The organism is Pseudooceanicola sp. HF7, from assembly GCF_011806405.1.
In the GTDB taxonomy this organism is placed as follows: Bacteria; Pseudomonadota; Alphaproteobacteria; order Rhodobacterales; family Rhodobacteraceae; genus Pseudooceanicola.
Map to the genome: position 1 here is coordinate 55,595 of NZ_JAATOW010000012.1, position 56,592 is coordinate 112,186.

Below are 56,592 nucleotides of genomic sequence, written 5' to 3' on the forward strand. Positions count from 1 at the left end.
CCGAAGGCTACACGCGCGGGCTGGCCCGGGCCGCCCGCGCCGCCGGGGCGCGCATCGCCACCGGAACAGAGGTCACCGCGCTAGAGCGCAAGGGCGATCACTGGCACCTTGCCACGCCGAAGGTCAGGGTGCGCGCCCGCAACGTGGTGATCGGCACCAACGCCTATTCCGGCGCGCTCTGGCCCGCCCTGCGCGACAGTTTCACGCCGATCTCCTTCTTCCAGCTCGCCACCGCCCCGCTGGGGGCAGAGGCCGCGCATATCCTGCCGGGCGGGCAGGGGCTCTGGACCACGGCCAGGGTCATGGCCTCGCTCCGGCGGGATGCGGATGGGCGGATCATCATCGGCTCCATGGGCAGCATCAGCCCCGGCCTGTCGCACCGCTGGGCCAACCGGATGCTGCAACGCCTCTTCCCGGAGCTCCCCCCGCTGGGGTTCGAGGCCGCCTGGCATGGAACTATCGCCTTTACCCCCGATCACCTGCCGCGCATCCACCGCCTGGCCGACGGGCTTTACACGCCCATGGGCTACAACGGGCGCGGCATCACCACGGGCACCCTTTTCGGCAAGGCGCTTGCCGATCTGCTGACCGGCACGCCGGAACAGGATCTGCCCCTGCCCCTCACCACGCCGCAGGCCGATGCCATGCGCCACCTCAAGGCGCCCTTCTACCGGCTCGGCTTTGCCCTCAACCAGCTTGTCAAAGCGATCTGATCCATGACCCAAATACCCCTTCGCGTCGGTGTCGATATCGGCGGCACCTTCACCGATGTTGCCCTTACGCACCCCGGCGGCCTGGCCTCGGCCAAGGTGCTGACCGATTACACCCGCCCAGAGGATGCGATCCTTGACGGCATCCACCGCGCCTGTGCCAGTGCCGGGGTCGCGCCCTCTGGCATCGCCCAGGTGATCCACGGCACCACGCTGGTCACCAACGCCCTGATCCAGCGGCGCGGGGCGAAGACCGCCTTCATCACAACCGAAGGCTTCCGCGACGTGGTCGAAATGCGCTCCGAAAACCGGTTCGAGCAATACGACCTAAACCTGCAGCTGCCCAAGCCCCTGGTCCCCCGCAAGGACCGCTTCACCCTGGCAGAGCGCCTGGATGCGGATGGCAACGTCCTGCTGCCCCTCGACCCGGCAGAGCTGGCCCAGGTGGTCGACCGGATCCGCAAGGGTGGATACCAGGCCGTCGCCGTCGGCTTCCTGCATTCCTACGCCAACCCCGCGCATGAACGGCAGGTCGGCGCGGCCCTGCAAGAGGCGCTGCCCGGCGTCTCCGTCTCTCTCTCCTCGACGATCTCTCCGCTGATGCGAGAGTTCGAGCGCTTCAATACCGTCATCGCCAATGCCTATGTCCAGCCGCAGGTCGCCGCCTACCTTGGCCGCCTTGTCGACCGTCTGGCGGGCGAAGGCATCGCGGCGCCCGTCTACATGCTGCATTCCGGCGGCGGGCTGATCTCTGTCGAAACGGCTGCCGAACAGCCGGTGCGCCTGCTGGAATCCGGCCCCGCCGGTGGCGCGATCTTCGCGGCAGAGCTGGCCCGCGCCCATGGGATCGACCGCGCGCTCTCCTTCGACATGGGCGGCACCACCGCCAAGATCTGCCTGATCGAGGACGGCCGCCCCAAGACCGCCAATACCTTCGAGGTCGCGCGCACCTACCGCTTCAAGAAGGGCTCCGGCATGCCCGTCTCCACCCCCGTGGTGGAGATGGTGGAAATCGGCGCGGGCGGCGGCTCCATAGCCTCGGTCGATGCCATGGGGCGCATCCAGGTCGGCCCCGCCTCTGCCGGATCCGAACCCGGCCCGGCCTGTTACCAGCGCGGCGGCACCGATCCCACGGTGACCGATGCCAACCTGATGCTGGGCCGCCTTGATCCCCGCGACTTCGCCGGTGGCGCCATCCCCCTGTCGCCCGACCTCTCTGCCACGGCCATGGAACAGCTGGCCCCCTCCGGCCTCTCGGGGACCGAGGCCGCCTTCGGCGTGACCGAAATGGTGGATGAGAACATGGCCAACGCCGCCCGGGTCCACACGGTGGAAAACGGCCGGGACATCGAAAGCTTCACCATGGTCGCCTTCGGCGGAGGCGCGCCCCTGCACGCCTGCCGACAATGCGAAAAGCTGGGCATCACCGCGCTGCTGATCCCGCCGGGCGCGGGCGTGGGCTCTGCCATCGGCTTCCTCAAGGCGCCCTTCAGCTACGAGGCGACGCGCGGCCTGTTCCAGCGCCTCGATCGCTTCGACTGCGCCACGGTCAACGCCACGCTGGAGGAGATGGAGGAAGAAGCGCGCGGCTTCCTGGGCGATACCTCCGCCCCCGTCACCACCCGGCTCACCGCCTTCATGCGCTACGCCGGGCAGGGCTGGGAAATCCCCGTGGTGCTCGACCAGACCCGCTTTGCCGATGGCGATCTTCCTGCCCTGCGCAGGGCCTTTGAAACCGCCTACCGCCAGCTCTTCGGACGCATCATCGAGGACCTCGCGGCAGAGGTGACGAACTGGTCCCTCGTCCTTGCCACCCAGACTCCGGACCCCGCGCCGGTCACCCGCGCCCCCGGCACCGCCGCCCCGCGCGACACCCGCAAGCGAAAGCTCTTCGATGCCGGCCTGCGAAAGGAGGTCGAGGCAACGGAGGTCCCCCGCAGCGCCATGACCCCCGGCACCCGCATCGACGGCCCCGCCGTGATCACGGAGGCAGAGACCACCACGATCGTCACCGCCGCCTTCACCGCTATCGGCCAACCCGACGGCGCCCTGCTGCTGACCCGGAAAGAGGGCTGATCCCATGTCCACGCTCGATTACCAGATCATGTGGTCCCGCCTCATCGCCGTGGTGGAAGAACAGGCCACCACGCTGATCCGCACCGCCTTCTCCACCTCCGTGCGCGAAGCCGGCGACCTTTCTGCCGGGCTCTTCGACCGGCAGGGGCGCATGATGGCCCAGGCCGTCACCGGCACCCCCGGCCACGTCAACGCCATGGCGGAATCGGTCGGCCATTTCATCCGCGAGATCGGCGCCCAGAACATCCAGCCCGGCGATGTCTACCTGACCAATGACCCCTGGATGGGCACGGGCCACCTGCATGACTTCACCGTCACCACGCCGGTCTTCCGCCACGGGGTGCACATCGGCTTCTTCGCCTGCACCGCCCATGTGGTCGATATCGGCGGGCGCGGCTTCGGCCCCGACGCGAACGAGGTCTACGAAGAAGGCCTCCTGGTCCCGATCATGAAATTCGCCGACCGGGGCGCGGTCTCTGACATCCTTCTCAACATGCTGCGCTGGAACACCCGCCAGCCCGACCAGGTGATCGGAGACCTCTATTCCCTGGCCGCCTGCAACGAGGCCGGGGAAAAGCGCCTGCAGGCCATGCTGGACGAATTCGCCCTCGATGACCTCGACGGGTTGTCGCAATTCATCATGGAGCGCTCCCGCGCCGCCACCCTGGCCGCCATCGCGAAACTGCCCGATGGCGGCTACGGCAACTGCATGACCGTGGATGGCTACGATGACCCCGTGGACCTTGCCGTCACCCTGACGGTGGCCGATGACACCCTGACCGCCGATTTCACCGGCACCGGGCCGATGTCCCGCTTCGGCGTCAACGTGCCAGAGGTCTACACCCGCGCCTATGCCTGCTACGCGCTGAAATGCGCCATCGCGCCGGAGGTGCCCAACAACACCGGCTCCCTCGCCCCCTTCACGATCACCGCGCCCGAAGGCTGCATCCTGGCCGCGAAACGCCCCGCGCCGGTCTCCGTGCGCCACGTGATCGGCCACCTGGTGCCCGACGTGGTGCTGGGCGCGCTGCACAAGGCACTGCCGGGGACCGTACCGGCAGAAGGGGCCTCCGCGCTCTGGAACATCCAGATCTCGGCCCGCGCCACGGACCCGGCCTCTGATCTGCCCCCGGCCGAAGTGCTGATGTTCAACTCCGGCGGCACCGGCGCGCGCCCCACCCTGGACGGGCTCTCGGCCACGGCCTTTCCTTCCGGCGTGAAGACCATGTCGGTGGAAGCCACGGAACACGTCGGACCCATCGTGCTCTGGCGCAAGGACCTGCGCGCCGGCTCCGGCGGGGCCGGCACCCACCGCGGCGGCCTCGGCCAGGTGATCGAGATCGAGGCGCGCCAGGGCTACCACTTCTGGTTCAACGCCATGTTCGACCGGGTCGACCACCCCGCACGGGGCCGCGAAGGCGGCCAGCCCGGGGCGCGCGGCGCGGTCGAACTGGCCGATGGCACCCAGCTGCGCGCCAAGGGCCGCCAGTATGTGCCCGCCGGTGCACGGCTGCGCCTGTCCCTTCCCGGCGGCGGCGGCTACGGTGCCCCGGAAGACCGCGACCAGGGCGCCATCCGCGCTGACCTGGCCGCCGGCTATATCACCCTGCAAGACGCCCGCGAGACCTACGGGCTGACCAAGGACGGAGAAGAAGATGACTGACAAACCCATCGCCATCGTGACCGGCGCCGCCCAGGGCATCGGCTATGCCTGCGCCGAAGTGCTGGCCGAACAGGGCTTCACCCCTGTGCTGGTCGATATCCAGGAAAGCGTCCATGCCTCGGCCGGCAAGCTGGGCACAAAGGGCTATATCTGCGACATGTCCGACCCGGCAGAGATCAAGGCCACCTTCGGTCAGATCGCCGATGATCTCGGCGCGCCCACCGCGCTGGCCCATTGCGCCGGCATCGCCCTGCCCGGAGATTTCCTGACCACCTCGGTGGAAGACTTCAAGAAGGTCATCGACCTCAACCTGGTGGGCACCTTCGTCGCCAACCAGGCCGCCGCGAAACTGATGGTCGATGCCGGGATCGAAGGCGCGATCGTCAACATGTCCTCCATCGCTGCCCTGCTGGCGAACCCGGCAATCAGCTCCTACGTCGCCTCCAAGGCTGGCGTCACCGGTTTCACCAAGGCCGCCTCCCTGGCACTGGCGCCGCACAACATCCGCGTCAACGCGGTCGGCCCCGGCTCGATCGACACGGCGATGATGGCCGCAGTGAACGCCAACCCGGCGGCCATGGAGACCGCCATGTCCCGCACCCCGCTGAAACGCCTGGGCACCGCCCGCGAAGTGGCTGAAACCGTCGCCTTCCTCGCCGGTCCGAAGTCCAGCTACATCACCGGCGAAACGATCTATATCGACGGCGGCCGCCAGGGCCTGAACTACACCTGCTGAGCGCAGCGGGCGACCACGCCCCTGCCTTTCTTCTTGCCGAGAAACTCTGGGGGGAACGAAACAGGGGGGCATCGAGCCCCCCTGTTTCGTGGGGGGCAAAGCCCCCCGCCAGCGCTTAAAGCCGGCCTAACGCCCCGTGCGCTGCGCACCGACGTGATACCGACGTATTACCGACGCAAAACAGACGCCGCACCGACGCCCTTTGCAGGTATCATGACACCTCACCCGCCAGCAGGGAGGCATTGCCCCCCGCAGCGGTCGTATCCACGCAGAGATGCCGCTCAAGGAAGACATGGCCCACGTCCGGCAGCGCCGTGATCAGCGGCAGGATGGGCCCGTCACGCCGGCTCAGCGCCAGCGCCAGGTCCCGCGCCTGCTCCGCATCCCCCCACCAGAGCACACCACCGATATCCCCGGCCTTGGCAACGTCTTCCGGCCCCAGCCCCTCACCAGGCAAGGCCCGTCCGCCCAGCGCCTGCACCGCCTGGATCTGTGCCTGCACATCCGGGCCCAGGCACAGCAGCGGCGCCCGCGGGGTCAGCAACAGCCTGTTCAGCTCCCCCGTCGGTCCGGGCATCAGGATCTCCTGTGCCTGCGGCGCCGAAAGCGCGTCGCCGGGCCTGGCAGGACGTTGGTAGCGGGTCAGGTAGTTGGGGCCACCCGCCTTCGGCCCCGTCCCGGAAAGCCCTTCGCCGCCAAAGGGTTGGCTGCCCACGATCGCGCCGATCTGGTTGCGGTTCACGTAGATGTTGCCGGCATGAACCGCTTCGCAAATCTCCTGCACCCGCGTGTCGATCCGAGTGTGCAGACCGAAGGTCAGCCCGTAGCCGGACCCGTTGATCGCGTCGATCACCTTGTCGATCTGCGCCGCCTTGTAGGTCGCGACATGCAGCACCGGACCAAAAACCTCGCGCTCCATCTCCGCGATCCCGCCGACCTTCAGCAGCACAGGCGCCACGAAGGTGCCCCCCTGCGGGGCCTCGAGCTGGTGCAGGATGTCCTTGCCGCGCGCGGCCAGGTACTCCTCGATCCCCTGCTTGGCCTCGTCATCGATCACCGGGCCGATATCCGTGCTCAGATCCCAGGGGTTACCAACCCGCAACTCATCCATGGCACCCTTGATCATCTCGATGATCTGCGGGGCGATATCCTCTTGAACATAAAGGCATCTCAGGGCCGAGCACCGCTGGCCGGCACTCTGGAAGGCAGAGGCCACGATGTCCCGCACGGCCTGTTCGGGCAGCGCGGTGGAATCCACGATCATGGCATTCAGCCCGCCGGTTTCCGCGATCAGCGGCGCGCCGGGATCCATGGCCGCGGCCATGGACTTGCGGATCATCTTGGCCGTGTCGGTGGAGCCGGTGAAAGCCACGCCGGACAGCCGGGCATCCCCGGTCAGCGCCGCCCCGACCGCGCCATCGCCCGGCAGCAGCTGCAGCACCTCGGCCGGCACGCCGGCCTCATGCAGAAGCCGCACGCCCATGGCCGCGACAAGGCAGGTCTGCTCTGCCGGTTTCGCCAGCACGCCATTGCCCGCCGCCAGAGCGGCAGATACCTGGCCGGTGAAGATCGCCAGAGGGAAGTTCCAGGGGCTGATCGCCGCGAAGACACCGCGCGCCGCATCGGCCCGTGCCGCGCCCTGATCCGCGTAATAGCGCAGAAAATCAACCGCCTCGCGCAGCTCGCCTACCGCGTCAGGCAGGCTTTTCCCGGCTTCTTTCGCCAGGACGGCGAAGAGCGGACCGTAGTTTTCCTCGTAAAGATCGGCGGCCCGGCGCAGCACCGTGGCGCGCTCTTCCGGGCTGGCCTGCCAGGGGGTAGCGGCCGCGATGGCCCCCTCCACGCAGGCGGCATCGGCTTCCGTCACCTGGGCCACGGTAGAGCCATCGGCGGGGTTCACCACCGCGCGGGGGCTGCCGCTGACCGGGCCTGCCACCAGGGGGGCAGCATCGGGGATCTCCGCCGCGCGCGCGGCGTCGATCCGGGCCAGCTCTGCCTCATCGGTCAGGTCGAAGCCCATGGAGTTGCGCCGCGTGCCGAATATCTCCTGCGGCAAGTCCAGACCGGCGGGGCGCTTGGCCTCTGGCAGAAGTTCGAAGGGATCGCGGGCGATCACCTCTGGGGTGACCTTCTCATCCACGATCTGGTTCACGAAGCTGGAGTTGGCCCCGTTCTCAAGCAGGCGCCGCACCAGGTAGGCCAGCAAATCCCGATGCGCCCCGACCGGCGCATAGATCCGGCAGCGGTTCTTGTGCTCTGCCATGACGATATCGTGCAGACGCTCGCCCATGCCGTGAAGGCGCTGGAATTCATAGGAAATGTCCCCCACCATCTCCAGGATGGCAGATACGGTATGCGCATTGTGCGTGGCGAACTGCGGATAGATCCGGTCCGCGTAGCCGATCAGCTTCCGGGCGTTGGCAATATAGCTGACATCGGTCGCCGGGCGGGTGGTGAACAACGGGAAATCCTCCAGCCCCTCGACCTGGGCCAGCTTCATCTCCGTATCCCAATAGGCGCCCTTGACCAGCCGGACCATGATCCGGCGATCCAGCCGCGTGGACAGGGCATAAAGCCAGTCGATCACCTGGGCGGCGCGCTTGCCATAGGCCTGCACCACCACGCCGAAGCCGTCCCAGCCGGCCAGCTCCTTGTCTTCCATGACCTTCTCGATGACCTTCAGGGACAGCACCAGCCGGTCCTGTTCCTCTGCATCGATGTTCAGCCCCATGCCCGCCTTGGCCGCCTGCCGGGCCAGGTCGCGCACGACCGGCACCATCTCTTCCAGCACGCGGTCCTCGTGGGCCACTTCGTAGCGGGGATGCAGCGCGGAAAGCTTGATGGAGATCCCGGGGTTCGCCTCCACGGAGCCCTTCGTGCAGGCGCTGGCGATCGTGGCGATCGCGTCGGCATAGGACTTTGCATAGCGGTTGGCATCCGCCCGGGTCATCGCCGCTTCGCCCAGCATGTCGTAGCTGTAGGTATAGCCCTGGGCTTCCAGCGACTTGGCGCGATCCAGAGCCTTATTGATGGTCTCACCCAAAACGAACTGACGGCCCATTTCCTTCATCGCCCGGGTGACGGCGGCACGGATGACCGGCTCACCCAGGCGTTTCACCGCGCCCCGCAAGGTCGAGGCCATGCCCGGCTTTTCGTCTTCCAGGACCCGCCCGGTCAGCATCAGCGCCCAGGTAGAGGCATTGACCAGCGGGGAAGAGGCGTGGCCCATGTGGCTGGACCAGTCGGAGGGGGCGATCTTGTCCTCGATCAGCGCGTCGATGGTCAGCTTGTCCGGCACCCGCAACATGGCCTCTGCCAGGCACATCAGCGCCACGCCCTCGCGGGTGGACAGGCCGTATTCGCCCAGGAACAGCTCCATCAGCGTGGGCTTCTTGGAGCCTCGGATCTTGCGCACCAGCTCCGCCGCCTGGTGAGAGATCATCTCTCGCGCGCTCTTGCTCAGGGCCGCGTCGGCCACCAGCCGTTCAAGCACTACTGCCTCGGGGGCATGTTTCGCTGCGCCTTGCATGGAATCGAACTGGGTCATCTGGATCTCCGCGTTTCTGAGGGCGTTTTACCCCACTCGCTCTGGCCCTTTCGCCCAAAGGTGGCCTATTCTGTATGCGCTTCGACCAAAATAAACGGGACTTTCAGACGATGAGCCTTGATACGCTTGATGCGATGGACCGCAAGATCCTGGCGGTCCTGCTGGACGATGCCCGTATTTCCATGGCGGAGCTTGCCCGCACGGTCGGTCTTTCCAAGACGCCCGTCGCCGCTCGGGTCCGGGCGCTTGAGGCGCAAGGGTTGATCACAGGCTATCGCACGATGCTTTCGCCCGTAAAGCTGGGTCTGACCCATGTCGCCTTTGTTGAGGTCCGAATGTCGGATACGCGGCAGGCAGCGCTGGAACAGTTCAACACGGCGGCCCGCACCATTCCCGAGATCGAGGAATGCTACATGATCGCCGGGGGGTTCGATTACCTGCTGAAGGTCCGTACCCGGGATATCGCGGAATACCGGCAGGTCATGGGCGAACGGATTTCCACCCTGCCGCATGTCTCCGCCACGTCCACCTTCGTGGCGATGGAGGCGGTCTTTGAACAGAAGGCGCCTGATATCGGGTGACGGTCCCCGGGCGCTCAGGTCAGGACGCCGCGCAGCTCCTGTTGCAGGGCACGCAGGGGCGGCAGGTAGCGCGGTGGGATCTCTTCGGGGGCTTCGCCCCGGACCGGCAGGCCCAGGTTCAGCGCCGCCACCACCTGCCCGCGCGAGTCATAGACCGGTACCGCGATCGACCGAAGACCCATCTCTATCTCCTGGTCGTTCATCGAATAGCCGGTGCTGCGGACCTCGGCCAGGTGCTGCATCAGTGCGTCCACGTCCGTCAGGGTCAGCGGCGTGCGCGGGGTGCGTTCCATTCGCTCCAGGCGGGCGCGGGCCTCGTCCTCGGGCAGGGCGGCCAGCAGGATGCGGCCCATGGAGGTGCAGAAGGCGGGCAGGCGCGATCCCGGCATCAGCGCGATGGACATGACTTTCCGCTGGGTGGCGCGGGCGATGTAGACGATCTCAAGATCATCAAGGATGGAGATGGAGGAGCTTTCGCCCAGGGCGTCGGACATCCGGTCCAGCATCGGCTGGACGATCTGCGCCAGGGGCAGGGTGGCCAGGCAGGCCGTGCCCAGCCGCAGCACCCGGGGAGTCAGGGTGAAGTACTTGCCGTCGTAGCTGGCATAGCCCAGCTCCGTCAGGGTCAGCAGGCAGCGCCGTGACGTGGCCCTGTCCAGCCCGCTGGCGTTGGACACATCGGTGATCGACTGGCGCGGGCGTTCGGCAGAGAATGTCTCGATAACGGAGAGGCCCTTTGCGAGGCCGGAGATCATGTCACGCGGGTTCATTGGGTCGTCCATTCTGTGCGATATCCGAACAAAGGTAGCATATCGCACAAACTCACTTGCCGTCGAGGGGAGCGGGGGCCTAAATCGCCCTGTACAAGGAGACTCGCCATGGACAAGACATGCCCCGGCCTCAAAGAGGCTGTTGCGGAAATCCCGGACGGCGCGGTTGTGATGATCGGCGGGTTCGGTGGCTCCGGCGCCCCGATCGAGCTGATCCACACCCTGATCGACGCCGGCCCGAAGAACCTCACCGTGATCAACAACAACGCCGGCAACGGAAAGATCGGCATCGCCGCGATGATCGATGCCGGCATGGTCGCCAAGATGATCTGCTCTTTCCCGAAAAGCTCCGATCCGCGCGCCTTTACCGATCGCTACATGGCCGGAGAGATCGAGCTTGAGCTGGTTCCCCAGGGCACGCTTGCGGAACGCATCCGCGCGGGCGGTGCCGGGATCCCGGCCTTCTACACGCCCAGCTCCTACGGAACGGAACTGGCAGAGGGCAAGCCGGTCGCTGAATTCGACGGCCGCCCCTACGTGCAGGAACGCTGGCTCAAGGCAGATTACGCGCTGATCAAGGCCGAACTGGCCGATCCCTATGGCAACCTGACCTACCGGATGGCCGCGCGGAACTTCAATCCGCTGATGGCCGCCGCCGCAGAGAAGACCATCGTTCAGGCGCACAAGATCGTGCCCGCCGGGGATATCGAACCGGAGCAGGTGATCACGCCCGGCATCTTCGTCGACAAGATCGTCGAGGTCGCCGATGCGAAGCAGGAAGAAGAACTCATTCGCGCGGGGGTGACCTATGACTGACGTGAAGCTTTCCAACGCACAGATTGCCTGGCGCGCAGCCCAGGACATCGAGGACGGCGCCTATGTGAACCTGGGCATCGGTTTCCCGGAAATGGTGGCGCAATACACCGTGGAGGGCCGCGAGGCGATCTTCCACACGGAGAACGGCGTGCTGAACTTCGGACCGGCGCCCAAGCCCGGCGAAGAAGACTGGGACCTGATCAACGCTGGCAAGAAGGCCGTGACGTTGAAACCCGGCGCTGCCTTCTTCCATCATGCGGACAGCTTCGGCATGGTCCGCGGGGGTCACCTTGACGTGGCCATCCTGGGCGCGCTGCAGGTGGCCCAGAACGGGGACCTGGCCAACTGGCGCGTCGGCAACAAGGGCGTTCCGGCCGTGGGTGGCGCGATGGACCTGGTCCACGGGGCCAAGCGCGTGGCGGTGATCACCGATCACGTCACCAAGAAGGGCGACCCCAAGCTGGTTGACAGCTGCACCTTCCCGCTGACCGGGGTGGGCTGCGTGACCCGCGTCTATACCTCTCTTGCCGTGGTGGATATCGAGGACGGCCATTTCGTCCTGCGCGAGAAGCTGCCTCAGCTCTCCATGGATGAGCTGCGCGCGGTGACCGGTGCGGAACTGCACCTTGACGGCGACGTTGGTGAACTGATCGTTCCCGAGCTCTGAGCGAAGATCCTCCGCAACGCCCGCACTCAAGCGGGCGTTGCCATTCTGGCCCCGGGGCCGCTGCGAATTACATGTCCGGCCATGGGCCGTGACAAGAGGAGTGAGACATGACCGAAGCATTCATCTGCGATTACATCCGGACCCCGATCGGGCGTTTCGGCGGCACGCTTGCCAGTGTCCGGGCCGATGACCTGGGTGCCATCCCGCTGAAGGCGCTCATGACGCGCAATGCCGGCGTGGACTGGGAGGCCGTGGATGACGTGATCTTCGGCTGTGCCAACCAGGCCGGTGAAGACAACCGCAACGTCGCCCGCATGTCCCTGCTGCTGGCCGGTCTTCCCGAAACGGTCCCCGGCACCACCATGAACCGTCTTTGCGGCTCCGGCATGGATGCCGTCATCACCGCCGCCCGCGCCATCAAGGCCGGCGAGGCAGAGCTGATGATCGCCGGCGGCGTGGAATCCATGTCCCGCGCACCCTTCGTCATGCCGAAGGCGGAAACTGCCTATTCCCGCAACAGCGCGATCTACGACACCACCATCGGCTGGCGCTTCGTGAACCCAGTGATAAAGAAGCAGTACGGCGTCGATTCCATGCCCGAAACGGCCGAGAACGTGGCCGAAGATTTCGATATCGCGCGTGACGCGCAGGATGCCTTCGCGCTGAATTCCCAGGAAAAGGCCGCCGCCGCGATTGCCTCTGGCCGCCTGGCGAAAGAGATCACGCCGGTCAACGTCAAGCGCCGCAAGCAGGACGATCTTGTCTTCGACACGGATGAGCATCCCCGCGCCTCCACGCTTGAGAAACTTGCCAAGCTGCCGACCCCCTTCCGCGAAGGCGGCACGGTCACGGCGGGCAATGCCTCTGGCGTCAACGATGGGGCCGCGGCGCTGATCGTCGCCTCTGGCGAAGCGGTCAGGAAATACGGCCTGACCCCGATCGCCCGCGTCCTGGGTGGCGCGGCGGCCGGTGTCCCCCCGCGGATCATGGGCTTTGGCCCGGCGCCTGCCTCCAAGAAGCTGATGGCGCGGCTGGGGCTGCAGCAATCCGACTTCGACGTGATCGAGCTGAACGAGGCCTTCGCCTCTCAGGGGCTGGCCACGCTGCGTGACCTGGGCATCGCGGATGACGACCCCCGCGTGAACCCCAACGGCGGCGCGATCGCGCTTGGCCACCCGCTGGGCATGTCCGGCGCCCGGATCGCCGGCACGGCGGCCCTGGAGCTGGCCGAGAAATCCGGCGGCAAGGCCCTGGCCACCATGTGCATCGGCGTGGGGCAGGGCATCGCCATCGCGCTGGAACGCGCCAATTGATCCAGCGCGGACAGGGCTGAAGATGGCGCTTGCGGCACAGGCCGCGGGCGCTACTCTCGCCGCATGAGCAGAGAGACCTTACGCACAGAGATCACGCTACACTCGCCAGAGGCCACCACGGCCCTGGCGCAGCGTCTTGGCACCCAGCTGGCACCCGGCGACGTGCTGCTGTTGTCCGGCGGGATCGGGGCGGGAAAGACACATTTCGCACGATCCCTGATCCAGTCCCTGCTGGAGATACCGGAGGACGTGCCATCGCCCACCTTCACCCTTGTCCAGGAATACGAGACCACAGCAGGCCCGCTTTGGCACGCGGATCTTTACCGGCTGGGTGATCCGCTTGAAGCGGTTGAACTTGGCCTGGAAGAGGCCTTCACGTCCGCCATCTGCCTGATCGAATGGCCCGACCGGCTGGGCGATCTGACGCCGCAATCCGCGATCCAGATGGACTTTTCCACCGATCCCGATGATGAACAGGTCCGACTGGTGACCATCTGCGCCCCATCTGCAAAACGGGCGCTGTTCGAAAAGGTAAGCGCATGAACAGAATGGATGCCAAACGGCATTTCATCGAAGGCACCGACTGGGCTGAGGCGGCGATCGCGCCGCTGGCCGGGGATGCCTCCATGCGGAAATACGACCGGCTGTGGCATCCCGACGGCCGCAGCGCGGTGCTGATGGACGCCCCGCCGGAAAAAGGCGAAGACGTGCGCCCCTTCGTCCGTATCGCCCGGCATCTTCTGGGCCTGGGCCTGTCCGCCCCGCAAATCCATGCGGCGGATGAACGGCGGGGGTTCCTGCTGCTGGAAGACCTTGGCGATGCGCTTTATGCCCGCGTGCTGGAGGCGGAACCGGACCTGGAATGGCCGATCTACGAAGCCGCAGGGGATGCGCTGATCACCCTGCACGCCGCGCCGCCGCCCAGCGGTGTCGGCCCCTATGACGCCGCAGAGATGACCCGTCTCTCCGCCCTGGCCTACGAATGGTACGGCGCGGGCGTCACCGGCCAGACCCCCGCCGCGATCGACCAGTTTTCAACGACCTTCGCCACGCTCCTTCAGGAGCGTACCGGTACGCCGGAGGTGCTGATCCTGCGCGATTACCACGCGGAAAACCTGCTCTGGTTGCCGGACCGGGACGGCCCGTCGCGCGTCGGCCAGCTTGATTTCCAGGATGCCATGCTGGGGCACCGCGCCTATGACCTGATGTCGCTGCTGCAGGACGCCCGCCGCGACGTGTCCCCGGCGCTGGAAGAGGCCATGATCGGGCAGTTCACCAGCAGCGCCCGCCTGGACGAGCCCAGCTTCCGCCTGGCCTATGACCTGCTCAGCGTGCAGCGGAACCTGCGAATTCTTGGCGTCTTCGCACGGCTGTCCATGGCCTATGGTCGGGTCCATTACGTCGATTATATCCCGCGTGTCTGGGCCTACCTGATCCGAAGCCTCGAACGTCCGGGCATGGCGGATCTGCGCGGTCGCGTCCTGCGCGACCTGCCGGACCCCACGCCAGAAGCCCTGCAGATCCTGAGAGACAAATGCGCCATTCACCCGCTGCCCTGATGCTTTTCGCCGCCGGGTTCGGCACCCGGATGCGCCCCCTGACGGAGACGCGCCCGAAACCGCTGGTGGAGGTCGCGGGCAAGCCGCTGATCACCCATGCGCTTGACCAGGCGCAGGGCATGTCGCTGATCAAGGTGGCGAACGCACATTACCTGGCCGACCAGGTCGAAGCCCATTTCGCCGGCACGGACGTGACCGTGAACCGCGAAGAACCGGAAATCCTGGATACCGGGGGCGGGCTGCAGAACGCGCTGCCCCTGCTGGGCGATGGGCCTGTCTATTGCCTTAACACCGATGCTGCATGGTCCGGTCCGCCCGCCCTGCAGGTCCTGCGCGATGCATGGGACCCCGAGGTCATGGATGGGCTGCTGCTCTGCGTGCGCCCCGAACAAAGCTTCGCCCATCCCGGAGAGGGCGAATTCACCCTTGATCCGCAGGGCCGCGCGACGCCTGGGCCGGGCCTGAACTACACCGGCGCACAGATCCTCAAGACCGACCTGCTGACAGAGGTCAGCGGCCCCGCCTTTTCCGTCTGGGAGCTGTGGAAGCGCATGATCGCCCGTGGCCGGCTGTACGGAACCGCCTATCCCGGTCTTTGGTGCGATGTCGGCCGGCCAGAACATATCGCCACTGCCGAGGCGATGCTGAGCCGCGATGTTTGACCCCTCTGACAAGCCCCGGATCTTCGGCCTGCCCTCCGGTGCCGATTTCCCGCGTGCCTTGCTGCGTGGCCTGCAGGAACGGATGGCGGATCAGCCGCCCCACGCCATGGCCCGTGTGCAACTGGTCGTGAACACCCGCCGCATGTCCCGCCGGATCCGCGCGATCTTCGATGCCGGTCCGCCGGGCCTTCTGCCGCGTCTGCAACTGCTGACGGACCTGACCTGCGCCGCGCCCATTCCGCCCTCTGTCTCTCCCATACGCAGGCGTCTGGAACTGATCCGCCTGATCTCTGCCCTGCTGGATGCAGAGCCTGAGCTGGCGCCGCGCGCCTCTCTCTATGACTTGGCCGACAGCCTGGCCAAGCTGCTGGATGAGATGCAGGGGGAAAAGGTCACGCCAGAGGATATCGCCGCGCTGGATGTCTCTGACCTGTCCGGCCACTGGGCCCGCGCGCAGCGCTTCCTTGAGATCGTCAACAGCATTCCCCGCGATGATGACGTGCTGGACCCCGAAGCGCGCCAACGCCGCATGATCGAGACGCTGATCGCCGAATGGGATGTGAACCCGCCCCAGCACCCCATCCTGCTGGCCGGCTCCACCGGGTCGCGTGGTGCGACGCACCTTCTGATGCAGGCCATTGCCCGCCTTCCGCAAGGCGCGGTCATCTTGCCCGGCTTCGATTTCGACCAGCCCGACCATGTCTGGGAGCGGCTGGATGATCCCCTGAAGGGTGAGGACCACCCCCAGTACCGCTTCCGCAAGCTGATGCTCAGCCTTGGCGTCGAAGCGGGGGACGTGTCCCGCTGGACCGACAATTCGGCGTCGAACCAGGCGCGGAACAAGCTGATCTCTCTTGCGCTGCGTCCTGCCCCGGTCACCCACCAATGGCTGACAGAGGGGCCGGGCCTTGGGGACCTGACGGAGCCCACGAAGGACATCACGCTGATCAAGGCGCCCTCGCCCAGGGCCGAGGCCATGGCGATTGCCCTGCGGCTGCGCCAGGCGGCAGAGGACGGGCAGATGGCCGCGCTTATCACGCCTGACCGGATGCTCACGCGCCAGGTCTCTTCCGCGTTGGCCCGCTGGGGGATCCTGCCGGACGATTCCGCGGGTATCCCACTTCAGCTTACCCCGGCTGGCCGTCTTTTGCGCCAGGTCGCCCGGCTCTTTTCCTCGGCCCCCACGGCGGTGGAACTGCTGACCCTGCTGAAACACCCTCTAGTACATACGGCATCGTATCGCCTACACCACCTTACCCTGACCCGGCGGCTGGAGCTTTACCTGCGTGCCAACGCCCGCCCGCAGCCATCTGCAGAGGACATTCGCGCCTTTGCCCTGAAGCAAAGCAACGAGATCGCCGGCCCCTGGGCCGAGTGGCTGTGTGCCTGCTTCCTCGACAGCGCCTCACCGGGGCCTCAGATGCTGTCCGACCGCACTGCCGCCCACCGCGCTTTGGCGGAACGGATCTCTCACGGCAGCATGGAGGATGGCACAGGCACGCTCTGGGCCCGGGAGTCCGGTGAGGCCGCCCAGGCCCTCATGGAGTCGCTCGCACAAGAAGCACCATACGGCGGCGAATTTTCTTCTTATGATTATGCCTCGCTGTTTGATGCGCTGATCTCGGGCGGTGAGTTGCGCAACGCAGATACGCCGCATCCCCATATCCTGATCTGGGGCACGCTGGAGGCACGGGTGCAGGGTGCTGACCTGGTGATCCTGGGCGGGCTCAACGAAGGGACGTGGCCAGAGGCCTCGAACCCTGACCCATGGCTTAACCGTCAGATGCGGCAGGTTGCCGGGCTGCTTTTGCCGGAGCGCCAGATTGGCCTCTCCGCCCATGACTTCCAGCAAGCCGTCGGCGCAAGAGAGGTCTGGCTGTCCCGTGCCGTGCGCTCACAGGATGCCGAAACGGTGCCATCGCGCTGGCTGAACCGGCTGACCAATCTGCTGGGCGGCCTCGGCGAAGAAGGACAGGCCGCCCTGCACCAGATGGAAGCAAACGGTGACGTATGGTTGGCGCATGCCCGTCTGGTTGAGGCGCCGGTCAAGACACCGCCCGCACCGCGCCCGGCCCCCGCTCCCCCCGTCGCGGCGCGCCCCAGAGAGCTTTGGGCCACCGATGTCCAAAGGTTGATCCGGGACCCCTACGCGATCTATGCACGCCGCATTCTGCGTCTGCGAAAGCTGAACCCTTTGATGCGCGAACCCGATGCCATGCTGCGCGGCATCGTCAGCCACGAGGTGATCGAACGCTTCGTCAAGGATGTGACCGAGGGCCGCTGCCCGAATGACCCCGACGCCCTGATCAAGGTTGCGGAAGAGGTCCTGTCCCGGGACGTGCCCTGGGGCGAAACCCGGGCGCTCTGGCGTGCTCGCCTGTCACGGATCGCGCCCTGGTTCACCGCCCATGAGACCGCGCGACAGGAAGAGGCGGCGCAGATCCTCGCCGAGAAGGCCGCCAAGACGGAGATCCGCGAACTTGGCTTTACCCTGGCCGCAAAGGCGGACCGGGTGGATCTGGACCATGCCGGGCGCTACCACTTGTTCGATTACAAGACCGGCGCGCCGCCCTCCAAGGAAAAGCAGACCTATTTCGACAAGCAGCTGCTGCTGGAAGCCGCCATCGCCGAACGCTCCGGCTTCGGAGAGATCGGCCCCCGCCCCGTGGCCCGCGCTGTCTATATCGGCCTTGGGACCAAGCCAGTAGAGATGCCGGCCCCACTAGACGATGAGCCGCCCGGAAAGATCTGGGAAGAATTCACCGAACTGGTCCGCGCCTGGCTTGAGCCGAATCGCGGCTACGTCGCCCGCCGCGCCATGTTCGAGATGACGGATGAAAGCGATTATGACCAGCTGGCCCGCCACGGCGAATGGGACGTGACGCAGCAACCGGACCGGAGGCCCGTGGAATGAACGCCCCCCGCGATCCCGCCTCTGCCCGGCAGATCCTGGCCGCACGGCCGGATGCCTCGACCTGGCTGTCGGCCAATGCCGGCTCCGGCAAGACCCGCGTGTTGACGGACCGCGTGGCCCGCCTGCTGCTGGATGGGGTTTCGCCGCAGAACATCCTCTGCCTGACCTATACCAAGGCTGCAGCGTCGGAGATGCAGAACCGGCTGTTCAAGCGGCTTGGGGAGTGGGCGATGCTGGCGGATGCGGACCTGCGCGCCGCCCTTGCCCGTCTTGGCGTCGAGGACGAGATCGACAGCGCCCGGCTGGCCCGGGCCCGCACGCTTTTCGCCTCGGCCATTGAGACGCCGGGCGGGCTGAAGATCCAGACCATCCATTCCTTCTGCGCGGCCCTGCTGCGCCGCTTCCCGCTGGAAGCCGGCGTATCCCCCCAGTTCCAGGAGATCGACGACCGCAACGCCCTGATCCTGCGCGACACCGTGGTGGAAGAGATCGCCACCAGCGCGGACACCCATGTGCTGACACGTGCCGCGCTGGCGCTGCGCGACGAAAGCTTCCGCGACCTGACCGCAGAGATCGCCAAGCACCGTGACCTCTTCCAGGCCCCTTTAAGCGATGCCGAGCTTGACCAAGTGCTTGGCCTGCCCTCGGGCACGGATCCCGATGGCTTGCTGGACATGGCCTTTACCGCGCAGGACATGGACCTATTGCCGCGACTTTGTGAAGCGCTCCGCGCGGGAACGACGGGTGGGGATCAGAAGGCGCTTGAGGCGCTTTCCCAGATCAACGGGCGATCCCTTGAGGCCCTGCCGATCCTTGAGGACAAGTTCCTAACGGGCGCGGGGGCCAAACAGCCCTTCTCTCCGGCCAGCCGCTTTCCCTCTGCCGCGGTGAAGAAGGCCTTCGCCCACCTCATGCCAGAGCTTGAGGACTGGCAGGCCCGCGTCGCGGAGACCCGCGATCTGCGCCTGGCGCTGGCGGCAAAGGAGCGCGCCCGTGTCCTTCAGGACTTTGCCCGCGCCTTCCTGCCGCGCTACGCCGCCGCGAAGGAAGCCCGCGGTTGGCTTGATTTCGATGACCTTATCCTGCGCACCCGCGACCTGCTGACCGACAGCGCCGTGTCCCAATGGGTTCTCTGGCGGCTGGACGGGGGGATTGACCACATCCTCGTCGACGAGGCGCAGGACACCAGCCCGGTGCAATGGCAGGTCGTCGCCGCCCTAGCGCGGGAGTTCACCTCTGGCGCCGGCGCGCGGGATGACGTGCTGCGCACGATCTTCGTTGTGGGCGACAAGAAGCAGTCGATCTATTCCTTCCAGGGCGCGGACCCGTCCGAATTCGACCGGATGCGCATGGATTTCGGGGCCCAGCTTCAGGAAACCGGCAAGCCGCTCCAGGTGCTGGAGCTTGAATATTCCTTCCGATCCGCCGATGCGATCCTGTCCCTGGTGGACCGGGTCTTTGACGGGCGTGAAGAGGCCGGCTTTACCACCGATCAACGCCACCGCGCCTTCAAGAACGCCATGCCGGGCCGCGTCGACCTCTGGCCGCTGGTAGAAAAGACCGACGGCAAGGATGATCGTGCCTGGTTCGATCCCGTCGACAAGTTGGCGCAGACCAACCACAACGTCCTTCTGGCTCAAAGCATCGCCGGACAGATCCGCGAGATGCTGGATCAGGGGCAGGTGATCCCGGAAGAGATCGGGCATACGGGAACGTATGCAGCCCGTCCGATCCGCGCCGGAGATATCCTGATCCTGGTGCGCCGCCGCTCCGCCCTGTTCAACGAACTGATCCGAGCATGCAAGCAGGCACGCCTGCCGATCGCGGGTGCGGACCGCTTGAAGGTCGCGGCAGAACTTGCCGTGCGCGACATCACCGCGCTTCTCAGCTTCCTCGCCCTGCCGGAGGATGACCTCTCGCTGGCCGCTGCGCTGAAATCGCCGCTCTTCGGCTGGGACGAACAGGCGCTTTTCGATCTGGCCCACAAGCGCGCCGAACGGGTGACGCTCTGGCATGCCTTGGAAAAACGCGCTGCCGAATTTCCCGCGGTGATCGCGGTGCTTTCGGACCTTCTGGGCCAGTCGGACTTCCTGCGCCCCTATGACCTGATCGAACGGATCCTGACCCGCCATGACGGGCGGCGCAAACTGCTTGGGCGACTGGGCGAAGAGGCGGAAGATGGCGTCGATGCGCTGCTGGACCAGGCGCTGGTCTACGAACAGACAGAGGTGCCCAGCCTGACCGGTTTCCTGGTCTGGATGGAGGCAGGCGCGCTTGAGATCAAGCGCCAGCTCGACAGCGCCGGGGACCAGATCCGGGTGATGACGGTCCATGGCTCCAAGGGTCTGGAGGCCCCGGTGGTGATCCTGCCTGAAACCCTGATCTCTGCCCCCAAGTTTGATGACAAGGTCGTGCCCGCCGCCGATGTGCCGCTCTGGTCCGTGCCCCAGGCAGAGGCCCCGGCCGCCTACCGTGCGCTGCGCGAGGCCAAGGTGGAGAAGCTGCGCCAGGAACAGGACCGGCTGCTCTATGTCGCCATGACGCGGGCGGAAAAGTGGCTTGTGGTCGCCGGGGCGGGAACGCTCGGCAAGGACGGCAAGGATTGGTACGCCCGCATCGCCGCCGCGATGGAGGAAATGGGCGCAGAGGCCCATCCGATGCCCGGCGGCGACGGCCTGCGCCTGGAAACCGGCGACTGGGCGGCGATGGAGTTCCGCGAAGAGATCCCGCAGGCGGAAGAACAGGTCACCCTGCCGGACTGGGCCATGACCCGCGCACCAGTAGCGGCCGGGCCGGACCCCACGCTCAGTCCCTCCGGGCTTGGCGGGGCAAAAGCCCTTCCCGGAGAGGCCGGGCTTGACGAAGACGCGGCCCTGCGTCGCGGCCGCCAGGTTCACCTGCTGCTCGAACACCTGCCCCTGCTACCCGAAGGCGAATGGGGCACCGCCGCTGGCCGGCTGCTGTCCGCCGGCACCGACATGACCGAGGGCGCGGAACTGGCACTGCTGACCGCAGAGGCGCGCGCAGTGCTGACAAGAGACAGCACCCGCCGCCTGTTCACCGAGGACGCCCTGCCGGAGGTCTCCGTGTCCGCCGCGCTGCCGGAACTGGGGAACCAGCGCATTCACGGCACCATCGACCGGCTGATCGTCAGCGACGATCACGTGCTGGCCGTGGACTTCAAGACCAATGCCGTGGTGCCCGAGCGGGCAGAGGACGTGCCCGACGGCCTGTTGCGCCAGATGGGCGCCTATGCAGCCGCGCTGGCCCAGATCTATCCGGACCTGACCATTCGCACGGCGCTTCTGTGGACCCGCACGGCCACCCTGATGCCGCTGCCCCATGATTTGGTCATGGCGGCCTTGCAGCGCGCGGGCTCACCTTGACCCGGTGCCGTACGGCTCTTAGGTTCAGACAAATTCCTTTCAAGGAGAGATGAAATGACGACCCACGCCGTCACCGACGAAACCTTCGAATCCGAAGTCAAGAATTCCGATATCCCCGTACTGGTGGACATCTGGGCCGAATGGTGCGGCCCCTGTAAGCAGATTGCCCCGGCTTTGGAAGAAATCGCCGAAGAGATGGAAGGCAAACTGAAAATCGTGAAGGTGGATGCGGATTCCAACCCCACGTCCGTTCAGGCAATGGGCGTTCGCGGCATCCCCGCGCTCTTCATCTTCAAGAACGGAGAGATCATCTCCAACCGCACCGGTGCCGCGCCGAAAGCCGCGCTTCAGAACTGGATCAACGAATCCATCTAAGCCGCCGGGGCTACAGATTTTCGGAACGGGGCGCCTTCGGGCGCCCTTTTTCATACCTGATCACTCATTCGTGACATCATAGCGCGACAGGGGCACACCACAGCGCCGCAGCGCCAGCGAAACCTTGAGCGGCGCGTCTTCACGCCCAGCATTTATGCTCATCTCCTGCCAGAACCACCAGATGTAGCCCGCGTAATCGGGGTCATGGCTGGCGATCCTATCGAAATCCTCTGGCCCCAGGGCGATGTGGTGAAAGTCGATCCCGGCAAAAAGCAGGGCCGGCTTACCGAAGAAGAATCCAGAAAACGCGGCCGAGGAATTCTCGGTCACGACGTAATCGCAATGGGTCAGGCAGGTCACCATGTCTCGATCGGATATGGTCAGCCGGGGGAAGCGGTCGCACAGACGTTCAACGGCGCGGATCTCATCGGGGGTGTAGACCTCCTTCGGGTGCAGGGTCGCCACGACATCACGCTGCGGATCGCGCTCAAGGATACGCTCAAGCATCTCCACCGGCGCGCAGTGCTGGAAGGAGCGGTGATTCAGCAGCCGGCCCTGCAGCGGCACATAGACGAAGCCATCCCGCGTGGTGCGCTGCGGCGCCTCTCCGAACAGCCGTTTCTGCCAGCGCGCATAGAACTGGTCAGCCTGTCGCCGGCTGATCCTCCCGGCGGGAAACTCCGTCTGGGCCACGCGCCACTGCCAGCGCTCCGCGAAGGGCTCGATGGTCCAGAACGGGTATTGGTAGACCCGCCGGAAGGTCATCGCCCGGTCATGGGTCGGCTGCTCCATGTGGAACAGGGCATAGCCGGGCCGGCCCGGAGCGGCAGCACGTTCCTCCGCGCCGGTGCCAAGGATCTCTACCGCGAAGCCCGCTTCGCGCAGCAGGGACAGGGTGATGTTCAGAAAATTATGCTCACCCGCCAGCGCGCTGCGCCGCAGCTCCGGCTCAAGATACAGGCGCATTTCCCGGGTGACACTCATGTGCCAGAGGCTAGACGCGGCCCCTTCGCCGGGCAAGCGGGATATGGCTTCAAAACCGCTCAACCCTTGCCCCGCAAGCGTGGCACCCTCATATAGCCCTCCAGATCGAAGGAGCGAATTATGGCAGAGAGCGAATTTCCCGGCTGGCACGGCACCACCATCATAGGCGTCCGCAAGGGCGGCAAGGTTGTCGTCGCGGGGGATGGCCAGGTGTCCCTGGGTCAAACCGTCATCAAGGGCACGGCCCGCAAGGTGCGCCGGATCTCTCCCGGTGGGCATGACGTGGTCTGCGGTTTCGCGGGCTCCACTGCCGATGCCTTCACCCTTCTGGAGCGCCTGGAAGGCAAGCTTGAGGCAATGCCGGGCCAGCTGGCGCGTGCCTCTGTCGACCTGGCCAAGGACTGGCGGACGGACAAGTACCTGCAGAAGCTCGAAGCGATGCTGATCGTGACGGATGGCACGGACCTGTTCGTCATCACCGGCGCGGGCGATGTGCTTGAACCGGAAAACGACATTGCCGCGATCGGCTCCGGCGGGAACTTCGCGCTGGCCGCTGCGCGCGGACTTTATGACCACGTCGATGACGCCGAACAGATCGCGCGCAACGCCATGGGCATCGCCGCCGATATCTGCGTCTACACCAATGGCAACCTGACCGTGGAAACGATCCTTGCCTGAAATCACATCCGATGACCTTCGGGCAGCCGTCGCAGCCGGTCACCTGACAGAGGCACAGGCGGCCTCTGTCAGCGTACTCGCACAGCAACGCGCCGGTGCGCGGCAGGTAGAAGACGAACCCTTCGAGCTGTTCAAGGGTTTCTCTGAAATCTTCGTGGCCGTGGGCCTGGGCATCCTGATCCTGGGCGGCTTCGGCCTGGCGCTGGCGATCAACATCCCCGTCATGATGACCATCGGCGCGGCCTGCATCTGGATGCTGGCGCGCTACTTCACCCTGAAACGGCGGATGATGCTGCCCTCGATCCTGCTGGTGACCGCCTTCGGGCTGGCCGTCCTTGCAGTAGCTGCATCGCTTCTGGACCTGCCGCTAAGCTGGGAAGACGTCGATCCGCTGATCTTCGCGGACCCCAACGTCCTGCCATGGCTGGCGCTTTCGGGCATTGTCGCCGCGGCGCTTCTGATCTGGTTCCGCTTCTTCCGCGTCCCCTTCACGATGTTCCTGCTGGGGCTGACCGGGCTGTTCGCCGTGCTCTCGCTGGCGGTGACGTCCAACCCGGTGGGAATGTCGGAAAACCCCTTCGACCTGGGCGCCGGCTCCGTGCTGGCCTGGGGCACGCTACTGGTCGGCCTGCTGGCCCTGGCGGGGGGCACATGGTTCGACATGCGCGACCCGCATCGGCTGGGGCGCATGTCCGCCTCCGGCTTCTGGCTGCACATCGTGGCGGCCACGGCGCTGGTCCACACGATCGCGCAAAGCTGCCTCGCGCTTGGGCCGGGGCTGGGCTACTGGCTGATGGCGGCGGCACTCGTGGTGATTGCACTGCTGGCCCTGGTGCTGGACCGGCGGTCCTTCCTGACGGCAGGCATCGGATACTTCATCTTCCTGCTGAGCTACGCCACCAACCTCACCGGCGACGGAGGCAACTGGATCTTCGTCTTCCTCTTCATGGGCGTCTTCCTGACGCTGCTCGGCTCTTACTGGATCCAGGTGCGCTGTGCCCTGATGCGCGCGCTGCCGTCCTTCCCCGGCAAAGACCGTCTGCCGCCCTATGGCGCCGAAGCCGCATGAGCCGATTTTCCCATATCCTCACACGACACCACGCCCTTGCGTGCCAGGGCCAAGCGCCCCGCGCCGCAGGCTGATCCCCGAAAGGACGGAAGAATGACCGACCTCACCCCCCGTGAAATCGTCTCGGAACTGGACCGTTTCATCATCGGACAAAAGGACGCCAAGCGCGCCGTGGCCGTGGCCCTTCGCAACCGCTGGCGCCGCAAGAAACTGTCCGACGACCTTCGTGACGAAGTTTATCCCAAGAACATCCTGATGATCGGCCCGACCGGCGTCGGCAAGACAGAGATCTCGCGCCGCCTGGCCAAGCTGGCACGCGCGCCCTTCATCAAGGTCGAGGCCACGAAGTTCACGGAGGTCGGCTATGTCGGCCGCGACGTGGAACAGATCGTGCGTGACCTGGTGGACAGCGCCATCGCCCAGACCCGCGAATACATGCGCGAAGACGTGAAGGCCAAGGCCCATGATTCCGCCGAAGAGCGCGTGATCGACGCCATCGCCGGCACGGACGCCCGCGAAGGCACGCGCGAGATGTTCCGCAAGAAGCTGCGCGACGGCCAGCTTGACGACACGATCATCTCTCTCGAGGTGGCGGATAACTCCAACCCGCTCGGCGCGATGGACATTCCCGGCCAGCCCTCCGGCCAGATGGGCATGATGAACTTGGGCGATATCTTCGGGAAGGCCTTCGGCGGACGGACGGTCACCAAGAAGCTGCGCGTGGCGGACAGCTATGAGCTGCTGATCAGCGAAGAGGCCGACAAGCTTCTGGACGATGAAACCGTGAACCGCGCCGCGCTGAAATCGGTCGAGGAAAACGGCATCGTCTTCCTGGATGAGATCGACAAGGTCTGCGCCCGCCAGGACGCCCGTGGCGGCGATGTCTCCCGCGAGGGGGTGCAGCGCGACCTGCTGCCGCTGATCGAAGGCACGACCGTTTCCACCAAGCATGGCCCGGTCAAGACGGACCACATCCTGTTCATTGCCTCCGGCGCCTTCCACATCGCCAAGCCCTCTGACCTGCTGCCCGAGCTTCAGGGCCGCCTGCCGATCCGGGTCGAGCTGCGCGCGCTGACGGAAGAGGACTTCGTGCGCATCCTGACGGAAACGGACAACGCCCTGACCCGCCAATACGCAGAGATGCTGGGCACGGAAGAGGTGAAGGTCGAATTCACAGAAGACGGCATTCACGCCATCGCCCGCATCGCCGCAGAGGTGAACGCCAGCGTGGAGAACATCGGCGCCCGTCGCCTTTACACGGTGATCGAACGCGTTTTCGAAGAGCTCTCCTTCACCGCGCCCGACCGCACCGGAGAGGTCGTCTCGGTCGATGCGGCCTTCGTCGAGAAAAACGTGGGCCAGCTCGCGGCCTCCACCGACCTCAGCCGCTACGTGCTGTAACACGCATGGGCGGTGGCCCGCCTGGCCGCCGCCCATGGCCCGGTCCCGTGGCGTCTACGCCGCAGACCGCGCAAGGGCAGGCGGCCTCGACCGCCTGCGCCTTTGATCACACCAGGATGGAAATGCGCCTCTAGCGCTCCACGTAGCGCCGCCAGCCGTGTTTCGGGGTGAAACCGACCATCTGCTTGGCCTTGCCATTGGCATAGAAGGTATCCTGCGGCCCCATCTCCGCACGCACCGGAACACCTTCGTAGAAGGTGCTGATGATCTCATCCGTCGGCATGTCGACAGAGCTGTCGTCATTGGAGACGTTGAAGACCTCGTAGCCCAGGCCATCCGTCTTCAGGCAGCAATCCACCATGTGACCCAGATCCCGCGCGTCGATGTAAGCAAAGATGTTGCGGCGGCGCAGGGATGGATCCGCAATATATTGTGGGAAGTCGCGGGCGTATTCATGCGGCTCGATCACGTTGTTGATCCGAAGCCCGTAGATGTCGATGCCAGAGCGCTGCTGGAAGCTGCGCGCCGTGACCTCGTTCACCACCTTGGACATGGCATAGCTGTCCTCCGGCACGGTGGGGTGATCCTCGTCCACGGGCACGTACTCCGGCTTGCGCTCCCCATCCGCGAAACAGACGCCATAGGTCGTTTCGGAAGAGGCAAAGATCACCTTTGGCACGCCGAATTTCACCGCGGCATCCAGGATGTTGTAGGTGCCCAGCACGTTCACCCGGTAGCATTCGTTGTCCGAGGTGACGAGGATCCGGGGGATGGCCGCGAAATGCACCACCGCGTCGAACTTCGGCACGCCGGTCCCCGCCTCAAGCTCGTCCAGGCCCGCATAGCTGGCCATGATGTCAAAGACCTGACCGGCATCTGTGATATCGGCGATCCGGGTTTCCACCCCCGGCATGTCCAGCGGGACCCGATCCACGTTCAGGACCCGGTGACCCTGTTCGATGAGATGAGCGATGGCGTGACGCCCGGCCTTGCCGGATCCGCCGGTGAACATGATGCGCATGGATGACCTCCCTGTTTCCTTCGGGCCATCCTGACCCCGCCGGGCCAGAGCTGCAACCAGCTCAGCGGTTGCGGCGCAGATAGACGTAATAGGCGCCGGTGCCGCCATGGCGAAGATGGGCGGCCGTCACCTGCAGCACCAGGTGCGACAGGGGCGGCTGGGACAGCCAGTGGGGCAGCTGGTGGCGCAGGACGCCGTGGCGGACCGGAATCGGCCCGTCCTCGTCCCGGTCACGGCCCTTGCCGGTGATGACCAGCACGAGGCGGCAGTCATTGGAGACCGCGCGCAGGATGAAGGCCGTCAAGGCCCGGTGCGCCCGGTCCACGGTCATCCCGTGCAGGTCGATCCGGGCATCCGGCGCGACCTTGCCCTTCTTCATCCGGGAATGGGTCTTCTTGTCCATGCGCACCGGGGCGGCATGCAGGCGTTCGTGGATCGGCGCCAGCAGGTCATGGGATCCGGCGCTGCGGGTGGCCTTTTCGCCCAGCCGAAAGGGCTCCAGCCGATGCGGCGGGGCCGGGGGCTCCAGCGCGGCCTTGCGCTTTTCGCCCGCAGGCGCCTTGGGCGCGGGGGCGTGGGGGGCAAAGGGCTTCTTCTCCGGCGCCAGGCGCTCAGCAGTGCCGGCCACCTTGTTCCAGAGCTCAAGCTCCTCGGGGCGGACACGCCTGCGCCGGCTCACGGCGTGACCTCTTCCAGCATGGCATAGGCCCTCTGGATCGGCAGCAGCACGACCATCCTACCCGTATCGCGGACGCGCCCGGCCTCTCGCTGGGCAACGCTGCCCGTGCCCATGAAGACATCGGCCCGCTGCGGCCCCTTGATGGCCGAGCCCGTATCCTGAGCCACCATCAATCGCCGCATGGCGCGGAACCCCTCTTTCTCTATCCAGACCGGGGCCCCCAATGGCACATAGCGGGGATCCACCGCAAGGCTGCGGCGGCTGGTAAGGGGACGGTTCATCGCCCCCTTGGGCCCGTCCTCGGGGGTAACGCCCGAAATTTCACGGAAAAAGACGTAAGAGGGGTTGGTGCGCAGCAGCTCTGCGCCCTTCTGCGGGTTACGCCGTACCCAGTTGCTGATCACGGGTATGGAGACCTGGCTCCACTCGTAGATGCCCTGGCGGACCATCTCCTCTCCGATGGAGCGGTATTCGTGACCGTTGTTGCCCGCGTAGCCCAGCCGGATCTGGCTGCCGTCCTCCAGGTCGATGCGCCCCGATCCCTGGATCTGCAGGAAGGTCAGCGCGACCGGGTCGGCGACCCAGGCGATCTCAAGCCCGCGGCCCGCCAGGGCGCCTGCGTCGATCTCTGCCCGCGTGTACCAGCTTTGGCCCGAGGGCGCGTCGGGCGGCAGGCTGTAGAGCGGATGGCGGTATTCCTCTGTCCGGACCCGGGAGCCGGGGATTTCCGGTTCGAAATAGCCGGTGAACAGGGTGGGGGCACCATCCTGGATCAGGACCGGCGTGAAGATCAGCTCGAAGAAAGCGCGCGCGCTCAGGGGCGTTTCGGCCTGCTCGCGCGCCAGGGCACAAATCGCGCCCCAGTCGGCATCCCTCAGGTCGCCACAGGTGCGCAGAAAAACCTCAAGCGCGGCGGCATGGTCATCCCCCGTCCAACCCGGCAGATCCGCGTAGGAGAGGACGGAATAGGTCACCTCCGGAAAAAGCGGAAGCGCCTCCGTTTCCAGAGGCGCTTCCTGCGCATTCGTCAATTGCGGCGCGGTCGAGAGCGCCAGGGTCAGGGCATATGCCGCCAGACCCCGCAGGGTCATTCACCCGTCGCGACCAGGTACCAGTTCAGGTCGTCGCTGCCCATCTTCCGCTCGAAGGTCCAGCTGTCCTTCAGGGTCTTCACCTTGCCCGGCTCGCCCTCGACGATGTCACCAGAGGCATCGCGCACCACCTGGATGATCTGGCCAAGGAACCGCACGGTCATTTCCGCGGTCTGGGTCTTGGGATCGAACTCGGCCGCGTTCAAGGTCATTTCCCGCACGCCGACGAACTCTGCCTCGACGGTCAGGCCCTGTTGTTCACGGGCCGCGATCACCTCTGCGAAGCTGTCATGGACATCCTCGGCCAGGAAATCTTTCACCTCGGACAGGTCGCCCTTTTCAAAGCCCATGAGGATCATCTCATAGGCCGCACGGGCACCGGTCAGGAATTCCGCGACGTTGAAATGGGGCTCCACGGCCTTCATCTGCGCCAGGGCACGGGCGGCCTGGCTGTCTTCCGCAACGTGATCCGTGATATCCGGATCGGGCCCGCCTTCAATCACCTCGAAGGTGCTGCTGCGGGTATCTGCATGGGGCTGCGTCGGGGCGGGCGGTTTTTCGTACCCTTCACGGGTGCCAAGAACACTCCGCAACCTCAGGATCAGGAAAATAGCGATCCCTGCTAGGACGAGGAGTTGTAGAATTGGCGACGACATCTGTACCTCTCGGGCCTCCGGCCATGGTAAATTCTGCTCTCCTCCCTATGTAGGTGACAGGGTGCACCGAGTCCACGTTTCCGGAGAATAAGGAGTAACATTCATGTGGCTGCTTCTGGCCTTCATAGCGGTCCCGCTGATCGAGATCGCGCTCTTCATCCAGGTCGGCGGCCTGATCGGCCTGTGGCCGACGCTTGCAATCGTGCTGGGCACCGCGGTCCTGGGCACCTGGCTGGTCCGCCAGCAGGGGATGCAGGCTATCGGGAATATCCAGCGCAGTTTCAATGAACTGTCCGATCCCTCCGCGCCGCTCGCGGATGCGGCGATGATCCTGCTGGCCGGCGCCCTGCTACTGACGCCGGGCTTCTTCACCGATGCCCTTGGCTTTGCCCTGCTGACCCCCGCGTTCCGCCACGCCGCCTTCGGCTTCCTGAAAAAGCGCGTGAAAATGAAAAGCTTTTCCTATGGCTCGCAGACGGAATACCGGCGCGATCCCTATGGCGCCTCCGGCCAGTCCGACGTGATCGAAGGCGAGTATACCGAGGTAGAGCCCCCGAAACGCCCGACCCATCGCCCCTCTGGCTGGACCAAGCACTGAAGCGGCGCATCATCGGTAATGAAACGTTGAGACGCCCCGGCAATACTGCTACCACCTCGCTGACCTGAATTTCACTCCGCAGGAGCCGATTGATGACCGACGCGCAAAACGGTGCCGCCCAGCAGGCACCCCAGGTGAAGATGAACGTCCTGACCCAGTACATCCGGGACATGTCGTTCGAAAACATCCTGTCCCGCAAACCCTCCACCGGCCAGGTGCAGCCGGACGTGAAGGTGCAGGTGGCCCTGGACGCCAAGAAGCGCGAGACCGAAAATCAGTACGAAGTGCTGATGAAGCTGACCGTGAATTCCAACGCCAAGGACAGCGGTGATCCGATGTTCCTGATGGAGCTGGAATATGTCGGCCTGTTCAACATCGAAGGCGTGCCGGAAGAGCAGATGCATCCCTTCCTGCTGATCGAATGCCCGCGCATGCTGTTCCCCTTCGTGCGCCGCATCGTGTCCGACGTGACGCGCGACGGTGGCTTCCCGCCGCTGAACCTGGACACGATCGACTTCGTTGCCCTGTACCGCGCGGAACTGCAACGCCGCGCCGCGGCTCAGCAGCCCGCGAACTGATCCCGATCCGGGTGCGTGGCCTCACGCACCCCCAAGATCCCGTAGGGTGCGTGCTATGCACGCACCTTTTTCATGTCTGACATCTGCTCTTTCGCGCAGGACCCCGGGCGCGGCTCAGCCCAGCGTCTTCCAAAGCGCCTCTTCCCCAAGCTTTTCGACAAAATCCGCATGAGCCGCGCGCTCTTCTTCCGTCAGCTTTGATCCAAGCGCGACGGGACGCGGGCGCGGGCGCCAGTCCGCTTCCTGATCCATCCCGGACCGGTTGCCCTGGTTGGCCTGCAAGACAAGCCCAGGCTGCCGCCCGCCGATCAGCTCAAGGTACACCTCAGCCAGGATCTCGGAGTCCAGCAGCGCCCCGTGCAGCGTCCGGGCAGAGTTGTCGATGCCGAAGCGGCGGCAAAGCGCATCCAGAGAGGCCGGAGAGCCGGGGAATTTCTTGCGCGCGATGGCCAGCGTGTCGATCGCCTGCTCCCAGGGCAGCTTCGGCATTCCCAGCCAGCCCAGCTCCGCGTTCAGGAACTTCATGTCGAAGGCTGCATTGTGGATGACCAGCTTGGCATCCCCGACGAAGTCCAGGAACCCCTGGGCCACGTCCCGGAACAGCGGCTTGTCACGCAGGAATTCCTCGGACAGGCCATGCACCTTGAAGGCCTCTTCGGGCACGTCCCGCTGCGGGTTGATATAGACGTGATAGGTCTCGCCCGTCGGCACGTGGTTCAGCAGCTCCACACCGCCGATCTCGACCAGCCGGTCGCCCTGTTCGGGCTCGAAACCGGTGGTTTCCGTATCCATCACGATTTCACGCATGCGTCTTTCCCCTGATCTCAGCCACGATCGCCGCAACCTGGGCGCGGGCATGATCCATCGTATCGGTTTCGACAACCCATGTCGCCCGCTGCCGCTTCTCCGCATCGGGCATTTGCCGGGCGCGGATCATCTGGAACTGGGCCTCTGTCATGGTGCCCCGTGCCAGTACGCGCTCCCGCTGGACGGCCTCGGGCGCGGAAACCACGACAGTGCCGTCAAAGCCCGTTTCCCCACCGCCCTCGAACAGCAGCGGGATATCCAGCACTATGATATCGGTCTCTGCCGCCTTGATGAAGGCCCTGCGATCCGCAGAAACCAGCGGATGCACGATCCCTTCGATCTGTGCCAGGGCAGAGGGATCACCGGCTATGATCTCCTTCAGCCGGGGACGAGAGACCGCGTTCCCCTCGATCGCATCTGGAAACAGCGCGCCAAGCGGTGCCACCGCCGCGCCGCCCGTGTCGTATAGCCGGTGCACGGCCGCGTCGGCATCCCACAGCGCGCAGCCCTGCTCCACGAACATCGCGGCCGTGGTCGACTTGCCCATGCCGATGGATCCGGTCAGCCCCAGAAGAAAGCTCATGCCAGCGCCGCCGCCCGCAGGCCCGGCGTGACCTCAGGCTTGGCGCCGAACCAGCGCTCGAAGCCCGGCACGGCCTGGTGCAGCAACATGCCCAGCCCGTCGACCACCGTGCAGCCGGCCTCACCGGCAGCGCGCAGCAGGGGGGTCGTCAGCGGGTTATAGACGATATCCGTCACCACCTGCTCCGGGCGCAGCCCGTCCAGGTTCACCTTCAGGTCCGGTTTGCCCAACATGCCAAGAGAGGTGGTATTCACCACCGTCGCGGCCTCTGTGACCATGCGCCCGGCATGGACCCATTCGACGACCTTCACGCGATTGCCGAAATCCTGTTGCAGACGCTCCGCCCGCAGCTTGGTGCGGTTGGCGATCTGCACCTCCGGCACGCCTGCATCCAGCAGCGCCACCACGACCGCACGGGCCGCACCACCGGCCCCCAGCACCGCCGCCGGCCCCGCCGCGGCCTCCCAGCCGGGGGCATTCTGGCGCAGGTTCTCGATGAAGCCGTAGCCATCGGTGTTATCTGCATGGAAAGAGCCATCTTCCCGGAAGATCAGCGTGTTCGCCGCCCCGATCAGACTGGCCCTGTCCGTCACGTGAGAGGCCAGTTCAAGCACGGCTTCCTTGTGCGGGAGGGTGACATTGATTCCGGCGAAACCCAACTTGGGCAGGGTGCGCAGCGCCTCTTCCAGATCCTCGGGACGGACCTCCATGGGGATGTAATGCCCCGGCAGCCCCAGTTCCTTCAGCCAGTAGCCATGCACCTGCGGAGACCGGCTATGACCGATGGGACAGCCGATCACGCCGGCCAGTGGGATCTTTTCGGAACTCATGCCTCCAGGGCTCCTCTCAGGATCAGGTAATCAAGTAACTCCAGCAACGGCAAACCCAGGATGGCGAAGTAATCGCCCTCGATCCGCGAAAACAGCCGGCTGCCCTCTGCCTCGACCTGGTATGCACCGCAGGACCAGGAAATATCCGGCCAGTTCCGCGCCACGTAGCTTTCCAGGTAGGCCGGAGAGAGCTCTCTCATGGTCATCTTCACTTCGCTCAGCTTGCGCCAGACCGGGCGTCCACCCTCATGCACGACCGCCGCGGTGTAAAGGGAATGCCGCTTGCCGGACAGCGCGCGGATCTGTTCCATGGCCTGATCGGGGGTTTCCGGCTTGGAATAGATGCGCCCTTCGCATGCCAACACCTGGTCGCAACCGATGGTCAGCGCCTCAGGATGCTTCATGCCGACCCGTTCCGATTTCAGCTGGGCCAGGGCATCGGCGATGTTCCGTGCGCTTTCCCCCTCTGCCTGGAGCGCCTCTCGCACCATGTCTTCATCGACGCGGGGCTTGGCGATTTCAAAGCTCACGCCGGCGCGTTTGAGCAGTTCGGCACGGATCGCAGAACCGGAGGCAAGAAGGATCGGAAGGCCCATTGGGGATAAACCTGTTCAGAAACACTGATGAACTCGCCGGTTCTTCTGGGAAAAAAAGGGGCTGGACGCAACCTTTGACCGGAGGCTGTGCGCGACTCACCCGATTCCTCCCCTGAGTCGCCGGATCTGTCCCCCGTGGATAAGGACAAGTGGAAAACTTGTTCCTACCCGATTCTCCCGGATTCGATCCTCAGAATCAGTCCACAGTTATCCACAGAAATATCCATATGTAACTATTTGGTTTTATGCGCAAATATGAACTGGGCTCAATTTCCTCCACCGTTTTGCCCTAGTTATCCCATAGCTTTCCCCCATGTGGAAAACCCGGTGGATATAACAAGGATCCACAGGAAGAGAGCCTCCTACAACCCACAACAATCTTTCTATAAAAAGGATTTGAAGTAAGAGGCTGAGAAAGACCTGAAAGGACCGCCCCCATGCTGGATTTCCTGTCCCTGGCTTATCCCTGGGTGAAGACGCTCCATATCGTCTCCGTGGTCGCCTGGATGGCGGGGCTGTTCTACCTGCCCAGATTGTTCGTCTATCACGCTGAGAGGGGCTCCCAGGCGGAGGTAGACACCCTTTTCAAGGTGATGGAGTCCCGGCTTCTGCGTGCGATCATGAATCCGGCGATGATCGCCACCTGGATTTTCGGTCTTTGCCTGGTCTTCACCCCTGGAATCGTCGACTGGTCCATGGTCTGGCCCTGGACGAAAGCCGCCTCAGTGCTGGCCATGACCTGGTTCCATCACTGGCTGGGCTTGCGCCGCAAGGATTTCGAACGTGGTGAGAATACTCTGCCCGGTCGCCGTTACCGAATGATGAACGAACTGCCGACCTTGCTGCTTCTGGTCATCGTCGCCTCTGTCGTGGTCAAGTTCTAGGAACCGGGCAGGGCGGACGGCGGCTTTCGCGCCCTTTCCCTTGGCGGGATTGACTCGTTGGGGGGCAAGCCTTATCTACGCGATCAAGCCGCCCGTCCGGGCAAAGCTGTTTTCCCATGACAGATGACTGACTGCGTGCCCCGAAAGGGCCGGTCAAAGGATCATTTTCCCGATGAACGATATCGCCACCGACAACCGCCTGAACCTGTCTGATCTGAAGGCGAAGAGCCCCAAGGATCTGCTGGCCATGGCAGAGGAGCTCGAGATCGAGAACGCCTCGACCATGCGCAAGGGCGAGATGATGTTCCAGATCCTGCGCGAAATGGCAGATGATGACTGGCTCATCGGTGGGGACGGCGTTCTGGAAGTGCTTCAGGATGGCTTCGGCTTCCTGCGCTCGCCCGAGGCAAACTACCTGCCGGGTCCCGATGACATCTATGTCTCTCCCGACATGATCCGCCAATGGTCGCTGCGCACCGGCGATACGGTCGAAGGCCTGATGAAGGCGCCGGATGAGAACGAGCGTTACTTCGCGCTGACCTCCGTGCAGATGATCAACTTCGAGGATCCCGAAAAGGCGCGTCACAAGATCGCCTTCGACAACCTCACGCCGCTCTATCCCGACGAGCGCCTGAAGATGGAGATCGAGGATCCGACGATCCGCGACCGTTCCGCGCGTATCATCGACCTGGTCGTGCCCATCGGGAAGGGGCAGCGGTCCCTGATCGTGGCGCCGCCGCGGACCGGTAAGACGGTTCTGCTGCAGAACATCGCCAATTCGATCGAGACCAATCACCCCGAATGCTACCTGATCGTCCTGCTGATCGACGAACGCCCCGAAGAGGTGACCGACATGCAGCGTTCCGTGAAGGGCGAGGTGATCTCCTCCACCTTCGACGAACCTGCAACGCGCCACGTTGCCGTGTCTGAAATGGTGATCGAAAAGGCCAAGCGCCTGGTCGAACATAAACGAGATGTTGTTATCCTTCTCGACTCTATCACAAGACTTGGTAGGGCCTTCAACACGGTCGTCCCGTCCTCCGGCAAGGTTCTGACCGGTGGTGTGGATGCAAATGCGCTGCAACGGCCCAAGCGGTTCTTCGGTGCGGCCCGGAATATCGAAGAGGGCGGCTCGCTCACGATCATTGCTACCGCGCTGATCGACACCGGCTCCCGGATGGACGAAGTGATCTTCGAAGAATTCAAGGGCACCGGTAACTCCGAAATCGTCCTGGATCGCAAGATCGCGGACAAGCGCGTCTACCCGGCGATGGACATCCTCAAATCCGGCACCCGGAAAGAGGATCTTCTGGTCGACAAGGTCGATCTGCAGAAGACCTTTGTCCTGCGCCGGATCCTGAACCCGATGGGCACCACCGATGCGATCGAGTTCCTTATCTCCAAGTTGAAGCAGACGAAGACAAACGCCGACTTCTTCGATTCCATGAATACCTGACGGGGGCTCCGGCTCCGGGATTTACGCTATGGACACGATCTTTGCCCTTGCCTCGGCCCCCGGCCGGGCAGGGGTTTCCGTTTTAAGGATCTCGGGCCCAGGTGCGCTGGCAGCGCTCGGGGCTTTCGGCGTTTCCAACCCTGTTCCACGTGAAACCATGCTGCGGATCCTGCGCGATGACGCAGGCGACGTGCTTGACCAGGCATTGGTGCTCTATTTCGACGGGCCGCGAAGCTTTACCGGCGAAGATGTCGTTGAACTCCACCTGCACGGTAGCCCGGCCATTGTCACCTCAACCCTGCGAATTCTCGGCACGCTTCCGGGCGTCCGTATGGCCGACGCCGGCGAATTTACTCGTCGCGCGCTTGAGAACGGCAAGATGGACCTGGCCCAGGTCGAAGGTCTGGCCGATCTGATCGATTCAGAGACAGAAGCGCAACGTCGCCAGGCGCAGCGCGTCTTCTCCGGCAAGCTCGGTTCGCTCGTCCAGGAATGGCGCAAGGATCTGATCCGTGCGGCCGCGCTGCTGGAAGCGGTGATTGATTTCGTCGACGAAGACGTCCCGGTGGATGTCCGGCCAGAAGTCCGTAACCTCTTGGAAAAAATGGATAAAAGCCTGACTTCTCAGGCGCGCGGGGCGGCCGTTGCCGAACGTGTCCGCCATGGTTTCGAAGTGGCGATCCTAGGCGCACCCAATGCCGGCAAGTCGACCCTGTTGAATTACCTGGCGGGGCGTGACGCCGCGATCACCTCTGCCGTGGCGGGGACAACCCGCGACGTGATCGAGGTCCGGATGGATCTGAACGGCCTGCCTGTAACCCTGTTGGATACTGCCGGCCTGCGCGAAACCGAGGATGAGGTCGAAGCAATCGGTATTTCCCGCGCAAGGGAAAGAGCAACCCAAGCCGACCTGCGGCTTTACCTTCTGGAGCCCGGGGAAACCCCGCAGTTCGAGCTGGACGGGGATGACATCATTCTTGCGGGCAAGGCAGATCTGACCGGCGATGCAAATGGCATCAGTGGTGAGACAGGGCAGGGTGTTCCGCAACTGATCGAACGGATCACCGAAGTCTTCGCAAAGCGCACGGCCATGGTCGCCACCGCGACACGGGAACGGCACCAACATGCCATCCTGCGCGCGATCCAGGATCTGACACAGGCGCGGGCCATGTTGGACGATCCCAGATATAGCGAAGATCTGATCGCAGAAGAGCTTCGCTCGGCTATTCGGGCCCTTGATTCTCTGGTAGGCATCGTCGATGTCGAATCCCTGCTGGATGAGATCTTCTCCAGCTTCTGCATCGGCAAATAGGAGTGTTTCACGTGAAACATGCGCATTTCGATGTGGTCGTCGTCGGTGGTGGCCATGCGGGCTGCGATGCAGCCCATGCTTCAGCACGCGTCGGGGCCAAAACAGCCCTAGTGACGCTAAAAATGGACGGAATCGGCGTGATGTCCTGCAATCCGGCCATTGGTGGGCTCGGAAAAGGCCATCTTGTCCGCGAGATCGACGCCCTTGACGGTGTCATGGGCCGCGTGGCTGACAAGGCCGGTATCCAGTTCCGCTTGCTGAACCGACGGAAGGGCCCTGCAGTGCAGGGACCCCGCGCACAGGCCGATCGAGCGATCTACCGGCGCGAAATGCTCGCTGAAATGACATCTTTCCCCGGTTTGAGCGTCATTGAAGGCGAAGTTGTCGACTTTTTGATGGATGGCGCGGCCGTTTGCGGCCTGATTTTGGCGGACGGGTCCGAAATTCGCGCCAAATCCGTTGTTCTGACTACGGGAACCTTCCTGCGCGGTATCATTCACATTGGCGATCAGCACTATTCCGGCGGCCGCATGGGCGATAATGCGGCCAACAAGCTCGGCGAGCGCATGGATGCCTTTAACCTGCCGCTTGGCCGGTTGAAAACGGGCACGCCACCGCGCCTGGATGGGCGAACCATTGACTGGAGCAAGCTTGAAGAGCAGCCCGGCGATGAAGATCCCGTGCTTTTCTCTTTCCTTTCCAATGACTTGCATGCAAAGCAAGTCTCTTGCGGGATCACCCACACGAACGAGAAAACGCACCAGATCATTCGCGATAACCTCTCCCGATCAGCGATGTATGGCGGTCATATCGACGGGGTAGGCCCCCGATATTGCCCCTCCATCGAGGATAAGGTGGTCCGTTTCGCGGATAAAAGCTCTCATCAGGTCTTCTTGGAGCCGGAGGGTCTTGAAGATCACACGATCTACCCGAACGGCATTTCCACGTCCCTACCTGCGGAGGTGCAGGAGGATTACGTGAGATCGATGGTCGGACTGGAAAATGTCACCATTCTGCAGCCCGGATACGCCATTGAGTACGATTACGTCGACCCCAGAGCGCTTGATCTACGTCTTGGCCTTCGGGATGTGCCCGGTCTTTTCCTGGCCGGACAGATCAACGGCACAACGGGATATGAAGAGGCAGCGGCACAAGGTCTAGTAGCTGGCCTCAATGCGGCACACCAGTCCTTGGGGTTGGATCCGGTGACCTTCAGCCGGTCTGACTCCTATATCGGCGTCATGATCGACGATCTGACCACCCGCGGTGTGTCGGAACCCTACCGGATGTTCACCTCTCGGGCAGAGTACCGGCTGTCTCTTCGCGCGGATAACGCCGACCAGAGGCTGACACCGAAAGGTCTGGAGGTCGGCCTAGTTGGAGAGGCACGCAAGGCGGCCTTTGGTCATAAGATGGAAGAGCTGGCCAAGGGACGGGACCTGCTGGAATCCCGGAGCGTTTCCCCGAAGGTTCTCAACGAGAACGGCATCAAGGTAGGGGAGGACGGCAAGAAGCGCTCTCTTTACCAAGTATTGGCCTTCCCGGACGTTTCTGTGGCAGATCTTGTGGCTATCGAGCCGGAGCTGGCCGACCTTTCGACCGCGACGCAGGAACAATTGCAGAAAGATGCGCTCTACGCGACCTATATCCTTCGACAGGAGCAGGACGCTGCGGCCCTTCGGAAGGATGAGGCGCGCGGCATTCCCTCGGATTTTGACTATCATGCGCTGGACGGGCTCTCAAATGAGCTGAAAATGAAGCTTTTGTCCGTCCGCCCATCCAATTTGGCCCAAGCTGGCCGGATCGAGGGGATGACTCCCGCTGCTTTGGCGTTGATCTTGGCGCGTTTGAACCGGGAAAGACGGGATAAATCGGCGTGAGCAGGAATCTGATTGTCAAAGATGTTTCACGTGAAACATTCGAGCGCCTCGAAATCTATGCCGGTCTACTCGAAAAGTGGAATCCGAAGATCAATCTGGTCTCCAAATCCACGATTCCAGCCCTTTGGGACCGCCATATCCTCGATTCTGCGCAGATCTACGCCTTGGCTGGGCAATTTGATCACTGGGTAGACCTTGGAAGCGGGGGAGGGTTCCCTGGGCTGGTTGCAGCCATCTATGGCGCGGAGCGCTCACCGGAGGCTTCTTTCACACTGATCGAGTCAGATCAGAGGAAATGCGCTTTCCTGCGGACTGTCGCGCGCGAAACCGGGCTAAATGTGACGATTCTGGCCAAAAGAGTCGAGGAAGTCGCCCCTCAGCAGGCCAATATCCTGTCCGCACGGGCACTTGCCTCGCTTGATATGCTGCTTGGCTTCGCGGAACGGCATCTCTCCGCCGATGGAATGGCGCTTTTTCCCAAGGGTGCGCGCTGGAAGGCCGAAGTTGATGAGGCAGAGACCCATTGGCGCTTTCACTGGGAAGAAGTCAGGAGTAGAACGGAAGACGAAGCCGTGATCCTGAAAATCGGAGGAATCGCCCGTGTCGCAGCCTGAAAATTTGCGTGATCCCCGGATTGTTGCAGTGGCCAACCAGAAGGGTGGCGTCGGCAAGACAACGACCGCGATCAACCTTGGCGCCGGGCTTGTTGAGCAGGGCAAGAAGGTCCTGGTTGTCGACCTGGACCCACAGGGGAATGCCTCTACCGGGCTGGGTGTGGCGCCGGAAGACCGTGAATACACGACTTATGACCTTCTGCTGGACGAAATCGACCCTTCGCTGGTCATTCAGGCCACGCAAATCAAGAATTTGTCGATTGTTCCGGCTAATGTGGACCTCTCGTCTGCTGATCTGGAGCTTGCATCGAACGATAATCGCCTCCAGATCTTGCGTAGCAAGCTTCGTAGCCCACAAATGGTTGCGTTGGGCTTTGATTACATCCTGATTGACTGCCCGCCGTCGCTGAACCTGCTGACCGTGAACGCCATGGTCGCCGCGAACTCCGTTCTGGTGCCGCTGCAAAGCGAGTTTTTCGCGCTTGAGGGCCTTTCCCAGCTGATGCTGACCATCCGGGAAGTGCGCCAAAGCGCCAATCCGGACCTGCGGATCGAAGGCATTGTGCTGACCATGTATGATGCCCGCAACAACCTGAGCCAGCAGGTAGAGGCAGATGCCCGCGAAAACCTGGGCGACCTGGTGTTCCGGACCATCGTGCCACGCAACGTCCGGGTCAGCGAAGCGCCGTCTTTCGCCATTCCCGTCCTTGATTACGATCCCCAATCCAAGGGGGCGATGGCCTATCGCTCCCTTGCAGAGGAGTTCCTGAAGAAGCATGAGCCAGCAATTGCCTGAGAGTGACGACACCCGCCTCGAGAAGAAGAAGAAACCGCGCGGTCTTGGGCGTGGCCTTTCGGCCTTGATGGCTGATGTGGCGCCTGAAGAGGAAGTGCAGGGAAATAATGCGCGTCGGCCCGACATGTTGGTGCCGATTGAGTCGATCATACCAAATCCTGATCAGCCACGGCGCAGTTTCACCCCGGAACAACTGACCGAACTGGCCGATTCCATTCGCGAAAAGGGCGTTATCCAGCCCCTGATCGTGCGTCCCAAGCCGGGGCAGGAGGGTCTGTACGAGATTGTCGCCGGTGAACGCCGCTGGCGGGCCTCTCAGATGGCGCAACTGCACGAATTGCCGGTCATCGTGCGTGATTTCGACGATCTGGAAGTGCTCGAAGTCGCGATTATCGAGAATATTCAGCGGGCTGATCTCAATCCGATCGAGGAAGCCGCCGGTTTCCGTCAATTGATGGACAAATTCGGCCATACGCAGGAAAAACTGGCCCAGGCGCTTGGCAAGAGCCGCAGCCATATTGCGAACCTCATGCGTCTTCTGCAGCTGCCCGAAGAAATTCGTGAGATGCTGGCAGATGGCAACCTGACGGCCGGTCACGCACGCGCCCTGATCACCGCCGATGAGCCGGTGAAACTGGCGCGCCGCGTGGTGATGGATGGTCTGTCCGTGCGGGCCACCGAACAGCTGGTCAAGAAGCAGGGCGTGGAGCCTGCTGCGCCGCGTGCCCGCTCCGCGGGTCGCAGTGGGGACAAGGACGCCGATACCCGCGCGCTCGAAGCGGATCTTTCCGCGGCGCTCGGCATGGCGGTAGAGATCGATCATGCGCCTGGTGGAGAGTCCGGCCGTATCTCGATTTCTTATAAGTCATTGGAATCATTGGACGAATTGTGCCAGATCCTTAGCGCGGCCCGCTAGGTCGCGTCCAAAGGAAAAGCAGCACGAGAGAGAGCGTTCCGCCCTGGATCACCAGGAGTTTCGCACTCAGCTCCATCAGAATGGACAGTGAATAGACCGCTACGATCATGATCGTGGCGAGTCTTTTCGCTTTCAATGAGATTGCGCCATTTTCCTGCCAGTCCCGGATCGCGGGACCAAAGCGGCGATGCTCCACCAGCCAGACATGCAGCCTGTCGTTCGACCGGGCAAAGGAAAAAGCGGCCAGAAGCATGAAGGGGACGGTGGGCAGCAGGGGCAGGACGACGCCGATGATGCCCAACCCAACGCAGATCAGCCCGAATATCAGCCAGAGGATGCGCATCGCTCACTCCAGAAGCTTGTCGAGCACCGCGTTCAACACCATGCGGCCCTGATCGGTCACCGCCAGCAAGTCATTGTTCTGCTTCAGCAAATCCATCTCCACCAATTCGTCCATCCGGGCCTGGCAGAGGGCTGAGCCATTCAGGTCCGCGAAGCGAGAGAGGGCGATTCCCTCTTTCAGCCGCAAACCCATCAATAGATATTCCTGCGCTTGCTCGGGTCCAGTCAATGGATCCCGCAACTTGTCGGCATTTCCCGCTTCGGCTCGGTGCAGCCAGTCACCCGGCATCCGGTAGGCCTCTGTTGCGTGGCGCCGGCCGTCCAGCGTGACACGGCCATGGGCCCCCGGACCAACGCCGATGTAGTCGCCATAGCGCCAGTAAAGCACGTTGTGGCGGGATCGGGCGCCATCGCGGGCATGGTTGGAGACCTCGTAGCAATCGAGCCCGGCGGCGGCGGTCACCTCCTGCGTCAGCTCGTACATATCAGCGGCAAGGTCTTGATCCGGAAGGCCTTTCAGCCCGCCACGCTTGTAGCGATCGCCAAAGGCGGTGCCGTCCTCAACGGTCAGCTGGTACAGCGACAGGTGATCGACGGCCAGGTCAAGCGCGCGGGTCAGCTCGGCTTCCCACTCGGGCAGGGTCTGGTCCTGACGGGCATAGATCAGGTCGAAACTGACGCGCTCGAACTGGTTTCGCGCGATATCGAAGGCCGCCATGGCCTCTTTCACGCTGTGCAGTCGCCCCAGGCGCCGCAGATCGCGGTCATTCATCGCCTGGAAGCCCATGGAGACACGGTTCACACCGGCCATGGCATAGCCGCGAAAGCGATCCGCCTCGATAGAGCCGGGGTTGGCCTCCAGCGTGACTTCGGCCTCATTGGCCTGGGGCCATAAGCGCCTGATTGTATTGAGTATTCCGTCAACCGTCTCTGGCAGCATCAGGCTGGGCGTGCCGCCCCCAAAGAAGACGGAGCCAACAACCCGCCCGGGCGTCAGCGCTGCGTAGCGTTCCAGTTCAGAGACATAGGACTTCAGCCAGCGGGCCTGGTCCACGTTTGCCGTGACATGCGAATTGAAGTCGCAATAGGGGCATTTGGACTCGCAGAAGGGCCAGTGCACATAGATGCCGAACCCGGCGTTCTGCCAGTCTTCGCTCAAGGGGTCACCTTATTCAAAACAGGCCTTCAGCTTGGCAAAGGCATCCGCACGGTGGGAAATATTGTTCTTCACCTTCGGATCCATTTCGCCAAAGGTGATGTCATGGCCATCGGGCATGAAGATCGGGTCGTATCCGTGACCTTCCGCGCCGCGCATTGGCCAGACCACCTGGCCTTCGACCTTGCCCACGAAGACCTCGTCATGGCCATCGGGCCAGGCCAGGCAGAAGGTGCAGTTAAAGGCAGCGGTGCGCGGGGCAGGGGCGTTCTTTTCTTCCAGCAGATCCCAGGTCTTTTGCATCGCCATCGGGAAATCCCGGCCATTGGGCGTTTCGGCCCAGTCGGCGGTATAGACCCCGGGCGCGCCGTCCAGGGCATCCACGGAAATGCCGCTGTCATCGGACAGGGCGGGCAGGCCGGTGGCCTTGGCGGCGTAATGCGCCTTGATGCGGGCGTTGCCGATGAAGGTATCCTGATCCTCCACCGGCTCTTCCAGCCCGTGTTCGGCGGCGGAACTGACCTTGATGCCATAGGGGGCCAGCATCTCGGAGATCTCCTTGAGCTTGCCCTTGTTGTGGCTCGCCAGAACCAGTTCCTGTCCGTCGAATTTACGCATTTGCCGCCTCAAGCTGAATTGCCGCCAGTTCTGCCACACCTTTTTCGGCAAGGTCCATGAGCTGGTTCATCTGATCCCGCGAAAAGACGGAGCCCTCGGCGGACATCTGCACTTCGATCAGCTTGCCGGAGCCGGTCATGACAAAGTTGCCGTCCACGCCGGCTTCGCTGTCCTCGGGGTAATCCAGGTCCAGCACGGGCTGGCCGGCATAAATTCCGCAGGACACGGCAGCGACGGGATCGACCAGCGGATCGCTTGTGATCACACCGGCTTTCATCAGCTTGTTGACCGCCAGGCGCAGGGCCACCCAGCCCCCGGTGATAGAGGCGCAGCGGGTCCCGCCATCGGCCTGGATCACGTCGCAATCGACGGTGATCTGGCGTTCGCCCATGGCCACCCGATCCACGCCAGCACGCAGAGAGCGACCGATAAGTCTTTGAATTTCAACGGTTCTTCCGCCCTGCTTGCCCATGGCAGCCTCACGACGCATACGCGATGTGGTCGACCGCGGCAGCATGCCGTATTCTGCCGTCACCCAGCCCAGGCCGGACCCCTTGATGAAGGGCGGTACGCGGTCCTCGATGGTGGCGGTGCACAGCACATGGGTGTCGCCAACCTTGATCAGGCAGGACCCCTCTGCATGTTTCGTGACCCCGGTCTCGATTGAAACCGGGCGCATTTCGCTTAAATCTCTACCAGACGGACGCATGGTACCTCCCTAAAACTTGGGCCCCTGATAGGCGCGCGGCCCCCGTGAAGGCAAGCCCCGTTGACCTTTCCGCCGCGTGCTCTTTAATGGCCCCCCGGTGATGAAGCTGAGGCGATGGTAGAAAAAAACTCGGTCCTTGATGAACTGAACGATCGCTCGCGCGAAGTCTTTCGCCGCGTGGTCGAAGGCTACCTTGAAAGCGGTGAGCCCGTGGGCTCGCGGACCCTGACCCGGATGATGAACGAAAAGGTCTCGGCCGCGACGGTGCGCAACGTGATGCAGGACCTCGAATACATGGGCTTGCTGGACAGCCCCCATGTCAGCGCGGGCCGGGTGCCCACGCAATCGGGGCTGCGCATGTTCGTCGACGGGCTGCTGGAAGTGGGCGACCTGGGCACAGAGGACCGCCAGAAGATCGACGCCACCGTGGGCAATGGCGGCGATGTGGGCGCCATGCTGGACCGGATCGGCTCAGCGCTCAGCTTTGCCACCCGCGGCGCCTCGCTTGTGCTGGCGCCCAAGCATGAAGCCGCGATCAAGCATATCGAATTCGTGGCCCTCGGCCAGGACCGCGCCCTCGTGGTGCTGGTCTTCGGCGATGGCCACGTGGAAAACCGCATCTTCACGCCGCCCCCGGGCCAGACGCCCAGCTCGATGCGGGAGGCCGCGAATTTCCTCAACGCGGCGCTGGAAGGGCGGACGCTGTCGGATCTCAAGGGCGTCGTGGCGCGCGATATCGATGCGCGCAAGCAGCAGATCGACGGGCTGGCCCAGGCGCTGGTGGAAAGCGGCCTGGCGGTTTGGCAGGACGAGGGCGCGCATGAGGAAAGGCTGATCGTGCGCGGCCGCGCGAATCTGCTGGAAGGGGAGCAGGAAGACCTGGACCGGATCCGCGTGCTCTTCGACGACCTTGAGCGGAAGCGGGACATTGCCGAATTCCTCGAACTCACCGACGAAGGCGAGGGCGTGCGCATTTTTATCGGCTCGGAGAACAAACTTTTCTCACTTTCCGGTTCCTCTCTGGTGGTCTCTCCCTATATGAACGCGGATCGAAAGATCATCGGCGCGGTTGGCGTGATCGGGCCCACGCGGCTCAATTACGGACGGATCGTTCCGATCGTGGATTACACGGCACAGCTGGTCGGACGGATGATTTCCGACCGGGGGTGACCGGCGAAAGAGGTGAAGAATGGCAGAGCCGAAGGACGAAGACTTTCTGGATGATCTCGAAGCCGCAGAGGCCGAGGCCTATGCAGCGGAAGAAGAAGAGATCGACGGTGAGGCGGCCGAGCTGGACGCGGTGATCGCGGAACGTGACGCGTTCAAGGACAAGTTCATGCGCGCGCTGGCCGATGCGGAAAACGCCCGCAAACGTGCCGACAAGCAGCGCCGCGAAGCTGAGAACTACGGCGGCTCCAAGCTGGCCCGTGACATGCTCCCCGTCTATGACAACATGAAACGCGCCATCGAAGCGATGGGCGAGAAGACCGAGGAAAACGCCGCCCTGCATGAAGGGATCGAATTGACCATGCGTGAGCTGGTCAACGTCTTCCGCAAGCACGGCATCGAACCCATCGCGCCCGAAGTCGGCGATCGTTTCGACCCGAACCTGCACGAAGCCATGTTCGAAGCCCCGCTGCCCGGCACCAAGGCCGGAGAGATCATCCAGGTCTCCGCGGAAGGCTTCATGCTGCATGACCGCCTGCTGCGCCCGGCCCAGGTCGGCGTGAGTTCAAATCCCGGCTGACGCCGGGATGCCTCCGGCGGGAGTTTTTCGGCAAGAAGAAAAGCGCAGGGCTGCACCTTCTTCTTGCCGGTCATACTCCGGGGGTGAGGGCCGCAGGCCCGAGGGGGCTGGCCCCCTTTGCGCAGAGAGATCAGGAAGCCTTCCGGTTCAGCTCCGGGAGGCTTCTTTCAGTTTGTAGAGCATCTCCAGCGCGTCGCGTGGGCTCAGCTCATCGGGGTGCAGCCCCTCCAGCATCTCGGACACGGCCTTCAGCCCCTCGGGCATTTTGGCGGGGGTGGGCGTTGGCGGCGGGGCGGCGGCGAAGAGCGGCAGGTCGTCTATGACCGCCTTGGGGCCGCCACCGCCGCTGCGTGCGTTTTCTTCGAGGGAGGCCAGCACGTCCCGCGCGCGGTCCACCACGCTGTCCGGCAGGCCGGCCAGGCGGGCGACCTGTACGCCGTAGCTGCGGTCCGCGGCCCCCATGCGCACCTCGTGCAGGAAGATCACGTCGCCCTCGTGTTCGCGCACCGTCACCGTGGCGTTCTCCACGCCGGGCAGGCGTTTGGAGAGCTCCGTCATCTCGTGGTAGTGGGTGGCGAAGAGGGCGCGGGCACGGTTGATCTCATGCAGGTGTTCCAGCACGGCCCATGCGATGGAGAGCCCGTCGTAGGTTGCCGTGCCGCGCCCGATCTCGTCCAGGATCACCAGCGCGCGCTCATCGGCCTGGTTCAGGATGGCGGCGGTTTCCACCATTTCCACCATGAAGGTCGACCGGCCACGGGCCAGGTCGTCAGAGGCGCCGACGCGGCTGAAGATCTGACTGACCAGCCCGACATGGGCGCTGGTGGCGGGCACGTGGCTGCCCATCTGGGCCAGCAGGGCGATCAGGGCATTCTGGCGCAGAAAGGTCGATTTACCGGCCATGTTGGGGCCCGTCAGCAACCAGACCGATGCCGCGTCCCCCTGGGGGACCAGCGCGCAATCATTGGCGATGAAGGGCGCGCCCTGCTTGCGCAGCGCCTGTTCCACCACCGGGTGGCGGCCACCCTGGATCTCAAGGGCGCGGCTGTCGTCCACCTTCGGGCGGGCCCAGTCCTCGGCGCGCGACAGGTCGGCCAGTGCCGTGGTCAGGTCGAATTCGGCCAGGGCGCGCGAGAGGTTCGTCAGGACAGGCGCGTTCTCCAGCACCGCCTCGCGCAGCGATGCGAAGAGCCGCTGTTCGATACCCTGGGCCTGGCCCGCGGCGTTCAGGATCCGCGTCTCCAGCTCCGAGAGCTCCGGCGTGGTGAAGCGCACCTGGTTCGCGGTGGTCTGGCGGTGCTTGAAGGCCTCCGACAGGGGCGGGGCCAGCATCTTCTGCGCATGGGTCGAGGTCACTTCGACGAAATAGCCCAGCACGTTGTTATGCTTGATCTTCAAGGAATTGATGCCGGTCTCTTCGGCATATTGGCTTTGCATGCCGGCGATCACGCCACGGCCCTCGTCGCGCAGGCGGCGGACCTCGTCCAGCTCTGCGTCATAGCCGGTGGCGATGAAGCCGCCGTCACGGGCCAGCAGGGGCGGTTCGGCGACCAGCGCCGCGTCCAGCAGCGACAGCAGCGCGTCATGGCCGGTCAGGTCCCCGGCGGCCTCCATCAGCAGCGCGGGCAGGCTGGCGCCGTCCAGCTGCCCGGCCAGCCGCTCTGCCTGGGCCAGGGCCGTGCGGATCGCGGCCAGGTCGCGCGGCCCGCCGCGTTCCAGCGACAGGCGCGACAGCCCGCGATCCAGGTCCGGCACCCGGCGCAGGGTGTCACGCAGCTCTGCGGACAGGCGGCTTTCCGCAACGGCGAAATCCACCGCGTCCAGCCGCGCCGCGATCCGCTGCAGTTCCCGCGAGGGCGAAGAGATCCGCCGTTCCAGCAGGCGCCCGCCCGCAGCCGTCACCGTGCGATCCACGGCCGACAGCAGCGATCCCGCGCGCCCGCCGTTCATCGCATGGGTGATTTCCAGGTTGCGCCGTGTGGCCGCGTCGATCTGCACGGTGCCGTCCAGTGCTTCACGTGACGGCGGGCGCAGCAGGGGCAGTTTGCCCTTCTGGGTGATCTCCAGGTAGTCGACCAGCGCCCCCATGGCGCTCAGCTCGGGCCGGGTGAAGGCACCGAAGCTTTCCAGCGTGCCGACCTTGAACAGCCGTGTCAGCCGGTCCACCGCGCCGGTGCTGTCATAGCTGGCCCGCGACAGCGGCGTGAGGGAGATCCCGAATTCTTCCACCAGCAGGCGCAGCTCGGGTTCTTCGGCATCGCTCACCAGCAGCTCGGAGGGCATCAGCCGCGCCAGCTCCGGGCCCAGCTTGACCGCTGGCAGCGGCATCGCCTGGAAGGCGCCGGTCGAGATGTCGACCCAGGCCAGCGCCGCCGCGTCCCGTACGCTGGCGTATGCCGCCAGGAAGTTGTGCCTGCGGGCCTCAAGCAGCGAATCCTCGGTCAATGTGCCGGGCGTGACGAGCCTGACGACATCGCGTTTCACCACGGATTTCGACCCGCGCTTCTTGGCTTCGGCGGGGTCTTCCATCTGCTCGCAGACCGCCACGCGGAAGCCCTTGCGGATCAGCGTCAGCAGGTAGCTTTCCGCCGCATGGACCGGAACGCCGCACATCGGGATGTCCTCGCCCAGGTGCTTGCCGCGTTTTGTCAGTGAAATGTCCAGCGCGCTGGCTGCTGCCTCGGCATCGTCAAAGAACATCTCGTAGAAATCGCCCATCCTGTAGAACAGCAGGGCATGGGGATATTGTTCCTTGATTTCAAGGAATTGCGCCATCATCGGGGTGACGTTTGCAGCGGTGTTCATGGGGCCTCTTCGCGCTTTGGCACAGAGTATCGAAAGCCGCTTGGGGGCGAAAGCGGATACCTGGCCCTGACCCCCGTCTCTGTTGAGAAGTATCCGCGCCTCGGGTATGACGCCCGGACACCTGGAGGATGACCACATGACGAAAAGCCGGATCAGCCGCGAAGATGCGCTGGCGTTTCACCTCGAACCCACCCCCGGCAAGTTCGAGATCACGGCCACCGTGCCGATGACGACCCAGCGGGATCTGAGCCTGGCCTATTCCCCCGGCGTGGCCGTCCCCTGCGAGGCAATCCATGCGGCGCCCGAGACCGCCTATGATTACACCAACAAGGGCAACCTTGTGGCCGTGATCTCCAACGGCACCGCGGTCCTGGGCCTGGGCAACCTTGGCGCGCTGGCCTCCAAGCCGGTGATGGAGGGCAAATCGGTGCTCTTCAAGCGCTTTGCCGATGTGAACTCCATCGACATCGAGCTGGACACCGAAGACCCCGAGAAGATCATCGAGGCCGTGCGCCTGATGGGGCCGACGTTCGGCGGCATCAACCTTGAAGACATCAAGGCGCCGGAATGCTTCATCATCGAACAGCGCCTCAAGGAAGAGATGGACATCCCCGTCTTCCATGACGACCAGCACGGCACCGCCGTGATCTGTGCCGCCGGGCTGATCAACGCGCTGCATATCAGCGGCAAGAAGATCGAAGAGGTGAAGATCGTCCTGAACGGGGCAGGGGCCGCCGGCATCGCCTGCCTTGAGCTGCTCAAGGCCATGGGCGCGCGCCATGACAATTGCATCATGTGCGACACCAAGGGCGTGATCTACCAGGGCCGTACAGAGGGCATGAACCAGTGGAAATCGGCCCATGCCGCCACCACCGAGGCCCGCACCCTGGCCGAAGCCATGGATGGCGCAGATGTCTTCCTGGGCGTCTCCGTGAAGGGCGCGGTGACGCAGGAGATGGTGAAGTCGATGGCGCCGAACGCCGTGATCTTCGCCATGGCCAACCCGGATCCCGAAATCACCCCCGAAGAGGTCCACGAGGTCCGCGAGGATGTGATCGTCGCCACCGGGCGCTCGGACTATCCCAACCAGGTCAACAACGTCCTGGGCTTCCCCTACCTGTTCCGTGGCGCGCTGGACATCCATGCGCGCGCCATCAACGACGAGATGAAGATCGCCTGCGCCGAGGCCCTGGCAAAGCTGGCCCGCCTCGACGTGCCGGACGAGGTGGCCATGGCCTATGGCCGCGCGCTGACCTTCGGGCGCGATTACATCATCCCCACGCCCTTCGATCCCCGGCTGATCCACGTGATCCCGCCGGCGGTGGCCCGGGCGGGGATGGAAACCGGCGCGGCCCGGCGTCCGATCGTCGACATGGAAGCCTATGAACATCACCTGAAGTCGCGCATGGACCCCACGGCCTCCATCCTGCGCGGGCTGAACGCACGGGCGCGCAAGGCGCAGGCGCGGATGATCTTCGCCGAAGGCGACGACCCGCGCGTGCTGCGCGCTGCGGTGATGTACCAGCGCTCCGGCATGGGGCAGGCCATCGTCGTCGGCCGTGAGCCAGAGGTGAACCAGCTTCTGACCTCCCTCGGCCTCTCGGACGCGGTGGGGGAGCTGACCGTGACCAACGCGGCCACCACTCAGCACCTGGAAAGCTACAAGTCCTTCCTGTACGGGCGCCTGCAACGGCGCGGCCACGACAGCCAGGATGTCCACCGCCTTGCGGCGCGGGACCGGCATGTCTTCTCCGCGCTGATGCTGGCCCATGGCCATGGCGATGCGATGATCACCGGGGCCACCCGCAAGTCCGCCCATGTGATGGAGCTCATCGGCCACGTCTTCGACGCGGATGCCGAACATGGCGCAGTGGGCACCACCGCCATCCTGCACAAGGGGCGCATCGTCCTGATCGGCGATACGCTGGTGCATGAATGGCCCGATGAAAATGACCTGGCCGATATCGCCGAACGCTCCGCAGAGGTCGCCCGCGACCTGGGGCTGGAGCCGCGCGTGGCCTTCGTCAGCTTCTCCACATTCGGCTACCCGGTCTCTGAACGGGCCGAAAAGATGCACCTGGCCCCCAAGGTCCTGGAATCCCGTGGCGTCGATTTCGAATTCGAAGGCGAGATGACCGTGGACGTGGCGCTCAATACCAAGTCGCGGGCGCATTACCCCTTCTCGCGGCTCACGGGCAACGCCAACATCCTTGTCGTGCCGGCACGCCACTCCGCCTCCATCTCCGTCAAGCTCCTGCAGGAGATGGCCGGAGCCACGGTGATCGGCCCGATCCTCTCGGGCGTCGACAAGCCGGTGCAGATCTGCTCGACCGGCTCCACGGTGAACGACATCCTCAACATGGCCGTTCTGGCCGCCTGCAAGGTGAAGTGACGTGACCCTCTGGAACCTGGGCTCGGTCAATGCCGACGTGGTCTTTCGCGTGCCCCACATGCCCGCGCCGGGCGAAACCCTGGCAGCCACCGACTACCAGAAGGGCCTGGGCGGGAAGGGGGCGAACATGTCCGTCGCCGCCACCCGCGCGGGCTCTGTCGTGGAACATATCGGCGCGGTGGGCGAAGACGGCCTCTGGCTGAAAGACCGGCTGGCCGGCTACGGCGTCGGCACCACCCACCTGGCAGAGATTCCCGGCCCCCAGGGCCAGGCGATCATCCTGCTGGATACGGAGGGTGAGAACCAGAGCGTCCTGCTGCCCGGCTCCAGCCGCGCGATTGACCAGGCGCTGATCGCCCCCGCGCTCTCTGCCGCCGCAGCCGGGGATATCGCCGTCTTCCAGAACGAAACCTCCGGCCAGGCGGTCTTTGCCAAGGCGGCGAAGGCGGCCGGGCTGCGCCTGGCCTATGCGGCGGCCCCCTTTGAACCCGAGGCGGTGCAGGCCGTGCTGGAACAGCTCGATATCCTGGTGATGAACCAGGTCGAAGCCGCCCAGCTGGAACAGGCCCTTGGCCTCGCGCCGGAAGCCCTGCCGGTGGCCGACGTTGTGATCACCCTGGGCGCCAAGGGCTGCCGCTGGGTGGAAACCGCGACCGGCCAGTCCCGCGACTACCCCGCGCCAAAGGTCACCCCCGTGGATACCACCGGGGCGGGCGACACCTTCACCGGCTACCTGCTGGCCGGGCTCGACCAAGGGCTGGACATGGCCGATGCCATCGACCAGGCGCAGCGCGCGGCGGCCCTCATGGTGACCCGCGTCGGCACCGCGGACGTGATCCCGGCGCGCGACGAACTCTGATCGCGGCGGGGGCACGCCCCCCCGCTGCCCACCGCCTACGATCTCCTCACGGCCTCGTGATCGCGGCTACGGCAACCCTGTCGTCCCCCTCTTCGTGTCTACTGGCAACCGGGTCGCAAGGACCTGGCCCAGAAACCGACATGGAGATCCCGAATGACCCGTATTCTTGCCGCCGCCGCCCTTGGTCTTGCCGCCCTCACCGCTCCGGCCCTGGCCGATGACCATTCCATGGCCATGGTCGAGGCCATGGACCAGGATGTCTCCAACGGGATCGTCAGCGCGTCCAGGATCATGGCGCCAGAGAACGGCTGGATGGTCGTCCACCGCACCGATGCAGAGATGAAGCCGGGCCCCGTCGTCGGCTACGCCCCGCTGCGCGCCGGTGAAAACACCGACGTGGCCGCGATCCTGCAGGAAGAGGTCGCCCCGGGCGACATGCTGATGCTCATGGTCCATTCAGAGGCCGGCGGCATGAAGACCGGCATGTTCGAATACACCCTGGGCGCCACCGAAGACGGACCGATCAAGCCCGACGGCATGCTGGTGATGAAGACCATCTCTGCCAAGTGACCACCGCCCCCTGATGGCTCCCCCGGATGTACCCCCCAAGGCATCCGGCCGCCGTCCTCCGGGCGGCACCTGCGAAAGGGCCGGGACGGCAGTCCCCGGCCCTTTCCTCTGCGCGGACGAGACGCGGCAACCGCACCGTCACGGCACCGCGACAGGGCGCTACCCCAGCACCTTGCCCAGCTTCATCGCCACGGACATGTCGCCCGAGATTTTGATTTTGCCGAAGGCAAAGGCAGTCATCGGGTTCAGATCGCCGGCCATCAGCTTCACCAGGTTCTTGCGGCTGATGTGCACGGTGCAATCGGCCGGGGCATCGGCCAGCTGAACGGCCCCGTCACTTACCGTGATCGCGCCATCCGCCCCGCAATCGAACTTCACGGAATTTTCCAGCGTCCGGCGCTCCAGCCCTCGGGCGATCTTCGCGGCTATCTCTTCCATGGTCATGGTCTCTCCTCCACCAGGGCTCGTCCGGCCCAAAGGGCCCGACCCCGAAGGCCCCGCCAAGCATGACCTGAGGGAGGTTGACGCAAACGTAACGTCAGACCCGCCGCCGCCGGGCAAACGCGCGCCGCCCCCATCGAGGGGGGGCCACCCGTCTCCCTGCCTGCGGCAGGTCGGCCCGGAACACCACCCCCGCCAACCCGATCCACCCCTCTCCTTCATCTTGCCGAAAAACTCCCGCCGGAGGCATCCGCCGCCCGCCCTCCCGTGACCGGCCCGATCCTTCCGCCCGACCTCCGGCCTTCAGACTCCCTTAATATCCCCCTCATCCCCCGCGCGCTGCGCACCGACGTGATACCGACGCTAGACCGACGTGAAACAGACGCGGTACAGATGCCCCCGGACCCGGCCTCCAGACACGAAAAACGGCGCCCGAAGGCGCCGCCATTTTCGTCTCGCACGTTGGTCTCGCAGGGCCGGCTCGGGCCTTACTTCATCCGCTTGTTGCGGGCCGCCAGCAGCTTCAGCCGAAGGGCGTTCAGCTGGATGAACCCGGCGGCATCCTTCTGGTCGTAGGCACCGGCGTCCTCTTCGAAGGTCACATGCGCCTCGGAGTAGAGCGAGTGATCCGACCAGCGGGCAACGGTCCGTGCGGAGCCCTTGTAGAGCATCAGCTTCACGGTGCCGGACACAAATTCTTGCGATTTGTCGATCAGCGCCTGCAACATCTCGCGTTCCGGAGAGTACCAGAACCCGTTGTAGATCAGCTCCGCGTAGCGCGGCATGATCGAATCCTTCAGGTGGCCGGCGCCGGAATCCAGGGTGATCTGCTCGATGCCGCGGTGGGCTTCCAGCAGGATCTCACCGCCGGGCGTCTCGTAGACACCGCGGGACTTCATCCCGACAAAGCGGTTTTCCACGAAGTCGAGACGCCCGATGCCGTGGATCCGGCCCAGGTCGTTCAGCTTGGTCAGGATCGTCGCCGGGCTCATCGCCTCGCCGTCGATGGCAACCGCGTCGCCTTTTTCAAAAGTGATTTCAACGTATTGCGGGGCATCCGGCGCGGTGACGGGATCCTCGGTCCGCTGGTAGACGTAGTCGGGCGCCATGTCGGCAGGATCTTCCAGCACCTTGCCTTCAGAGGAGGTGTGCAGAAGGTTCGCATCGACCGAGAAGGGCGCCTCGCCGCGCTTGTCCTTGGCGATCGGGATCTGGTTCGCCTCGGCAAACTCCAGCAGCTTGGTGCGGCTGGTCAGGTCCCATTCCCGCCAGGGCGCGATCACCTTTATCGCCGGGTTCAGCGCATAGGCTGAAAGCTCGAACCGCACCTGGTCATTGCCCTTGCCGGTGGCCCCGTGTGCCACGGCATCGGCGCCGGTTTCCTCAGCGATTTCAACAAGTCGCTTGGAAATCAGCGGCCGCGCGATGGAGGTGCCCAGCAGGTAGAGCCCCTCGTAAACCGCATTGGCGCGGAACATCGGGAAGACGAAATCGCGCACGAATTCCTCGCGGACATCCTCGATGAAGATGTTCTCGGGCTTGATCCCCAGCAGCTCGGCTTTCTTGCGGGCTGGCTCAAGCTCTTCCCCCTGGCCGAGATCGGCGGTGAAAGTGACAACTTCGCAACCATATTCGGTTTGCAGCCACTTCAGGATGATCGAGGTATCGAGGCCGCCGGAATAGGCCAGGACGACTTTCTTGGGCGCGGACATGCTATTTTCCTCATTCGGAGTTTCCCGCGCGATAGCGGGTTTTTGCCAACAGGGCAAGCAACTGCCCAGGGAACGGGTTGACCTAAGGGCCTGCCGCGTGATGGTTGCGCCGAATTTTAGAGGGTACCGATATGATCGCTTGGCAGTTGTTCAGACATTCCGTTTCGCTTGTTTTCAGGAATTTTTCACAGGCGCTGCGGATCTACCTGCTGCCGCTGCTCATTCTTGGCGCGCTGACGGTTCTGTTTATGTGGTCGGACCTGTCGTTTCTGATGCAGTTGAACACAGACTTCGTCGATGGCGATCTTGTGCCCGGGTTTTCGGCGGGCTTCCTGGGCAAGCTGGGGCTGCTGGTCCTGATCGGTGTGGTGGTCATGATGTGGCTGGCGGTCGCCTGGCATCGCTTTGTGCTGCTTGAGGAAAAGCCGGACAAGCTTCTGCCCCGGTTCAACGGGGCGCAGATCTGGGCATATTTCAAAGCGGCTGTGCTGCTCTGGCTGGTCGGGGTGGTGCTTTCGGTGGGCTTCATGTTGATCATTGCGCTGTTCGCGGCCCTGATTTCGGGGGGGACGGCGGCGATGGTCCTGATGATCGCCATTGTTGTCGTGGTATGCTTGGCCGCTGCCGTCTTGATGTTGCGGATCGCGATTACCCTGCCCGCGGCGGCGATCGGGCAGCCGCTTTCCCTGCGCCAGGCAATGGCGGGGACGCGGAACGCAGGCGGCACGCTGTTGCTGCTTGTGATATTGATCGGGGTGGTCTCGGCGGTCCTGCAGATCCCGGCAGAGTGGTTTCTGGCGACGGGGTCGATGACCGCCTACGTGGCCTATTCGGTGGTGCTGCAGTTTCTGTCCACCATCGTCGGCGTGTCGATCCTGACAACGCTTTACGGCTACTACATCGAGGAACGTCGCCTGGGCTGAGCCCCTTGCAAAGCCGAAGGCACAGGCGCAAGACAGGTGCATGAGCGATTTTAGGACACATGCCACAGAGGCCATGCAGGCGATGCGCGCGGTCTTTCCGGCCACGCCGCTGCTGCGCAACGATCACCTTTCGGCCAAGTACGACGCCGATATCTGGCTGAAAAGAGAGGACCTGACCCCGGTCCGCAGCTACAAGCTGCGCGGCGCCTTCAACGCCATGCGCAAGGTCGACGGGGCCTCTGCCTTTGTCTGTGCCTCGGCGGGCAACCACGCCCAGGGGATGGCCTTCATGTGCCGTCATTTCAAGGTGCCCGGCGTTGTCTTCATGCCGGTGACGACCCCGCAGCAGAAGGTCGACAAGACCCGCATCTTCGGCGGCGAGTTCATAGAGATCCGCCTGACCGGCGACTACTTCGATGACACCCTGGCCGAAGCCCAGGCCTATTGCGCCCAGTCGGGCGGGCACTTCCTGGCCCCCTTCGATGATGAGGACGTGATCGAAGGCCAGGCCTCTGTCGCGGCCGAGATCGAGGCAGAGCTGCCCGGCTTGGCCGACCTGATCGTGCTGCCCGTGGGCGGGGGTGGCCTCTCTGCCGGGGTGACGCGCTATTTCGCCGGGCGCATGGGCATCCGCTACGTGGAACCGGAAGGCGGCGCCTCGCTCAAGGCCGCGCTGCAGGCCGGATCGCCCGTGACCCTGCCAAAGGTCGACAGCTTCGTGGATGGGGCCGCCGTGGCCCGCATCGGCGCCAGGCCCTTCAGTTATCTCGCCCAGGCCGCGCCCGCCCAGGTCATCACCGCGCCCGAAGACCGCATCTGCCTGACAATGCTGGAAATGCTGAACGTCGAGGGCATCGTGCTGGAACCGGCCGGCGCGCTCTCCGTCAATGCGCTCGAGGACCTGCGCGGAGAGATCCGCGGCAAGCGGGTCATCTGCGTGACCTCCGGCGGCAACTTTGATTTTGAACGCCTGCCGGAAGTGAAGGAACGCGCACAGCGCTACGCCGGGCTGAAGAAATACTTCATCCTGCGGATGCCGCAGCGCCCGGGGGCCCTGCGCGATTTCCTGGACCTCCTCGGGCCGGAGGACGACATCAGCCGCTTTGAATACTTG

The 56,592-nt window shown here is 64.4% G+C and carries 51 protein-coding genes (2 of these 51 only partly in view); 33 read left to right on the forward strand and 18 right to left on the reverse strand.

Annotated features, from left to right (window positions below; all coding sequences use genetic code 11):
- The 4 genes in view from HCZ97_RS09125 to HCZ97_RS09140 are tightly spaced (at most 4 nt apart) and all read left to right on the forward strand, a layout consistent with a single transcriptional unit that may run on beyond the window.
- On the forward strand, positions 1-713 hold the 3' portion of the coding sequence (locus HCZ97_RS09125; protein ID WP_254871437.1) for an FAD-binding oxidoreductase. Its footprint begins 508 nt before the window's first position; 713 of the gene's 1,221 nt are visible here — the last part of the coding sequence; its start codon lies off the left edge, out of view; its stop codon occupies positions 711-713.
- A 3-nt stretch (positions 714-716) separates the two neighbouring features.
- A complete protein-coding gene (locus tag HCZ97_RS09130; protein ID WP_167688396.1) occupies positions 717-2,786 on the forward strand; it encodes a hydantoinase/oxoprolinase family protein in 2,070 nt (689 codons plus the stop codon).
- 4 nt (positions 2,787-2,790) lie between these two features.
- A complete protein-coding gene (locus HCZ97_RS09135; protein WP_167688397.1) occupies positions 2,791-4,449 on the forward strand; it encodes a hydantoinase B/oxoprolinase family protein in 1,659 nt (552 codons plus the stop codon).
- Positions 4,442-5,185 carry an SDR family NAD(P)-dependent oxidoreductase gene (locus HCZ97_RS09140; protein WP_167688398.1) on the forward strand — a complete coding sequence of 248 codons (744 nt, stop codon included), beginning with the start codon at positions 4,442-4,444 and terminating at the stop codon, positions 5,183-5,185. Before HCZ97_RS09135 ends, HCZ97_RS09140 begins: the two co-directional genes overlap by 8 nt.
- Positions 5,186-5,396: 211 nt before the next feature.
- On the opposite strand, the gene putA is transcribed toward HCZ97_RS09140, so the two are convergent.
- Positions 5,397-8,732 (reverse strand): bifunctional proline dehydrogenase/L-glutamate gamma-semialdehyde dehydrogenase PutA, encoded by a 3,336-nt coding sequence (gene putA / locus HCZ97_RS09145; protein ID WP_167688399.1) that lies wholly within the window; start codon positions 8,730-8,732, stop codon positions 5,397-5,399.
- Positions 8,733-8,842: 110 nt separating this feature from the next.
- On the opposite strand from putA, the gene HCZ97_RS09150 reads away from it, so the two are divergent.
- Positions 8,843-9,313: an Lrp/AsnC family transcriptional regulator gene (locus tag HCZ97_RS09150; RefSeq protein WP_167688400.1), complete on the forward strand. Its 471-nt coding sequence runs from the start codon at positions 8,843-8,845 to the stop codon at positions 9,311-9,313.
- 14 nt (positions 9,314-9,327) lie between these two features.
- Here HCZ97_RS09150 and HCZ97_RS09155 read toward each other — a convergent pair whose 3' ends face one another.
- Complete coding sequence (locus HCZ97_RS09155; RefSeq protein ID WP_167688466.1) at positions 9,328-10,083, reverse strand: IclR family transcriptional regulator C-terminal domain-containing protein; 756 nt, start codon at positions 10,081-10,083, stop codon at positions 9,328-9,330.
- Positions 10,084-10,191: 108 nt separating this feature from the next.
- Here HCZ97_RS09155 and HCZ97_RS09160 point away from each other — a divergent pair, with 108 nt between their 5' ends.
- The 9 genes from HCZ97_RS09160 to trxA all read left to right on the forward strand — a co-directional run bounded on the left by HCZ97_RS09160 (position 10,192) and on the right by trxA (position 21,775).
- A complete protein-coding gene (locus HCZ97_RS09160; RefSeq protein ID WP_167688401.1) occupies positions 10,192-10,899 on the forward strand; it encodes a 3-oxoacid CoA-transferase subunit A in 708 nt (235 codons plus the stop codon).
- Positions 10,892-11,566 carry a 3-oxoacid CoA-transferase subunit B gene (locus HCZ97_RS09165; protein WP_167688402.1) on the forward strand — a complete coding sequence of 225 codons (675 nt, stop codon included), beginning with the start codon at positions 10,892-10,894 and terminating at the stop codon, positions 11,564-11,566. The genes HCZ97_RS09160 and HCZ97_RS09165 overlap by 8 nt, the downstream gene beginning before the upstream one ends.
- Positions 11,567-11,673: 107 nt before the next feature.
- On the forward strand, positions 11,674-12,879 hold the full coding sequence (pcaF, locus tag HCZ97_RS09170) for a 3-oxoadipyl-CoA thiolase (protein ID WP_167688403.1): 1,206 nt from the start codon (positions 11,674-11,676) through the stop codon (positions 12,877-12,879).
- Between the two features lie 63 nt (positions 12,880-12,942).
- Positions 12,943-13,422 carry a tRNA (adenosine(37)-N6)-threonylcarbamoyltransferase complex ATPase subunit type 1 TsaE gene (tsaE, locus tag HCZ97_RS09175; RefSeq protein WP_167688404.1) on the forward strand — a complete coding sequence of 160 codons (480 nt, stop codon included), beginning with the start codon at positions 12,943-12,945 and terminating at the stop codon, positions 13,420-13,422.
- Positions 13,419-14,438, forward strand: coding sequence for an aminoglycoside phosphotransferase family protein (locus HCZ97_RS09180; RefSeq protein WP_167688405.1), 1,020 nt, complete (start codon positions 13,419-13,421; stop codon positions 14,436-14,438). The genes tsaE and HCZ97_RS09180 overlap by 4 nt, the downstream gene beginning before the upstream one ends.
- On the forward strand, positions 14,414-15,100 hold the full coding sequence (locus HCZ97_RS09185; protein ID WP_167688406.1) for a nucleotidyltransferase family protein: 687 nt from the start codon (positions 14,414-14,416) through the stop codon (positions 15,098-15,100). The genes HCZ97_RS09180 and HCZ97_RS09185 overlap by 25 nt, the downstream gene beginning before the upstream one ends.
- Positions 15,093-18,014: a double-strand break repair protein AddB gene (gene addB / locus HCZ97_RS09190; protein ID WP_167688407.1), complete on the forward strand. Its 2,922-nt coding sequence runs from the start codon at positions 15,093-15,095 to the stop codon at positions 18,012-18,014. The genes HCZ97_RS09185 and addB overlap by 8 nt, the downstream gene beginning before the upstream one ends.
- Complete coding sequence (gene addA, locus HCZ97_RS09195) at positions 18,011-21,400, forward strand: double-strand break repair helicase AddA (protein WP_167688408.1); 3,390 nt, start codon at positions 18,011-18,013, stop codon at positions 21,398-21,400. The genes addB and addA overlap by 4 nt, the downstream gene beginning before the upstream one ends.
- 54 nt (positions 21,401-21,454) lie before the next feature.
- Complete coding sequence (trxA, locus tag HCZ97_RS09200) at positions 21,455-21,775, forward strand: thioredoxin (protein WP_167688409.1); 321 nt, start codon at positions 21,455-21,457, stop codon at positions 21,773-21,775.
- Positions 21,776-21,835: 60 nt separating this feature from the next.
- On the opposite strand, the gene HCZ97_RS09205 is transcribed toward trxA, so the two are convergent.
- Positions 21,836-22,759 (reverse strand): hypothetical protein, encoded by a 924-nt coding sequence (locus HCZ97_RS09205; protein WP_167688410.1) that lies wholly within the window; start codon positions 22,757-22,759, stop codon positions 21,836-21,838.
- A 120-nt stretch (positions 22,760-22,879) separates the two neighbouring features.
- Here HCZ97_RS09205 and hslV point away from each other — a divergent pair, with 120 nt between their 5' ends.
- From hslV to hslU, 3 genes are all read left to right on the forward strand, one after another.
- Positions 22,880-23,437: an ATP-dependent protease subunit HslV gene (gene hslV / locus HCZ97_RS09210; protein ID WP_167688411.1), complete on the forward strand. Its 558-nt coding sequence runs from the start codon at positions 22,880-22,882 to the stop codon at positions 23,435-23,437.
- A complete protein-coding gene (locus HCZ97_RS09215; protein ID WP_167688412.1) occupies positions 23,430-24,506 on the forward strand; it encodes a hypothetical protein in 1,077 nt (358 codons plus the stop codon). Before hslV ends, HCZ97_RS09215 begins: the two co-directional genes overlap by 8 nt.
- Before the next feature lie 93 nt (positions 24,507-24,599).
- A complete protein-coding gene (gene hslU, locus HCZ97_RS09220) occupies positions 24,600-25,907 on the forward strand; it encodes an ATP-dependent protease ATPase subunit HslU (protein ID WP_167688413.1) in 1,308 nt (435 codons plus the stop codon).
- Between the two features lie 130 nt (positions 25,908-26,037).
- Here the strand turns inward: hslU and HCZ97_RS09225 are convergent, their stop codons facing one another.
- The 4 genes from HCZ97_RS09225 to HCZ97_RS09240 form a co-directional block, all read right to left on the reverse strand.
- Positions 26,038-26,928: an NAD(P)-dependent oxidoreductase gene (locus HCZ97_RS09225; RefSeq protein WP_167688414.1), complete on the reverse strand. Its 891-nt coding sequence runs from the start codon at positions 26,926-26,928 to the stop codon at positions 26,038-26,040.
- A 61-nt stretch (positions 26,929-26,989) separates the two neighbouring features.
- Complete coding sequence (locus HCZ97_RS09230; protein WP_167688415.1) at positions 26,990-27,607, reverse strand: Smr/MutS family protein; 618 nt, start codon at positions 27,605-27,607, stop codon at positions 26,990-26,992.
- The gene (locus HCZ97_RS09235) at positions 27,604-28,698 is read right to left on the reverse strand and encodes a murein transglycosylase A (protein ID WP_167688416.1); all 1,095 of its coding nucleotides are present in this window, start codon (positions 28,696-28,698) and stop codon (positions 27,604-27,606) included. The genes HCZ97_RS09230 and HCZ97_RS09235 overlap by 4 nt, the downstream gene beginning before the upstream one ends.
- Entirely contained in the window at positions 28,695-29,354 is a 660-nt protein-coding gene (locus tag HCZ97_RS09240) for a Tim44/TimA family putative adaptor protein (protein ID WP_167688417.1), read from the reverse strand. The genes HCZ97_RS09235 and HCZ97_RS09240 overlap by 4 nt, the downstream gene beginning before the upstream one ends.
- A gap of 103 nt (positions 29,355-29,457) precedes the next feature.
- Between HCZ97_RS09240 and HCZ97_RS09245 the strand changes: the two genes are divergently transcribed.
- Positions 29,458-29,952: an FxsA family protein gene (locus HCZ97_RS09245; RefSeq protein WP_167688418.1), complete on the forward strand. Its 495-nt coding sequence runs from the start codon at positions 29,458-29,460 to the stop codon at positions 29,950-29,952.
- A 92-nt stretch (positions 29,953-30,044) separates the two neighbouring features.
- Positions 30,045-30,530 (forward strand): protein-export chaperone SecB, encoded by a 486-nt coding sequence (gene secB / locus HCZ97_RS09250; RefSeq protein ID WP_167688419.1) that lies wholly within the window; start codon positions 30,045-30,047, stop codon positions 30,528-30,530.
- Between the two features lie 114 nt (positions 30,531-30,644).
- Here the strand turns inward: secB and dnaQ are convergent, their stop codons facing one another.
- From dnaQ to HCZ97_RS09270, 4 genes are read right to left on the reverse strand one after another with little or no spacing between them, the layout of a single operon-like run.
- Positions 30,645-31,337: a DNA polymerase III subunit epsilon gene (gene dnaQ, locus HCZ97_RS09255; protein ID WP_167688420.1), complete on the reverse strand. Its 693-nt coding sequence runs from the start codon at positions 31,335-31,337 to the stop codon at positions 30,645-30,647.
- Complete coding sequence (gene coaE / locus HCZ97_RS09260; RefSeq protein ID WP_167688421.1) at positions 31,330-31,920, reverse strand: dephospho-CoA kinase; 591 nt, start codon at positions 31,918-31,920, stop codon at positions 31,330-31,332. Before coaE ends, dnaQ begins: the two co-directional genes overlap by 8 nt.
- The gene (locus HCZ97_RS09265) at positions 31,917-32,750 is read right to left on the reverse strand and encodes a shikimate dehydrogenase (protein ID WP_167688422.1); all 834 of its coding nucleotides are present in this window, start codon (positions 32,748-32,750) and stop codon (positions 31,917-31,919) included. Before HCZ97_RS09265 ends, coaE begins: the two co-directional genes overlap by 4 nt.
- The gene (locus HCZ97_RS09270) at positions 32,747-33,346 is read right to left on the reverse strand and encodes a nucleoside triphosphate pyrophosphatase (protein ID WP_167688423.1); all 600 of its coding nucleotides are present in this window, start codon (positions 33,344-33,346) and stop codon (positions 32,747-32,749) included. The genes HCZ97_RS09265 and HCZ97_RS09270 overlap by 4 nt, the downstream gene beginning before the upstream one ends.
- A gap of 437 nt (positions 33,347-33,783) precedes the next feature.
- Between HCZ97_RS09270 and hemJ the strand changes: the two genes are divergently transcribed.
- The 7 genes from hemJ (at position 33,784) to HCZ97_RS09305 (ending at position 41,204) form a co-directional block, all read left to right on the forward strand.
- Positions 33,784-34,230: a protoporphyrinogen oxidase HemJ gene (gene hemJ, locus HCZ97_RS09275; protein WP_167688424.1), complete on the forward strand. Its 447-nt coding sequence runs from the start codon at positions 33,784-33,786 to the stop codon at positions 34,228-34,230.
- Positions 34,231-34,402: 172 nt separating this feature from the next.
- The gene (gene rho / locus HCZ97_RS09280; RefSeq protein WP_167688425.1) at positions 34,403-35,686 is read left to right on the forward strand and encodes a transcription termination factor Rho; all 1,284 of its coding nucleotides are present in this window, start codon (positions 34,403-34,405) and stop codon (positions 35,684-35,686) included.
- A gap of 28 nt (positions 35,687-35,714) precedes the next feature.
- The gene (gene mnmE, locus HCZ97_RS09285; protein ID WP_167688426.1) at positions 35,715-36,998 is read left to right on the forward strand and encodes a tRNA uridine-5-carboxymethylaminomethyl(34) synthesis GTPase MnmE; all 1,284 of its coding nucleotides are present in this window, start codon (positions 35,715-35,717) and stop codon (positions 36,996-36,998) included.
- A gap of 11 nt (positions 36,999-37,009) precedes the next feature.
- Positions 37,010-38,878, forward strand: coding sequence for a tRNA uridine-5-carboxymethylaminomethyl(34) synthesis enzyme MnmG (mnmG, locus tag HCZ97_RS09290; protein WP_167688427.1), 1,869 nt, complete (start codon positions 37,010-37,012; stop codon positions 38,876-38,878).
- Entirely contained in the window at positions 38,875-39,492 is a 618-nt protein-coding gene (gene rsmG / locus HCZ97_RS09295) for a 16S rRNA (guanine(527)-N(7))-methyltransferase RsmG (protein WP_167688428.1), read from the forward strand. The genes mnmG and rsmG overlap by 4 nt, the downstream gene beginning before the upstream one ends.
- The gene (locus HCZ97_RS09300; RefSeq protein ID WP_167688429.1) at positions 39,479-40,288 is read left to right on the forward strand and encodes an AAA family ATPase; all 810 of its coding nucleotides are present in this window, start codon (positions 39,479-39,481) and stop codon (positions 40,286-40,288) included. Before rsmG ends, HCZ97_RS09300 begins: the two co-directional genes overlap by 14 nt.
- Positions 40,269-41,204, forward strand: coding sequence for a ParB/RepB/Spo0J family partition protein (locus HCZ97_RS09305; protein WP_167688430.1), 936 nt, complete (start codon positions 40,269-40,271; stop codon positions 41,202-41,204). Before HCZ97_RS09300 ends, HCZ97_RS09305 begins: the two co-directional genes overlap by 20 nt.
- On the opposite strand, the gene HCZ97_RS09310 is transcribed toward HCZ97_RS09305, so the two are convergent.
- From HCZ97_RS09310 to rph, 4 genes are read right to left on the reverse strand one after another with little or no spacing between them, the layout of a single operon-like run.
- The gene (locus HCZ97_RS09310; RefSeq protein WP_167688431.1) at positions 41,188-41,547 is read right to left on the reverse strand and encodes a YbaN family protein; all 360 of its coding nucleotides are present in this window, start codon (positions 41,545-41,547) and stop codon (positions 41,188-41,190) included. The genes HCZ97_RS09305 and HCZ97_RS09310 overlap by 17 nt on opposite strands.
- A gap of 3 nt (positions 41,548-41,550) precedes the next feature.
- Positions 41,551-42,705: a radical SAM family heme chaperone HemW gene (gene hemW, locus HCZ97_RS09315; RefSeq protein ID WP_167688432.1), complete on the reverse strand. Its 1,155-nt coding sequence runs from the start codon at positions 42,703-42,705 to the stop codon at positions 41,551-41,553.
- Positions 42,706-42,714: 9 nt separating this feature from the next.
- Positions 42,715-43,320: an RdgB/HAM1 family non-canonical purine NTP pyrophosphatase gene (rdgB, locus tag HCZ97_RS09320; RefSeq protein WP_167688433.1), complete on the reverse strand. Its 606-nt coding sequence runs from the start codon at positions 43,318-43,320 to the stop codon at positions 42,715-42,717.
- The gene (gene rph, locus HCZ97_RS09325) at positions 43,313-44,029 is read right to left on the reverse strand and encodes a ribonuclease PH (RefSeq protein ID WP_167688434.1); all 717 of its coding nucleotides are present in this window, start codon (positions 44,027-44,029) and stop codon (positions 43,313-43,315) included. The genes rdgB and rph overlap by 8 nt, the downstream gene beginning before the upstream one ends.
- A 114-nt stretch (positions 44,030-44,143) precedes the next feature.
- On the opposite strand from rph, the gene hrcA reads away from it, so the two are divergent.
- A complete protein-coding gene (gene hrcA, locus HCZ97_RS09330; RefSeq protein WP_167688435.1) occupies positions 44,144-45,199 on the forward strand; it encodes a heat-inducible transcriptional repressor HrcA in 1,056 nt (351 codons plus the stop codon).
- Between the two features lie 19 nt (positions 45,200-45,218).
- Entirely contained in the window at positions 45,219-45,776 is a 558-nt protein-coding gene (locus tag HCZ97_RS09335) for a nucleotide exchange factor GrpE (RefSeq protein WP_167688436.1), read from the forward strand.
- Between the two features lie 147 nt (positions 45,777-45,923).
- On the opposite strand, the gene mutS is transcribed toward HCZ97_RS09335, so the two are convergent.
- Positions 45,924-48,581, reverse strand: a complete 2,658-nt coding sequence (mutS, locus tag HCZ97_RS09340) for a DNA mismatch repair protein MutS (RefSeq protein ID WP_254871440.1) — start codon at positions 48,579-48,581, stop codon at positions 45,924-45,926.
- Positions 48,582-48,717: 136 nt separating this feature from the next.
- Between mutS and HCZ97_RS09345 the strand changes: the two genes are divergently transcribed.
- From HCZ97_RS09345 to HCZ97_RS09355, 3 genes are all read left to right on the forward strand, one after another.
- The gene (locus tag HCZ97_RS09345; RefSeq protein WP_167688437.1) at positions 48,718-50,973 is read left to right on the forward strand and encodes an NADP-dependent malic enzyme; all 2,256 of its coding nucleotides are present in this window, start codon (positions 48,718-48,720) and stop codon (positions 50,971-50,973) included.
- A gap of 1 nt (position 50,974) precedes the next feature.
- A complete protein-coding gene (locus HCZ97_RS09350; protein WP_167688438.1) occupies positions 50,975-51,832 on the forward strand; it encodes a ribokinase in 858 nt (285 codons plus the stop codon).
- A gap of 153 nt (positions 51,833-51,985) precedes the next feature.
- On the forward strand, positions 51,986-52,402 hold the full coding sequence (locus HCZ97_RS09355) for a hypothetical protein (RefSeq protein ID WP_167688439.1): 417 nt from the start codon (positions 51,986-51,988) through the stop codon (positions 52,400-52,402).
- Positions 52,403-52,561: 159 nt separating this feature from the next.
- Here HCZ97_RS09355 and HCZ97_RS09360 read toward each other — a convergent pair whose 3' ends face one another.
- Both HCZ97_RS09360 and HCZ97_RS09365 read right to left on the reverse strand, forming a co-directional pair.
- Positions 52,562-52,846, reverse strand: a complete 285-nt coding sequence (locus HCZ97_RS09360) for an SCP2 sterol-binding domain-containing protein (protein ID WP_167688440.1) — start codon at positions 52,844-52,846, stop codon at positions 52,562-52,564.
- Positions 52,847-53,331: 485 nt separating this feature from the next.
- On the reverse strand, positions 53,332-54,555 hold the full coding sequence (locus HCZ97_RS09365; protein ID WP_167688441.1) for an argininosuccinate synthase: 1,224 nt from the start codon (positions 54,553-54,555) through the stop codon (positions 53,332-53,334).
- A 131-nt stretch (positions 54,556-54,686) separates the two neighbouring features.
- Here HCZ97_RS09365 and HCZ97_RS09370 point away from each other — a divergent pair, with 131 nt between their 5' ends.
- Positions 54,687-55,478, forward strand: coding sequence for a hypothetical protein (locus tag HCZ97_RS09370; RefSeq protein WP_167688442.1), 792 nt, complete (start codon positions 54,687-54,689; stop codon positions 55,476-55,478).
- A gap of 40 nt (positions 55,479-55,518) precedes the next feature.
- Positions 55,519-56,592, forward strand: partial view of a threonine ammonia-lyase IlvA gene (gene ilvA, locus HCZ97_RS09375; protein ID WP_167688443.1) — the 5' portion only. 153 nt of this gene lie beyond the right edge of the window; the window shows 1,074 of its 1,227 coding nt (coding positions 1-1,074); its start codon is at positions 55,519-55,521; its stop codon lies beyond the right edge, outside the window.

What these genes read in the sequence shown, in the direction of transcription:
- coaE (WP_167688421.1), bottom strand. Translation starts at nt 31,920, where the DNA reads ATGAGCTTTCTTCTGGGGCTGACCGGATCCATCGGCATGGGCAAGTCG.
- HCZ97_RS09245 (WP_167688418.1), top strand. Translation starts at nt 29,458, where the DNA reads ATGTGGCTGCTTCTGGCCTTCATAGCGGTCCCGCTGATCGAGATCGCG.
- hslU (WP_167688413.1), top strand. Translation starts at nt 24,600, where the DNA reads ATGACCGACCTCACCCCCCGTGAAATCGTCTCGGAACTGGACCGTTTC.
- hrcA (WP_167688435.1), top strand. Translation starts at nt 44,144, where the DNA reads ATGGTAGAAAAAAACTCGGTCCTTGATGAACTGAACGATCGCTCGCGC.
- HCZ97_RS09365 (WP_167688441.1), bottom strand. Translation starts at nt 54,555, where the DNA reads ATGTCCGCGCCCAAGAAAGTCGTCCTGGCCTATTCCGGCGGCCTCGAT.
- HCZ97_RS09265 (WP_167688422.1), bottom strand. Translation starts at nt 32,750, where the DNA reads ATGAGTTCCGAAAAGATCCCACTGGCCGGCGTGATCGGCTGTCCCATC.
- HCZ97_RS09150 (WP_167688400.1), top strand. Translation starts at nt 8,843, where the DNA reads ATGAGCCTTGATACGCTTGATGCGATGGACCGCAAGATCCTGGCGGTC.
- HCZ97_RS09165 (WP_167688402.1), top strand. Translation starts at nt 10,892, where the DNA reads ATGACTGACGTGAAGCTTTCCAACGCACAGATTGCCTGGCGCGCAGCC.
- HCZ97_RS09155 (WP_167688466.1), bottom strand. Translation starts at nt 10,083, where the DNA reads ATGAACCCGCGTGACATGATCTCCGGCCTCGCAAAGGGCCTCTCCGTT.
- HCZ97_RS09185 (WP_167688406.1), top strand. Translation starts at nt 14,414, where the DNA reads ATGCGCCATTCACCCGCTGCCCTGATGCTTTTCGCCGCCGGGTTCGGC.
- HCZ97_RS09205 (WP_167688410.1), bottom strand. Translation starts at nt 22,759, where the DNA reads ATGAGTGTCACCCGGGAAATGCGCCTGTATCTTGAGCCGGAGCTGCGG.
- HCZ97_RS09305 (WP_167688430.1), top strand. Translation starts at nt 40,269, where the DNA reads ATGAGCCAGCAATTGCCTGAGAGTGACGACACCCGCCTCGAGAAGAAG.
- putA (WP_167688399.1), bottom strand. Translation starts at nt 8,732, where the DNA reads ATGACCCAGTTCGATTCCATGCAAGGCGCAGCGAAACATGCCCCCGAG.
- pcaF (WP_167688403.1), top strand. Translation starts at nt 11,674, where the DNA reads ATGACCGAAGCATTCATCTGCGATTACATCCGGACCCCGATCGGGCGT.
- HCZ97_RS09235 (WP_167688416.1), bottom strand. Translation starts at nt 28,698, where the DNA reads ATGACCCTGCGGGGTCTGGCGGCATATGCCCTGACCCTGGCGCTCTCG.
- HCZ97_RS09180 (WP_167688405.1), top strand. Translation starts at nt 13,419, where the DNA reads ATGAACAGAATGGATGCCAAACGGCATTTCATCGAAGGCACCGACTGG.
- mnmE (WP_167688426.1), top strand. Translation starts at nt 35,715, where the DNA reads ATGGACACGATCTTTGCCCTTGCCTCGGCCCCCGGCCGGGCAGGGGTT.
- dnaQ (WP_167688420.1), bottom strand. Translation starts at nt 31,337, where the DNA reads ATGCGTGAAATCGTGATGGATACGGAAACCACCGGTTTCGAGCCCGAA.
- rdgB (WP_167688433.1), bottom strand. Translation starts at nt 43,320, where the DNA reads ATGCGTAAATTCGACGGACAGGAACTGGTTCTGGCGAGCCACAACAAG.
- HCZ97_RS09310 (WP_167688431.1), bottom strand. Translation starts at nt 41,547, where the DNA reads ATGCGCATCCTCTGGCTGATATTCGGGCTGATCTGCGTTGGGTTGGGC.
- HCZ97_RS09135 (WP_167688397.1), top strand. Translation starts at nt 2,791, where the DNA reads ATGTCCACGCTCGATTACCAGATCATGTGGTCCCGCCTCATCGCCGTG.
- mutS (WP_254871440.1), bottom strand. Translation starts at nt 48,581, where the DNA reads ATGAACACCGCTGCAAACGTCACCCCGATGATGGCGCAATTCCTTGAA.
- HCZ97_RS09355 (WP_167688439.1), top strand. Translation starts at nt 51,986, where the DNA reads ATGACCCGTATTCTTGCCGCCGCCGCCCTTGGTCTTGCCGCCCTCACC.
- HCZ97_RS09335 (WP_167688436.1), top strand. Translation starts at nt 45,219, where the DNA reads ATGGCAGAGCCGAAGGACGAAGACTTTCTGGATGATCTCGAAGCCGCA.
- addB (WP_167688407.1), top strand. Translation starts at nt 15,093, where the DNA reads ATGTTTGACCCCTCTGACAAGCCCCGGATCTTCGGCCTGCCCTCCGGT.
- HCZ97_RS09130 (WP_167688396.1), top strand. Translation starts at nt 717, where the DNA reads ATGACCCAAATACCCCTTCGCGTCGGTGTCGATATCGGCGGCACCTTC.
- HCZ97_RS09240 (WP_167688417.1), bottom strand. Translation starts at nt 29,354, where the DNA reads ATGTCGTCGCCAATTCTACAACTCCTCGTCCTAGCAGGGATCGCTATT.
- tsaE (WP_167688404.1), top strand. Translation starts at nt 12,943, where the DNA reads ATGAGCAGAGAGACCTTACGCACAGAGATCACGCTACACTCGCCAGAG.
- HCZ97_RS09270 (WP_167688423.1), bottom strand. Translation starts at nt 33,346, where the DNA reads ATGGGCCTTCCGATCCTTCTTGCCTCCGGTTCTGCGATCCGTGCCGAA.
- hslV (WP_167688411.1), top strand. Translation starts at nt 22,880, where the DNA reads ATGGCAGAGAGCGAATTTCCCGGCTGGCACGGCACCACCATCATAGGC.
- HCZ97_RS09160 (WP_167688401.1), top strand. Translation starts at nt 10,192, where the DNA reads ATGGACAAGACATGCCCCGGCCTCAAAGAGGCTGTTGCGGAAATCCCG.
- trxA (WP_167688409.1), top strand. Translation starts at nt 21,455, where the DNA reads ATGACGACCCACGCCGTCACCGACGAAACCTTCGAATCCGAAGTCAAG.
- addA (WP_167688408.1), top strand. Translation starts at nt 18,011, where the DNA reads ATGAACGCCCCCCGCGATCCCGCCTCTGCCCGGCAGATCCTGGCCGCA.
- HCZ97_RS09225 (WP_167688414.1), bottom strand. Translation starts at nt 26,928, where the DNA reads ATGCGCATCATGTTCACCGGCGGATCCGGCAAGGCCGGGCGTCACGCC.
- HCZ97_RS09370 (WP_167688442.1), top strand. Translation starts at nt 54,687, where the DNA reads ATGATCGCTTGGCAGTTGTTCAGACATTCCGTTTCGCTTGTTTTCAGG.
- HCZ97_RS09140 (WP_167688398.1), top strand. Translation starts at nt 4,442, where the DNA reads ATGACTGACAAACCCATCGCCATCGTGACCGGCGCCGCCCAGGGCATC.
- rph (WP_167688434.1), bottom strand. Translation starts at nt 44,029, where the DNA reads ATGCGTCCGTCTGGTAGAGATTTAAGCGAAATGCGCCCGGTTTCAATC.
- hemJ (WP_167688424.1), top strand. Translation starts at nt 33,784, where the DNA reads ATGCTGGATTTCCTGTCCCTGGCTTATCCCTGGGTGAAGACGCTCCAT.
- HCZ97_RS09345 (WP_167688437.1), top strand. Translation starts at nt 48,718, where the DNA reads ATGACGAAAAGCCGGATCAGCCGCGAAGATGCGCTGGCGTTTCACCTC.
- HCZ97_RS09360 (WP_167688440.1), bottom strand. Translation starts at nt 52,846, where the DNA reads ATGACCATGGAAGAGATAGCCGCGAAGATCGCCCGAGGGCTGGAGCGC.
- rho (WP_167688425.1), top strand. Translation starts at nt 34,403, where the DNA reads ATGAACGATATCGCCACCGACAACCGCCTGAACCTGTCTGATCTGAAG.
- secB (WP_167688419.1), top strand. Translation starts at nt 30,045, where the DNA reads ATGACCGACGCGCAAAACGGTGCCGCCCAGCAGGCACCCCAGGTGAAG.